The 56,711-nt window shown below is 70.9% G+C and carries 52 protein-coding genes and 2 pseudogenes (1 of these 54 only partly in view); 34 read left to right on the top strand and 20 right to left on the bottom strand.

Annotation, left to right across the window (positions count from 1 at the left end; genetic code table 11):
• From ACQPYK_RS28290 to ACQPYK_RS28265, 6 genes are all read left to right on the top strand, one after another.
• Positions 1-179 carry the final stretch of a UDP-N-acetylglucosamine--N-acetylmuramyl-(pentapeptide) pyrophosphoryl-undecaprenol N-acetylglucosamine transferase gene (locus ACQPYK_RS28290; RefSeq protein WP_433237129.1) on the top strand. 892 nt of this gene lie to the left of the window's left edge, so the window shows 179 of its 1,071 coding nt (coding positions 893-1,071); its start codon lies beyond the left edge, outside the window; the stop codon is at positions 177-179.
• Entirely contained in the window at positions 176-1,129 is a 954-nt protein-coding gene (locus ACQPYK_RS28285; protein WP_433237126.1) for an SDR family NAD(P)-dependent oxidoreductase, read from the top strand. Before ACQPYK_RS28290 ends, ACQPYK_RS28285 begins: the two co-directional genes overlap by 4 nt.
• 518 nt (positions 1,130-1,647) lie before the next feature.
• Positions 1,648-2,220, top strand: a complete 573-nt coding sequence (locus ACQPYK_RS28280) for an RNA polymerase sigma factor (RefSeq protein WP_433237123.1) — start codon at positions 1,648-1,650, stop codon at positions 2,218-2,220.
• Positions 2,213-3,109, top strand: a complete 897-nt coding sequence (locus ACQPYK_RS28275; RefSeq protein WP_433237120.1) for a CU044_5270 family protein — start codon at positions 2,213-2,215, stop codon at positions 3,107-3,109. Before ACQPYK_RS28280 ends, ACQPYK_RS28275 begins: the two co-directional genes overlap by 8 nt.
• A 398-nt stretch (positions 3,110-3,507) precedes the next feature.
• Positions 3,508-3,687, top strand: coding sequence for a hypothetical protein (locus tag ACQPYK_RS28270; protein ID WP_433237117.1), 180 nt, complete (start codon positions 3,508-3,510; stop codon positions 3,685-3,687).
• Positions 3,684-4,364, top strand: a complete 681-nt coding sequence (locus ACQPYK_RS28265; protein WP_433237114.1) for an SDR family oxidoreductase — start codon at positions 3,684-3,686, stop codon at positions 4,362-4,364. Before ACQPYK_RS28270 ends, ACQPYK_RS28265 begins: the two co-directional genes overlap by 4 nt.
• Positions 4,365-4,684: 320 nt before the next feature.
• On the opposite strand, the gene ACQPYK_RS28260 is transcribed toward ACQPYK_RS28265, so the two are convergent.
• The 4 genes from ACQPYK_RS28260 to ACQPYK_RS28245 all read right to left on the bottom strand — a co-directional run bounded on the left by ACQPYK_RS28260 (position 4,685) and on the right by ACQPYK_RS28245 (position 7,774).
• Positions 4,685-5,113, bottom strand: coding sequence for a nitroreductase family deazaflavin-dependent oxidoreductase (locus ACQPYK_RS28260; RefSeq protein WP_433237111.1), 429 nt, complete (start codon positions 5,111-5,113; stop codon positions 4,685-4,687).
• A 544-nt stretch (positions 5,114-5,657) separates the two neighbouring features.
• Complete coding sequence (locus ACQPYK_RS28255) at positions 5,658-6,281, bottom strand: ATP-binding cassette domain-containing protein (protein ID WP_433237108.1); 624 nt, start codon at positions 6,279-6,281, stop codon at positions 5,658-5,660.
• A gap of 53 nt (positions 6,282-6,334) precedes the next feature.
• Positions 6,335-7,195 (bottom strand): SDR family oxidoreductase, encoded by an 861-nt coding sequence (locus ACQPYK_RS28250; RefSeq protein ID WP_433237105.1) that lies wholly within the window; start codon positions 7,193-7,195, stop codon positions 6,335-6,337.
• Positions 7,196-7,459: 264 nt separating this feature from the next.
• Positions 7,460-7,774, bottom strand: a complete 315-nt coding sequence (locus ACQPYK_RS28245; protein ID WP_433237102.1) for an ArsR/SmtB family transcription factor — start codon at positions 7,772-7,774, stop codon at positions 7,460-7,462.
• 88 nt (positions 7,775-7,862) lie between these two features.
• Between ACQPYK_RS28245 and ACQPYK_RS28240 the strand changes: the two genes are divergently transcribed.
• Complete coding sequence (locus tag ACQPYK_RS28240) at positions 7,863-8,837, top strand: quinone oxidoreductase family protein (RefSeq protein WP_433237098.1); 975 nt, start codon at positions 7,863-7,865, stop codon at positions 8,835-8,837.
• A 54-nt stretch (positions 8,838-8,891) separates the two neighbouring features.
• Here ACQPYK_RS28240 and ACQPYK_RS28235 read toward each other — a convergent pair.
• Both ACQPYK_RS28235 and ACQPYK_RS28230 read right to left on the bottom strand, forming a co-directional pair.
• Positions 8,892-9,245: pseudogene (locus ACQPYK_RS28235) on the bottom strand (aldo/keto reductase); the annotation flags it as partial.
• A 32-nt stretch (positions 9,246-9,277) separates the two neighbouring features.
• Complete coding sequence (locus ACQPYK_RS28230) at positions 9,278-10,210, bottom strand: LysR family transcriptional regulator (protein WP_433237095.1); 933 nt, start codon at positions 10,208-10,210, stop codon at positions 9,278-9,280.
• A gap of 70 nt (positions 10,211-10,280) precedes the next feature.
• On the opposite strand from ACQPYK_RS28230, the gene ACQPYK_RS28225 reads away from it, so the two are divergent.
• Positions 10,281-11,162 carry a DMT family transporter gene (locus ACQPYK_RS28225; protein WP_433237092.1) on the top strand — a complete coding sequence of 294 codons (882 nt, stop codon included), beginning with the start codon at positions 10,281-10,283 and terminating at the stop codon, positions 11,160-11,162.
• Positions 11,159-12,379 (top strand): FAD-dependent monooxygenase, encoded by a 1,221-nt coding sequence (locus ACQPYK_RS28220; protein ID WP_433237089.1) that lies wholly within the window; start codon positions 11,159-11,161, stop codon positions 12,377-12,379. The genes ACQPYK_RS28225 and ACQPYK_RS28220 overlap by 4 nt, the downstream gene beginning before the upstream one ends.
• A 267-nt stretch (positions 12,380-12,646) precedes the next feature.
• Here ACQPYK_RS28220 and ACQPYK_RS28215 read toward each other — a convergent pair whose 3' ends face one another.
• Complete coding sequence (locus ACQPYK_RS28215) at positions 12,647-14,332, bottom strand: ABC transporter family substrate-binding protein (RefSeq protein ID WP_433237086.1); 1,686 nt, start codon at positions 14,330-14,332, stop codon at positions 12,647-12,649.
• An 83-nt stretch (positions 14,333-14,415) separates the two neighbouring features.
• Between ACQPYK_RS28215 and ACQPYK_RS28210 the strand changes: the two genes are divergently transcribed.
• The 5 genes and pseudogenes from ACQPYK_RS28210 (at position 14,416) to ACQPYK_RS28190 (ending at position 20,359) form a co-directional block, all read left to right on the top strand.
• Positions 14,416-15,393: an ABC transporter permease gene (locus ACQPYK_RS28210; RefSeq protein ID WP_433237083.1), complete on the top strand. Its 978-nt coding sequence runs from the start codon at positions 14,416-14,418 to the stop codon at positions 15,391-15,393.
• Positions 15,393-16,196 (top strand): annotated as a pseudogene (locus ACQPYK_RS28205) (ABC transporter permease); the annotation flags it as partial. The gene ACQPYK_RS28210 and the pseudogene ACQPYK_RS28205, both read left to right, overlap by 1 nt.
• A 45-nt stretch (positions 16,197-16,241) precedes the next feature.
• Positions 16,242-18,053, top strand: coding sequence for an ABC transporter ATP-binding protein (locus ACQPYK_RS28200; protein ID WP_433258926.1), 1,812 nt, complete (start codon positions 16,242-16,244; stop codon positions 18,051-18,053).
• Between the two features lie 37 nt (positions 18,054-18,090).
• Positions 18,091-19,245, top strand: coding sequence for a methyltransferase (locus ACQPYK_RS28195; protein WP_433237080.1), 1,155 nt, complete (start codon positions 18,091-18,093; stop codon positions 19,243-19,245).
• Positions 19,246-19,411: 166 nt separating this feature from the next.
• Positions 19,412-20,359 carry a (2Fe-2S)-binding protein gene (locus ACQPYK_RS28190; RefSeq protein ID WP_433237077.1) on the top strand — a complete coding sequence of 316 codons (948 nt, stop codon included), beginning with the start codon at positions 19,412-19,414 and terminating at the stop codon, positions 20,357-20,359.
• A gap of 86 nt (positions 20,360-20,445) precedes the next feature.
• On the opposite strand, the gene ACQPYK_RS28185 is transcribed toward ACQPYK_RS28190, so the two are convergent.
• The 6 genes from ACQPYK_RS28185 to ACQPYK_RS28160 all read right to left on the bottom strand — a co-directional run bounded on the left by ACQPYK_RS28185 (position 20,446) and on the right by ACQPYK_RS28160 (position 25,501).
• The gene (locus ACQPYK_RS28185) at positions 20,446-21,240 is read right to left on the bottom strand and encodes an ABC transporter ATP-binding protein (protein ID WP_433237075.1); all 795 of its coding nucleotides are present in this window, start codon (positions 21,238-21,240) and stop codon (positions 20,446-20,448) included.
• A complete protein-coding gene (locus ACQPYK_RS28180) occupies positions 21,237-22,235 on the bottom strand; it encodes a FecCD family ABC transporter permease (RefSeq protein ID WP_433237072.1) in 999 nt (332 codons plus the stop codon). The genes ACQPYK_RS28185 and ACQPYK_RS28180 overlap by 4 nt, the downstream gene beginning before the upstream one ends.
• Complete coding sequence (locus tag ACQPYK_RS28175) at positions 22,235-23,260, bottom strand: ABC transporter substrate-binding protein (protein ID WP_433237069.1); 1,026 nt, start codon at positions 23,258-23,260, stop codon at positions 22,235-22,237. Before ACQPYK_RS28175 ends, ACQPYK_RS28180 begins: the two co-directional genes overlap by 1 nt.
• A 55-nt stretch (positions 23,261-23,315) precedes the next feature.
• Entirely contained in the window at positions 23,316-23,873 is a 558-nt protein-coding gene (locus tag ACQPYK_RS28170; RefSeq protein ID WP_433237066.1) for an MFS transporter, read from the bottom strand.
• A 601-nt stretch (positions 23,874-24,474) separates the two neighbouring features.
• Positions 24,475-24,948, bottom strand: coding sequence for a TspO/MBR family protein (locus ACQPYK_RS28165; RefSeq protein WP_433237063.1), 474 nt, complete (start codon positions 24,946-24,948; stop codon positions 24,475-24,477).
• 169 nt (positions 24,949-25,117) lie between these two features.
• The gene (locus ACQPYK_RS28160) at positions 25,118-25,501 is read right to left on the bottom strand and encodes a histone-like nucleoid-structuring protein Lsr2 (RefSeq protein WP_433237060.1); all 384 of its coding nucleotides are present in this window, start codon (positions 25,499-25,501) and stop codon (positions 25,118-25,120) included.
• Between the two features lie 198 nt (positions 25,502-25,699).
• Between ACQPYK_RS28160 and ACQPYK_RS28155 the strand changes: the two genes are divergently transcribed.
• From ACQPYK_RS28155 to ACQPYK_RS28100, 12 genes are all read left to right on the top strand, one after another.
• Entirely contained in the window at positions 25,700-27,625 is a 1,926-nt protein-coding gene (locus ACQPYK_RS28155; protein WP_433237057.1) for a S9 family peptidase, read from the top strand.
• Complete coding sequence (locus ACQPYK_RS28150; protein ID WP_433237055.1) at positions 27,574-28,899, top strand: serine hydrolase; 1,326 nt, start codon at positions 27,574-27,576, stop codon at positions 28,897-28,899. Before ACQPYK_RS28155 ends, ACQPYK_RS28150 begins: the two co-directional genes overlap by 52 nt.
• Positions 28,900-28,908: 9 nt before the next feature.
• A complete protein-coding gene (locus tag ACQPYK_RS28145; RefSeq protein ID WP_433237052.1) occupies positions 28,909-30,249 on the top strand; it encodes a serine hydrolase domain-containing protein in 1,341 nt (446 codons plus the stop codon).
• 13 nt (positions 30,250-30,262) lie between these two features.
• Complete coding sequence (locus ACQPYK_RS28140; RefSeq protein ID WP_433237049.1) at positions 30,263-31,120, top strand: serine hydrolase; 858 nt, start codon at positions 30,263-30,265, stop codon at positions 31,118-31,120.
• Positions 31,121-31,149: 29 nt separating this feature from the next.
• Positions 31,150-32,733, top strand: coding sequence for a PucR family transcriptional regulator (locus ACQPYK_RS28135; RefSeq protein WP_433237046.1), 1,584 nt, complete (start codon positions 31,150-31,152; stop codon positions 32,731-32,733).
• A 95-nt stretch (positions 32,734-32,828) separates the two neighbouring features.
• Complete coding sequence (locus tag ACQPYK_RS28130; RefSeq protein ID WP_433237043.1) at positions 32,829-34,412, top strand: ABC transporter substrate-binding protein; 1,584 nt, start codon at positions 32,829-32,831, stop codon at positions 34,410-34,412.
• Positions 34,413-35,435 carry an ABC transporter permease gene (locus ACQPYK_RS28125; protein WP_433237040.1) on the top strand — a complete coding sequence of 341 codons (1,023 nt, stop codon included), beginning with the start codon at positions 34,413-34,415 and terminating at the stop codon, positions 35,433-35,435.
• Positions 35,435-37,261 carry a dipeptide/oligopeptide/nickel ABC transporter permease/ATP-binding protein gene (locus tag ACQPYK_RS28120; RefSeq protein ID WP_433237037.1) on the top strand — a complete coding sequence of 609 codons (1,827 nt, stop codon included), beginning with the start codon at positions 35,435-35,437 and terminating at the stop codon, positions 37,259-37,261. The genes ACQPYK_RS28125 and ACQPYK_RS28120 overlap by 1 nt, the downstream gene beginning before the upstream one ends.
• Positions 37,258-37,950, top strand: coding sequence for an ABC transporter ATP-binding protein (locus ACQPYK_RS28115; protein ID WP_433237034.1), 693 nt, complete (start codon positions 37,258-37,260; stop codon positions 37,948-37,950). Before ACQPYK_RS28120 ends, ACQPYK_RS28115 begins: the two co-directional genes overlap by 4 nt.
• A 189-nt stretch (positions 37,951-38,139) precedes the next feature.
• Entirely contained in the window at positions 38,140-38,739 is a 600-nt protein-coding gene (locus tag ACQPYK_RS28110) for a hypothetical protein (RefSeq protein ID WP_433237031.1), read from the top strand.
• 33 nt (positions 38,740-38,772) lie between these two features.
• The gene (locus ACQPYK_RS28105) at positions 38,773-39,909 is read left to right on the top strand and encodes a sensor histidine kinase (protein ID WP_433237028.1); all 1,137 of its coding nucleotides are present in this window, start codon (positions 38,773-38,775) and stop codon (positions 39,907-39,909) included.
• Positions 39,906-40,550, top strand: coding sequence for a response regulator (locus ACQPYK_RS28100; RefSeq protein WP_433237025.1), 645 nt, complete (start codon positions 39,906-39,908; stop codon positions 40,548-40,550). The genes ACQPYK_RS28105 and ACQPYK_RS28100 overlap by 4 nt, the downstream gene beginning before the upstream one ends.
• A gap of 92 nt (positions 40,551-40,642) precedes the next feature.
• Here ACQPYK_RS28100 and menC read toward each other — a convergent pair whose 3' ends face one another.
• From menC to ACQPYK_RS28075, 5 genes are all read right to left on the bottom strand, one after another.
• Positions 40,643-41,743: an o-succinylbenzoate synthase gene (gene menC, locus ACQPYK_RS28095; RefSeq protein WP_433237022.1), complete on the bottom strand. Its 1,101-nt coding sequence runs from the start codon at positions 41,741-41,743 to the stop codon at positions 40,643-40,645.
• A gap of 165 nt (positions 41,744-41,908) precedes the next feature.
• On the bottom strand, positions 41,909-42,688 hold the full coding sequence (locus tag ACQPYK_RS28090; RefSeq protein ID WP_433237019.1) for a GNAT family N-acetyltransferase: 780 nt from the start codon (positions 42,686-42,688) through the stop codon (positions 41,909-41,911).
• Positions 42,685-43,896 carry a M20 family metallopeptidase gene (locus ACQPYK_RS28085; RefSeq protein ID WP_433237016.1) on the bottom strand — a complete coding sequence of 404 codons (1,212 nt, stop codon included), beginning with the start codon at positions 43,894-43,896 and terminating at the stop codon, positions 42,685-42,687. The genes ACQPYK_RS28090 and ACQPYK_RS28085 overlap by 4 nt, the downstream gene beginning before the upstream one ends.
• On the bottom strand, positions 43,893-44,525 hold the full coding sequence (locus ACQPYK_RS28080; RefSeq protein WP_433258924.1) for a dipeptidase: 633 nt from the start codon (positions 44,523-44,525) through the stop codon (positions 43,893-43,895). Before ACQPYK_RS28080 ends, ACQPYK_RS28085 begins: the two co-directional genes overlap by 4 nt.
• Positions 44,411-44,932 carry a membrane dipeptidase gene (locus ACQPYK_RS28075; protein WP_433237013.1) on the bottom strand — a complete coding sequence of 174 codons (522 nt, stop codon included), beginning with the start codon at positions 44,930-44,932 and terminating at the stop codon, positions 44,411-44,413. Before ACQPYK_RS28075 ends, ACQPYK_RS28080 begins: the two co-directional genes overlap by 115 nt.
• A gap of 306 nt (positions 44,933-45,238) precedes the next feature.
• Here ACQPYK_RS28075 and ACQPYK_RS28070 point away from each other — a divergent pair, with 306 nt between their 5' ends.
• From ACQPYK_RS28070 to ACQPYK_RS28045, 6 genes are read left to right on the top strand one after another with little or no spacing between them, the layout of a single operon-like run.
• Positions 45,239-47,053: an ABC transporter substrate-binding protein gene (locus tag ACQPYK_RS28070; protein WP_433237010.1), complete on the top strand. Its 1,815-nt coding sequence runs from the start codon at positions 45,239-45,241 to the stop codon at positions 47,051-47,053.
• 3 nt (positions 47,054-47,056) lie between these two features.
• Positions 47,057-48,064 (top strand): ABC transporter permease, encoded by a 1,008-nt coding sequence (locus tag ACQPYK_RS28065; RefSeq protein WP_433237007.1) that lies wholly within the window; start codon positions 47,057-47,059, stop codon positions 48,062-48,064.
• Positions 48,061-48,963, top strand: coding sequence for an ABC transporter permease (locus ACQPYK_RS28060; RefSeq protein ID WP_433237004.1), 903 nt, complete (start codon positions 48,061-48,063; stop codon positions 48,961-48,963). Before ACQPYK_RS28065 ends, ACQPYK_RS28060 begins: the two co-directional genes overlap by 4 nt.
• A 3-nt stretch (positions 48,964-48,966) precedes the next feature.
• Entirely contained in the window at positions 48,967-50,178 is a 1,212-nt protein-coding gene (locus ACQPYK_RS28055) for an ABC transporter ATP-binding protein (protein ID WP_433237001.1), read from the top strand.
• On the top strand, positions 50,175-51,185 hold the full coding sequence (locus ACQPYK_RS28050) for an ABC transporter ATP-binding protein (RefSeq protein ID WP_433236998.1): 1,011 nt from the start codon (positions 50,175-50,177) through the stop codon (positions 51,183-51,185). Before ACQPYK_RS28055 ends, ACQPYK_RS28050 begins: the two co-directional genes overlap by 4 nt.
• 5 nt (positions 51,186-51,190) lie before the next feature.
• A complete protein-coding gene (locus ACQPYK_RS28045) occupies positions 51,191-52,060 on the top strand; it encodes a GNAT family N-acetyltransferase (protein WP_433236995.1) in 870 nt (289 codons plus the stop codon).
• 10 nt (positions 52,061-52,070) lie between these two features.
• Here ACQPYK_RS28045 and ACQPYK_RS28040 read toward each other — a convergent pair whose 3' ends face one another.
• A complete protein-coding gene (locus ACQPYK_RS28040; protein ID WP_433236992.1) occupies positions 52,071-53,216 on the bottom strand; it encodes an exo-beta-N-acetylmuramidase NamZ family protein in 1,146 nt (381 codons plus the stop codon).
• A gap of 67 nt (positions 53,217-53,283) precedes the next feature.
• Between ACQPYK_RS28040 and murQ the strand changes: the two genes are divergently transcribed.
• Positions 53,284-54,201: an N-acetylmuramic acid 6-phosphate etherase gene (gene murQ / locus ACQPYK_RS28035; protein ID WP_433236989.1), complete on the top strand. Its 918-nt coding sequence runs from the start codon at positions 53,284-53,286 to the stop codon at positions 54,199-54,201.
• Complete coding sequence (locus ACQPYK_RS28030; RefSeq protein WP_433236986.1) at positions 54,194-55,297, top strand: serine hydrolase domain-containing protein; 1,104 nt, start codon at positions 54,194-54,196, stop codon at positions 55,295-55,297. The genes murQ and ACQPYK_RS28030 overlap by 8 nt, the downstream gene beginning before the upstream one ends.
• A 55-nt stretch (positions 55,298-55,352) precedes the next feature.
• Here ACQPYK_RS28030 and ACQPYK_RS28025 read toward each other — a convergent pair whose 3' ends face one another.
• Positions 55,353-56,366 carry a malectin domain-containing carbohydrate-binding protein gene (locus tag ACQPYK_RS28025; RefSeq protein ID WP_433258922.1) on the bottom strand — a complete coding sequence of 338 codons (1,014 nt, stop codon included), beginning with the start codon at positions 56,364-56,366 and terminating at the stop codon, positions 55,353-55,355.
• Between the last annotated feature and the right edge of the window lie 345 nt (positions 56,367-56,711).

The raw sequence follows: 56,711 nt of genomic DNA, 5'->3' as shown, positions 1-56,711 counted from the left end.
ACCAGACCCGCAACGCCCGCACGCTGGAGCAGGCCGTCGTCCTGCCCGACGGCGACCTGTCGGGTGCGGCCCTGGCCTCGGCCATCGCCGCGCTGCCACCGCGCAAGGCCGCCCACGACAGCCCGCACGCCGACGCGGCCGACCGCCTGGCCGCATGGACCCTGGAGTTGATCAAGTGAAGAAGGTTCTCGTCACCGGAGCCGAGGGTTTCATCGGCAGCACCCTGGTGGACCTGCTGCTCGCCCAGGGCGCCGAGGTTCGCGCGCTGGCGCACTACAAACCGTACGGCTCGCGCGGCCATCTGGCGGGCAAGGACGTCGAGGTGATCGCGGGCGACGTACGTGACGCCGGGCTGGTCTCCGACGCGGTCGCGGGCTGTGACACCGTCTTCCATCTGGCCGCGCTGATCGGCATCCCCTACAGCTACCAGGCGCCCGAGTCCTACGTCGCCACCAACGTCACCGGCACCCACAACGTCGTGCAGGCCGTCCGGCGCCACGGCGTCTCGCGACTGGTGCACACCTCCACCTCCGAGGTGTACGGCACGGCACGCTTCGCCCCGATCACCGAAGAGCACCCGCTGCAGCCGCAGTCGCCCTACTCCGCCTCCAAGATCGGCGCGGACATGATGGCGCTGTCGTACTGGCACGCGTTCGAGACGCCGGTGTCAGTGGTGCGCCCGTTCAACGTGTACGGTCCGCGCCAGTCGACCCGCGCGGTCATCCCGGCCATCCTGGCCCAGCTCCACGCGGGCGCCCAGGAGATCAGGCTGGGTGCGCTGACCCCGACCCGCGACTTCACCTTCGCCGAGGACACCGCGCGCGGCTTCCTCGCCGTCGCCCGGTCCGGCAAGACGATCGGCGAGATCGTCAACGTGGGCTCCGGGCAGGAGATCTCCATCGGTGACCTGGCCGCGCTGCTCATCGAGGTCACCGGCTCGTCGGCGTCCGTCGTGGGCGACCCCGCCAGGATGCGGCCCTCGGGCGGCGAGGTGAGGCGGCTGCTGTGCGACAGCTCCAAGGCTCTCGCGCTGACCGGCTGGAAGCCGCGCGTTTCGCTGCGCGAGGGGCTCCGCCGTACCTCCGAGTGGCTGGCCACCCGTCCCGCCGACCCGGGTTACCGGATCTGATGGAACGTCTGCGATGGACCGCTCGCCTACCGGCCGCCCACTCCGCCAGGCATCAGTCCGCAGGGCCCGCGTCGGGGATACGACCGGAGTACGCGGCCCCTTTCCGGCGTATTTCGGCCGGCTCCACATAGAGCGAGGCCCCTACGGCCCGGGCGCGACTCCGGTCTGCCGGCGGATCTCGACGACCATCCGGACCGCGCGCGCTCACGAAGCTCGTCGGGGCGCTTCTTCGGGGCCGGCATCGTCTGTGTTCCTCCCTTCCGCCAGCACGATCATGCTGGCTTGAGGACCTCCACGAAAGCCGGAGCGGTCCGGTTCGGACGGTGTTCTCCCGAACGTGCCCCGGCCGCCATGTAACTCTGTGGCAGAAAGCCCGTCGTCAGGCGCTCCGGCACTCCCTGGGCCTCCGCCCGGCCGACTGCGCGGGCGCCCGGAAGACGATCGGCGGGTGCGGCGAAGTATGGGCGACAGTCGACCCTCCATCCAGGAAGACACCCGCTGATGACAGAGACAGTGACGTGATCGCCAACGTGGGCGAGCAGGTGACCGACGCCGATCTCGGCGCCCGCCTGCGGTCGGAGCCGGAGCTGTTCACGGTCGTGCACAACCGCTGCTTCCGTGACATCTACCGCTACGCCGCCGGGCGGCTGGACGCGCAGACGGCCGAGGACATCGCCGCCGAGACCTTCCTGACCGCCTTCGACCAGCGGGACCAGTTCGATCCAGGGCGCGGCGGCCTGCGCCCCTGGCTGTTCGGCATCGCCACCAACCTGATAGCCCGGCACCGCCGCAAGGAGGCCCGCCACTACGCGGCGCTGTGCCGTGTCGCGCCCGAGCCGGCCGCCGAGGGACCCGAGAATCGCGTCGTCACCTCGGTCACCGCCCAGCGCATGCAGCCGCATCTGGTCAAGGCCATGACCGTGCTGTCACCGGGGGAGCGCGACGTGGTGCTGCTCGTCGCACTGGGCCAGCTCAGTTACGAGGAGGTGGCCGAGGCGCTCGGTATCTCCTCCGGCACCGTGGGCTCGCGGCTCAGCCGCGCCCGCGCCAAACTCCACAACGTCATCGGCCAGGAGGCAGTCCATGGATGACCTGCAGACTCTCGCCACACTGCTGGCCGCGCCCGAGCCGTCCCCCCAGGCGGCCGAGCGCAGCCTGCGCCGACTCCAGCAGCGAATGCGCCGCCCGTCGCGGCCACGCCGCAGAGCGTGGTTCGCGGCCGGCATGAGCCTGGCCGCTGCCGCCGCTGCCGCCATCGTGGTCGTCTCCGGTACGGCTGCGCCCACCGCCACCCCGAACGGCCCGCCGCCCGCTGCGGTTCGGCTGAGTGCCGGTCAGATCCTGCTCGCCGCCGCCACCAACGCGGAACGCGCGCCAGAAGGCTCGGGCGCCTACTGGTACGTCAAGACGGGCTCAGACGGCGGTGAGGGATGGGAGAGCTGGACGGCTCGCGACGGCCGCGGCACCTGGGTCAGGGGAAAGAAGACGGCCGGCAAGGTGGTCGAACTCGGCATGCCCGCCCCGTTGCGGCTGGGCGGTCTGGAAGTGGGCTTCGAGCAGCTCCGGAAGCTGCCCGCCGAGCCTGAGGCGCTGAAGAGCTGGATCAGCGACGGCCTGGAGCGCGGCGACGTCAAGACCAGCGCCGGGCGGCTGGACGCCGCCGGGCAGGCCCACGCGGTCTTCAACGGACTGGTCTCCCTGGTCTCGCAGCTCCCGGCCTCGCCCGAGGTCCGAGCTGCGGCCTTCCGCGCGCTGGCCGCCTACCCCGCAGTCGAGAGCCTCGGCGCGGTCGACGGCGGGGAGGGTCTGCTGATCCCCGTTGCCGAAGGCCCACCGGTACGGCTGGTCGTCGATCCTGCGACCTCTCGGGTGCGCAACACCAGCTTCTTCGTCACCGCCGACGGGGGAGAGGTCTTCCTCGTGGACAAGCCGGTGACGATCGACGCCCGATGGACCGACACTCTCCCCGACGGCGACTAGAGCGTCCAAGTCCCGCATAGTTCCAAGCGCGGGCCCGGCCGCCGTCCGGGCCCGCGGCCGCGTCGGCGCCGGTGAGCGTCGGCGCCGCGGCCGAGATCGCGGCTGATCCTGCCCGGAACCTTCGCATGATGCGTCTCCTGCCGTGGCTGATCGATCGGCCGGCTCGTGTACCGCGGTCACCTGGCCGTCCCCGCACGCCTGACGTTTGATGAACCGCTCTAGTGGCCGGGCTAGACACGGCGCCGGCGGTTCTTGGCAAGAGTGGCTAAAGAGATTTAGCTTGCGAACAAGCTCGGGCCGCACGAGGCAGGGAGTCTCCTGTGATCGTTTATGGCATAGATTTAGGGTGTGTCGTAAACATGCGGAGTGTCGGTAATGCCGATATTTCAGGGGGAACCATGAGCCACGCCGAGGGTCATCTGGCGAGCACCGAGATCCGCACCCGGGCGGAGTGGCACGCCGACCACTTCGACCCGACCCGCACCGGCGGCGACCGGAAGATCGGCGGCGTGGTGACGACCGCCAACCGGGCCGGCGGCGACAAAGGGCTGGTGACCCTGGCCGTGAGCCGATCGTGATCGCGCTGGTCACCGGTGCGAACCGGGGCATCGGACGAGAGGTCTGCAGGCAACTCGCCGCCCTCGGGCACACGGTTCTGCTCGGCGCCCGGTCCCTGGAGGCGGCCACGACCGTGGCCGGCCGGCTGGGGCCGAACGCGCGTCCCCTAGAACTCGACGTCACCTCGGAAGGTGATGTCGAGCGAGCGGTCGAGGAGGTCACCGAACGGTTCGGGCGGCTGGACGTGCTGATCAACAACGCCGCCATCACCTACGACACCTGGCAGCGCGCCGTCGACGCCGATCTGGACGTCGTCCGGGAGGCGGCCGAGACCAACCTGTACGGTCCCTGGCGGCTGTCCCAGAGGTCGGTCCCATTGCTCCGTAAGAGCAGACACCCCAGGATCGTCAACGTCTCCAGCGAGGCGGCGTCACTGGCCGGCATGGGCGGCGGCACCCCCGCCTACAGCGTCTCCAAGGTCGCGCTCAACGCGCTGACCCGCATGCTCGCCGCTGAGCTGCGCTCCGAGGGGATCCTGGTCAACGCCGTCTGCCCGGGATGGGTGGCCACCGACATGGGCGGCCCCGGTGGACGTCCCGTCGCCGCCGGGGCGTCCGGCGTCGTCTGGGCCGCCACCCTTCCCGACGACGGTCCCACCGGCGGTTTCTTCCGGGACGGCCGTCCTCTCCCCTGGTAAGCGTCCCTTCGCGTACGAGGGCCGGACCTACCGGCCGACCGGGCCCGAGGCGCTGCTCGCTGGACGAGCCGGTGGTGCGTCCGACCGTCCAGGACGTCACCGGCGTCCCGCCCCGCACCTTCGAACAGTGGGCCGGCGCGCATGCCGAGACGTTCCGCTGACGAAGCCGGCCGCCTCGTCGACCGGGTCGTCCACACCCGAAAGGTCAGGTGAGACCGGACGGGAGGGAACGGGCGGACGGAAACGGTCCGCCCGTTCCTCGACCGTGGCGCCCATCCCGATATCGGTGGAGGCGGTGCCGGTGAGATCGGTGGCGACCGTCAGCCGGCGGCCTGTCCCGCTTCGGCCTCGGAGCGCTCCAGGACCACGACCGGCAGGACGCGGGTGGTGCGGGCCTGGTAGTCGGCGTATCCGGGCGCCGCGCGCACCGCGTGCTCGAAGAGCTGATCGCGCCGCGCGCCTTCGGCGGGGACGGCGCTCGCGGTGAACACCTCGGTACCGATCTCCACCCGCACCAGGGGATGGGCGAGCAGGTTGTGATACCAGGCGGGGTGACGAGGCGCGCCGGCGGCGGATGCGACGATCAGCAGCAGGTCGCCGTCGCGGACGTAGGCGAGGGGAGTGGTGCGCTCCGTCCCCGACTTCGCGCCGGTGGTGGTCAGCAGAAGAAGGTCACCGCCCTCGAAGGGGCCACCGACCTTTCCCCCGTTGGCGCGGAACTCCTCGATGACCGATTGGTTGAAGGACATGGGCATGTGGTGTCGAATCTCCAAAGAAGTCTGTAGATCTATGGTGGTGGTGAAGGACGGAGACGCACCCCGCACGCTGACCACCGCCCGAGACAGGGCATCGGTCGAGCGGGTGAGGCCAGGGACGGGCGCCCGGAGGCGGCCGTCGGGCGGACGCGGCGTACCGACGCCACAGGGCGGCGCCGCGGGACGACGCGCGGCGGCATTTACCTCAGGCGCGGGGCACGGAGTATGAACCTATGGCAGGGTCCCTTTGATGCGGGATGCTCGCCCGAGCGCCGACCGGCCCACTGCTCTCTGGTCGGCGTCACGCGGCACGCGCACCATTACAGCCACCCGGTGGCCACCTGTCAACGTGGAAGATCGTTTTCCTGGATCGCCGTGCTGGAGGCCGGTCGGGTGTCAGGGCCGGCCTGGGGGCCGGTTCCTCGACATGATTCCCGGCGGGCAGATCTCGACCGACGTCTGACCGCTCGACGCCGTGGCGGCGGGACTCCTTCACCCTGCCTTGGTCACGTCTGATCTCACCGTTCGGATAGGAGCGTCAGGCGGCGCGGGACCGGGCCACTACACCGGCCTGGAGTTCAAGGCGGGAGCCGGTGAAGGCGGTCCGCATGCGCCGGTCGTGAGTAACGATGACCAGCGCGCCCTCGTACCCGATCAGGGCGCGTTCCAGATCGTCGGCCAGGGCCGGGGACAGATGGTTGGTGGGTTCGTCCAGGAGTAGCAGATCGACCGGTTCGCTGACCAGGCGGGCGAGTTCGAGCCTGCGTCGCAGGCCGGGGGAGAGCGCCTTCATCGGCATGGTGAGGTCGGCGGCGCGGAACAGCCCCAGCGCGAGTAGCGCGTCGGCGTGTTCCACGGGGCTTCCCGGCCGGCCGGCCGCGAACGCCTCCAGAACCGTGCCCTCGCCGTACGGCGTGGCGTCCTGCTGGCGCAGGTGACCCACGCGCGCCGCCCGGCGCACCGTGCCGGCGTCAGGGACGAGCTCGCCGGCGAGGACGCGCAGGAGCGTGGTCTTGCCGGAGCCGTTGTCGCCGATCACGCCGACTTTCTCACCGGGCTTGACGGTGAGCGAGACCTGGTCCAGGACGACCTTGTCGTCATACCTTTTGGTGATCCCGGAAAGAACGAACTGGGCGTCGGGTGAGGAATGGGCGATGCGCATATAGGCGTCCTCCTGATCGTCGGCGTGCTGGGTCGGAAGGTGCCGGCGTCCGGTCAGCCGGTGCTCCCGGGGGCGGGCACGGCGTGTTCGGCGGCACGGCTGACCTGCTCCCAGCCGGCCCAGGTGTCCATCCGCCGGCGGGAGATGTCGAAGGCCAGGTCGTAGACCATGCTGCCGAGCAGTAGCCGCAGAGGCGGATCCTCGCTGTCGACGAGCTTCAGCAGGGCCTCGGCGGCCAGGCGCGGCTGGCTGTCGATCGAGCCTTCGGCCCACTGCTTCTCCATCTCGGCGCGCAGCGGGCCGTACGGCTCCGCAGGCGTGGTCATGGTCATGCCGGTGTACAGGTCGGTCCAGTAGCCGCCGGGCTGGACGATGGTGAGCTTGACGCCGAAGTGCGCGGCCTCCAGGGCCAGCGCCTCGCTCATGCCCTCCAGGGCGAACTTGCTCGCGCTGTACATCCCGGTGGTCGGGAAGCCGCCGAGGGCGGCGATGCTGGAGATCTGTACGATGTGGCCGGAGCCCTGGGCGCGCAGGTGCGGCAGCACGGCCTGGCAGACCCACAGCGCGCCGAAGAGGTTGACTTCCAACTGGGCGCGGGCCTCGGCCTCGGTGAATTCCTCGATCATGCCCGAGGACATGGTCCCGGCATTGTTGACCACGACGTCGAGCCGGCCGAAGCGCTCGACGGCGGTGGCCACGGCGGCGAACACCGCGGCGCGGTCGGTCACGTCGAGGGGGAGGGTCAGCAGCCGGTCTCCATGGCGCTCGTCGAAGTCGTGCGGTGCGATGGTGCGCGCGGCGGCGATCACCCGGTCGCCGCGCTCCAGCGCGGCGAGGGCGAAGGCGCGGCCCAGACCGCGGCTGGCGCCGGTGATGAACCAGGTGCGTGCGGGAGCGGTCGATGGGACGGCCATGTACGGAACTCCGAATCATTCGCTGATCGATCTAGACGATACGGTTCGTCTCGCTGTGTGGCGATGACTATATGCGACCTTCGTTTGTCATGTCAAGACGGACCGTCTCGCCTAGCGTTTTGCCGGGTTGGTCGCACGACGATGCGGCGCAAGGTCCCTGGCGTGGCCCGCCGGAAGGCGTCGCCGCGGCGAGCCGTTCTTGCGGCCGGCCGCCCGGTTGTCCCCTGCGGCGGCCGGCCGCCCGGTTGTCCCGGCCGTCGGGCGTCACTCCTCGCGCAGCGCCAGATCCAGTAGCCCCGGAAAGCGCCGGTCGAACTCCGGCCGGCGCAATCGGTTGACGCGCTTGGCTCCGGCGTCGCGCTGCTCGATGAGCCCGGTCGAGCGCAGCACCGCGAAGTGATGGCTGAGCGCCGCCTTGCCCACGGGCACGTCGAAGGTGCCGCAGGATCGTGACCAGTCCTCGGAGGCGGCCAGCTCGCGGACGAGCTGGAGGCGGACCGGATCGGCGAGTGCGGCGAACGCCTCCAGGACGGGCACGTCGTCGGGATGGACGTGCTCGGGCGTGGACCGGTGGCTCAAGGCGCTCTCCTTGCCAAGTGTTCGATCGAAACCGTACACTTTGAAGTGTTCGACTTTCATTGAACAGTCTAGGCGGAGGTAGCCGGATATGCGTGCGATCGTGGTCAAGGAACTCGGCGGACCTGAGGTGCTGCGCCTCACGGAGGTCGTGACACCGGAGCCCGCGGCGGGTGAGGTGACCATCGACGTCGCCTATGCGGGCGTCAATTTCGCCGACATCAAAGCCCGCGGCGTCGGCTATCGGGTGACCGCCCTCCCCTTCGTCCCCGGTTTGGAGGTGTCCGGCCGCGTTCGCGCCGTCGGCGAGGGGGTGAGCGGGCTACGGCCCGGCCAGGAGGTCATCGCGTTCGTCAGCGGTGGCGGCTACGCCGAGACCGTCGCCGTCCCCGCCGCCACCACCTTCCCGCTGCCGGAAGGGATCTCGCTGCGGACCGGCGCGACCCTGCCCACCGTCCTGCCGACTGCCCACGCCCTTCTCCACGAGGTGGGACGGCTGCGCGAAGGCGAGAGCGTACTGATCCAGGGTGCGGCGGGCGGGGTCGGCACGGTCGCCGGTCAGCTGGCCCGGCTCGGCGGCGCGGGCGCGGTGTACGGGGTGGTCTCCAGCGGGGAGAAGGCGGAGCAGGCGCTGAAGTACGGCTATGACGAGGTGTTCGTCGGAGACGATTTCCCCGAGGACGTGCGCCGCGCCACCGGCGGTCGTGGCGTGGACCTCGCCCTCGACCCGGTGGGCGGCGAGACCCTCCTGCGAACCCTGGGCTCCCTCGCCTTCTTCGGTCGCCTCGTCTCCTTCGGCAATGCCGGCGGCGGCACCCCCTGGCAGGTGGGACAGGCCCAGCTCTACCCCGGGGCGCGCTCGGTGAGCGGTTTCTCCATCCTCGACCTCTCCGAGGCCGACCCGCGGAGCCTGGCCGACATCGCCGGACGTGCTTTCCACACCGTCGCGACCGGTGCCGTCGAGCTGCCCGTGACGGCCGAGTTCGCCCTGCACGAGGCCGCCGAGGCGCACCGTCTCGTCGAGACCCGGGCGACCACCGGCAAGCTGCTGGTGAAGGTCGCCTGAAGGCCGCGCGGTCGTGAACGGAAGGGCTGGTGCCCAAGCTCCGGCGGTGACGGCGATGCCCAGCTCCCGGCAGGTGTCCAGGATGCCGTCCTCGATGCCGCGGCTGAACAGGGAGTACTCGATCTGGAGATCGGTGATCGGGCGGACGGTGCGGGCCCGGCGGATGGTCTCGGAGCCGACCCCCGACAGGCCGACCCCCGACAGGCCGACCCCACGCACATGGCCGGCCTGCACCATCTCGGCGATGGCGCCGATGGTGTCCTCGATCGGCACATCGGGGTCGAGGCGGGCCGGCCGGTAGATGTCGATGTGGTCGGTGCCGAGCCGCTGCAGGGAGTAGGCCAGGGAGTTCTTCACGGCCGCCGGGCGCCCGTCCAGACCGGTGAAGTCTCCGCCGGGATCCCGCATCACGCCGAACTTCACGCTGAGAGCCGGGCGGGTCAGCCTTCGCGAACCCGGCGGAGGACGGCGGCCAGGGTGCGCATGCGGGTGGTGGCCAGTTCCACGACGACACGGGTGGCGGGGGAGAGTTCCGCGGCGGGGCGATGGGCGATGGCGAACCGTTCGTACATGGCCGGGCGCAGGGGGACCCAGCCGAGGTTGGCGGGCAGCCGGTCGGCCAGATGGTGCAGGACGCCGCGCCAGCAGACCGTGTCGGCCAGGCCGCGGGCGGCGATGTCCAGGGCCAGTTCGACGTTGTCGACCTCCACTTTGGGGTGCAGGACGTGCCCGGCCGCCTCGACGGTGCGCGCCAGCTGTTGCCTCGTCGAGTCCTCCTCGCGCCAGCTGGCGTCCGGCAGTACGAGCGGGGCCGCGGCCAGGGTCTGCGAGGTGACCGGTTCGCGCAGGCGGGCCGGATCGGCGCTGACGTAGACGAGCTCATCGCGCATCACCATGCTGACCGCCATGTCGTCGTCGGCCAGCGGCCGGGCGATGAGCGCGGCCTCCAGCTGACCGCGGCGCAGTTGCTCGATATTGACCGCGGAGTTCTGCCCGATCATCTCGATACGGACGCCGGGGTGGCGTTCGAGCACGTCGGCCACCAGATCGGCGCCCAGGTAGTAGTGGGCGATGTTGAACACGCCGAAGCGGACGGTACCGGTCAGCACCTGGCGGACCGAGCTGACCGCCCTGACGCCCTCGTCGACGGAGGCGAGGGCCGCGGCCGCATGCGGGCGCAGAGCCGTGGCGGCCTCGGTGGGCACCATGCCTCTGCCCGCGCGGCGGAACAGCGGCGCTCCCACATGCTGCTCCAGCAGGCGGACCTGTTCGGATATGGACGGCTGGGCGTAGCCGAGAGCGGTGGCGGCGCCGGTGAAGGAGCCATGCTCGAAAGTGGCGAGGAAGCATCGCAGCTGGTGGAGCGAGATCAAGGAATTTCCTGTTCTTCATCAAGGAAAGCCAGGCTATCTCGATAGATCGCCGACCCCTACGGTCGTTGACATGACGACGACCACCACCACCGCGAGGTACTCGGCCGGTGCCGCGTTATGTCTGATCTCGGCGACCGGGTTCGGCCTGGCGCCGATCTTCGCCAGGGAGACCTACGCGGCCGGAGTGGGCGTGTCGACGATGTTGACCGTACGGTTCGGCCTGGCCGCGGCGGTCTTCTGCATAATGGTGGCCTGGCGGCGGCCGGCCGTACCGACACGTAGGACGCTGGTGGTCTGCGCGCTGCTCGGCGCTGTCGGATACGCCTGCCAGGCGGCGTTCTACTTCGGCGCCCTCACTGTGATCAGCGCACCACTCGTCGCGTTGCTGCTCTACACCTATCCCGCGCTGGTCACCGGCATCGCCGTCGTCCTGCGCAGGCAGTCGCTCGACCGGCGCAGGGTGGCCGCACTCGGCTGTTCCGCCGTGGGGCTGCTGCTCCTGCTGGGAACGGGCGGCTCGGCGGACACCGGAGGCGTGCTGCTCGGGCTGGGCGCGGCCGTGGCCTACGCGATCTATCTCACGGTGGCCGAAGGGCTGCCGGACGATCTCGATCTCTACCTGCTGTCGGCCGTCGTCTGCACCGGCGCGGCCGGCAGCCTCGCGGCCGCCGCCTCGGTAACCGGCTCGCTGCATCCGCCTTTCGTGGCGGCCGGTTGGCTGTGGATGGCGCTGCTGGCGCTGATCTCCACGGTGATTCCCATCGTGACCATGTTCGCCGGTGTACGGGCTGTGGGGGCCTCGACGGCCGCCATCCTCTCCTGCGCCGAACCCGCCGTCACCGTCGCGTCGACCGCGCTGGTGTACGGCGAGCAACCGGCCGCCGGTCAGGTCGTCGGCGGGGCGATCGTCCTGGCCACCATCTTCGTTCTCAGATCAAGGAGCATCACATGAACGTTCTCATCTCGGGCGGCAGCATCGCGGGTCTGACGCTGGCCCACTGGCTCAGCAGGTACGGCCTGCGTCCCACGCTGGTGGAGCGAGCCCCCGCGCCCAGGCCCGGTGGCCAGGCGGTGGACCTGCGCGGCGCGGCCAAGGAGGTCGTCGAGCGGATGGGCATCATGGATCACATTCGGAAGGCGAGCATCCACGAGCGGGGCCTGGCCTATGTGGCCGCGGACGGCCGGTGGAAGGCGAGCATGCCTGCCGAACTGTTCGGCGGAGAGGGGGCGGTGGCCGAGATCGAGATCCTTCGCGGCGACCTGACCGACATCCTGTACGAGTCGGCCTGGCAGGGCGTGGACTACCTCTTCGACGACTCGATCACCTCGCTCACCGAGGTCGACAATGGCGTCATGGCGACCTTCGAGCGCGCCCCCGCCAGGGTGTTCGACGTGGTGGTGGGCGCCGATGGCGTGCACTCCAACGTGCGGAAGCTGGTGTTCGGTCCCGAATCCTCGTTCGTGAAACACTTGGGCGCCTACAGCGCCTACTTCACCATCCCGGCCGATGGGCTGGAGCTGGACCACTGGTTCCTGCTGCACAGCGCGCCGGGCGGGCGGCTGGCCGCGATCAGGCCCGAGGGCAGGCACACCGCCAAGGCCATGTTCGCCTTCGCGGCCGGCGAGCTGGACTACGACCGGCGCGACGTCGCCCAGCAACAGCAGATCCTGCGCGACAGGTTCGCCGACGTGGGCTGGGAGACCGCGCGCCTGCTCAAGGCGATGCCGGACGCCGAGGACTTCTTCTTCGACACCATCTGCCAGGTCCACATGGACCACTGGTCGAAGGGACGCGTGGTTCTACTCGGCGACGCCGGCTACTGCGGCTCCCCGCTGTCGGGAAACGGCACCGCGATGGCGATGGTGGGGGCGTACGTGCTGGCGGGAGAGCTGGCGAGCGCCGACCACCCCACCGCCTTCGCCGCCTACGAAGACCAGCTGCGGCCCTACGTCGCCGAGGCCCAGAAGCTCGCCCCCGGCGGCGTCAAAGCGTTCGTCCCGCAGTCGCGATCGGCCATCTGGCTTGGCACGCAGCTGACCAGGCTCATGACATCGCGGCCCTTCCGTCCCCTGATGGCCAAGGCCATGACCAGAGCCGGTGGCATCACGCTCAAGGACTACCTGCCCGTCGCCCCCGATCACGCCTGTGACGAAGGGGTCCGTGGGTGATTTCCGGGAGAGCCGGAGCGCGATCACCCCATCGAGGACCGATGCCTCCGCTCGGGGCCGGGCACTCGCTGCGCGGCGGCGTAGGCCGGTGCGCGGACCCGCTGGAGCCGGCCGGTGGGGCGAAATCCCGGGATCGGACGTCGGATCGGATCGAACCGCATCGGCTCGTCGTGACACGGGTTACCCGCCTTCCTGTCTGTCCGTCCGCCCCGGGGGAGGCTCCCGAAGCGGCGTGGCGGTTCGGGAGCGGCCCCGGTCGTCAGGCGGTCACTTCAGCCAGCCGACCTTGTTGTAGTCGTCGCTGGACAGCCCGCTGGCGCCCCAGTTGGCCAGGCCCTTGCGCACGGCGAGGATCTGCGGCCGCTGGTACAGCGCGATCGAGTGGCCGAGTGACCACACGAGCCTGTCGGCCTGGTTGTACAGCTTGATGGCCTCGGCACGGTCGGTGGTGACCTGGGCCTTCTTGAGCAGGTCCACCAGTTCGGGGGAGCTGACGCGGCCGTAGTTCTGGAAGACGTTGTCCCCGTCGGGGGCCTGGTACTGCGAGTAGGCCTGGGACAGGAAGATCTGGTCCACGTTGCGGAAGGAGACCAGGTCGAAGTTGCTGCGGTTGACGTACTTCTCGAAGTAGTCGTTGCCCGGCACCTTGTCGATGGTGAGCTGGATGCCCACCTGGCCGAGCATCTGCTGCAGCAGCGTGCCCTGGTCCACCTGCTGCTGGGTGGCGTCGGCGGAGAGCACGAAGGAGAGCTTGAGCGGCTGCCCGTCCTTGGTGCGCGGGTTGCCCTCGGCCCAGCCGGCGTCGGTGAGCAGCTTCTTCGCGCCCTCGACGTCGAGCCTGCCGTACTCGCCCGCGGTGTCCTCGTAGCCCTCCTGGTTGGGCATGAACAGGTGGTTGTCCACCGGCTTGGGCGTGACGGGCAGGTCCTTGAGTGAGATCGTGGCGATGGCCTGGCGATCGATCGCCTTCTCCACGGCGTTGCGCACCCTGACGTCGGCGAGCGGGCCGCGCCCGCCATTGAGCACGACGATGACCTCGTCCCAGCGCGCGCCGACGCGGATGTCGGTGTCGGGATCGTCCTTCAGCCTCGTGTAGGCCTCGGTGCGGATTGCGCTGGTGTAGTCGATCTCCTTGTTGAGGTAGGCGTCCAGCGCCGCGGCCGGGTCCAGCGCGCGAAAGACGATGCTGTCCAGTTTGGGCGGCGTGCCCCACCAGTTCGGGTCGCGCACCACGGTGATCGTCTGGGCGGTCTTGTCGTAGGAGCCGATCTTCCAGGAGGAGCCGGTGATCGGCACGTTCTCGCGCCAGCCCTTGTTGAACTTCTCCGGGGTGTCGTAGGCGGCGGCGGGGAAGAGCGGGTCGAACAGGACCTGCCAGTCGGCGAACGGCGCGGCGAAGGTGACCTTGACCTCGGTGGCGTCGGCGCCCTGCGTGACGTCGGAGATCAGCTCGTAGCCCGCGGAGCTGGCGATCAGGTAGTCCTTGTCCTTGCCGTTGAGCGCCTTCCACTGCGCCTGGAAGTCCTTGGCCGACAGAGCCTTGCCGTCCGACCATCTGGCCTTGGGGTTGAGCCTGTAGGTGACGACCTGCGGCGAGGTGGAGGTCACCTCGGCCGAGACCAGGAAGTCGGGGTTGGCGTGCGCCACCCCCTTGGCGTCATAGCCGAACAGGTCGGGCTCGACCACCGACGTGATGGCCTGGGCGTCGCCCTGGGTGCCGTCGACCTGGCCGCTGTTGTACTGCGTGATCCACTGCTGGATCGCCATCTTGAGCGATCCGCCGTCCTTCAGCTTGTCGAGAGGCTGCTCGTTGACGTCGACGGCGTCCACCGCCACGGGGGCCGTCGAGGCCGACGGCGCGTCGGACTCGCTCGGGCTCTGCCCACCCCCGCAGGCAGAGATCGCCAGTGCCGCCGCCGTGACTAAGGCCGACAGTCGCACTACTGTTTTCACGAATTCGCCTCCGTTGATTTCGCATATTTCCTATAGGAATTGTAGGTTACGCCTGGTTTGGCCTTCAACTCAGGAGGATCTACGTGCTGGCGTTCCTCGGCAAGAGGGCCGGGTACTACGTTGTGCTGCTGCTGGTGGCGGTCTTCATCTCGTACGCGCTCGCGTCGGCGAGCATGAACCCCCGCGCCTACTTCGAAGGGCGCAGGCCGCAGCCCTCGGCGGAAGCCGTCGACGCGCACCTGACATCCCTCGGCGTCAACGACAAGACCCCGTTCATCGAGCGGTTCGGCACCTGGGCGGGACACGCCGTCACCGGTGACCTCGGGCAGACCATCGACGACACCTCGGTCAACGACGAGTTCGGCCGCCGCCTCGGGGTGAGCCTGCGGCTGCTGCTCGTCGGCACCGTCGTCGGCACGGTCGTGGGCGTGCTCGCGGGCGCGTGGGGGGCGATCAGGCAGTACAGGTTCTCCGACCGCGCCATCACGGTGATCTCCTTCGTGCTGCTCTCGACGCCGGTCTTCCTGCTGGCCGTACTGCTCAAAGTCGGCACCACCTGGTTGAACGAGAACGTCGCGCACGTCATCGACTTCACCGGCGAGAAGACCCCCGGCCTCCAGGGAGGCCTCTTCGCCCAGCTCGGCGACAGGGCCGCGCACCTGCTGTTGCCCACGCTGTCCATCGCGCTCGGCACGATCGCCGTCTACAGCCGCTACCAGCGCGCGACCATGCTCGACGTGCTGGGCTCGGAGTATCTGCGCACCGCCCTGGCCAAGGGCGTCCACCCGCGCAGGGCCATGCTCAAGCACGGCCTGCGCACCGCGCTGATCCCGATGACGACGTTCTTCGCCTTCGGGTTCCTCGGCATCTTCACCGGCGCCGCCTTCACCGAGCGGATCTTCGGCTGGCACGGCATGGGCGACTGGTTCATGAACTCCGTCGGCAAGAACGATCTCAACTCCGTCGTCGCCGTCAACCTCTTCGCCGCGATCGTGATCCTGCTGTCCGGCTTCGTGGCCGACCTTCTGCACGCCGCCCTCGACCCCCGGGTACGTCACTGATGACCACACTGCGTCGCTTCGTCAAGGCCAAGGGCGTACTGATCGGCGCCGCCGTCATCGCGCTGCTGTTCGTCCTGGCCTTCCTCGGCCCGGTGATCAGCCCGGCCGGATACGAGGCCATCGACTACACGGCGATCCGGCAGCCCCCCTCGGCCGCGCACTGGTGGGGCACCAACCGGATCGGCCAGGACGTCTTCGCCCAGACCACCTACGGCCTGCGCAAGTCACTCGTCATCGGCCTGGTCGTCGCGCTGTTCTCCACCGTGCTGGCCTCCGTGGTCGGCGCGCTGGCCGGCTACCTCGGCGGCTGGACCGACCGCGCCCTGCGCTTCGGCATGGACCTGCTGCTGATCTTCCCCGGTTTCCTGATCATCTCGCTGGTCTCGCCGCGTCTGAAGGGCTCCGGCTGGCTGGTCTTCGCGCTGCTGCTCGGCATCCTCGGCTGGATGATCAGCGCGCGGATCGTCAGGTCGATGACGATCTCCCTGAAGGAGCGCGAGTTCGTCCGCGCCGCCGAGTTCATGGGCGTCGGCAGGGCCCGGGTGATCGGCAGGCACATCCTGCCCAACGTCGCCTCCTTCCTGATCATCGACACCACCATCGCCGTGGGCGGCGCGGTGATGAGCGAGACCGCGCTGTCGTACTTCGGCTTCGGCGTGCAGCCGCCCGACGTCTCGCTCGGCACTCTCATCGCCGAGGGCACCGAGGCCGCGATCGGCTACCCGTGGATGTTCTTCTTCGCCGCGGGGCTGCTGATCGTCTTCGTGCTGTCCGTCAGCCTCGTCGGTGACGGCCTGCGCGACGCGCTCGACCCGACCTCCGAGGCCGCCAGGCCGGTCAAGGGCACGATGACCGCCGTCAAGGGGCTCGCGCCCGTCCCCGAGGACGTGGTGCTCGCCGTACACGAGCTGAACGTCTCCTTCGCCGGGCAGGCCGTGGTGCGGGGGGTGAACTGGGAGCTACGCCGCGGTGAGGTGCTCGGCGTGGTCGGCGAGTCGGGTTCGGGCAAGTCGGTGACCGTGCTGGCCGCGATGGGCCTGCTGCCCGCGACCGCCACCGTCGAGGGCTCGGTACGGCTCGGCGGCGTCGAGGTCGTCGGCGCCGACACCGGGACGCTGGTACGGCTGCGCGGCGCCAAGGTCGCCATGATCTTCCAGGACCCGCTGTCGGCGTTCACACCCGTCTACCGGATCGGCGACCAGATCGCCGAAGCCGTCCTCGCGCACCGGGACGTCTCCCGCAAGGAGGCCTTCGCCCGCGCCGTCGAGCTGCTGCGGCTGGTCGGCATCCCCGAGGCGGAGCGGCGCGCGCAGGCCTACCCGCACGAGTTCTCCGGCGGAATGCGGCAGCGTGCCATGATCGCCATGGCCGTCGCCAACGACCCCGAGGTGATACTCGCCGACGAGCCGACCACCGCGCTGGACGTCACCGTTCAGGCGCAGGTGCTCGACCTGCTGCGAACCGCCCGGCGCGAGACGGGGGCGGCGATGGTCCTGGTCAGCCACGACCTCGGCGTGATCGCCGGGCTGGCGGACAGGGTGGCCGTCATGCACGCGGGCCGGGTCGTCGAACAGGGCACGGCCGAGGAGGTCTTCGGCAGGCCGCGCGAGCCGTACACCAGGAGCCTGCTGGCGGCGGTGCCGCGCCTGGACGTGGCGCCCGAGCCGCGCGTCGTGGCCGACGAACCCGCGGTGCTGGAGGTCGGCGGGCTCGGCAAGACCTTCCCGCTGTACCAGGGCAAGGTGTTCAAGCGGCGCGTCGGCACCGTCTACGCGGTGGACGGCGTGGATCTGACGATCAGGCCGGGGGAGACGCTCGGCCTGGTGGGGGAGTCGGGCTCGGGCAAGAGCACGACGCTGTTCGAGATCATGGGTCTGCGCAGGCCCGAGACGGGGACGATCAGGCTGTTCGGCAGGGAGCCGTCCGCCGGAGCGCGGCGCGACGTCCAGATCGTCTTCCAGGACCCGATGTCCAGTCTGGACCCGCGGATGACCGTCGGCGAGATCGTCGCCGAGCCGCTGCGCACGCTGGGCCTGCCCCGAGACGGGATCGGCGAGTTGCTGGAGCAGGTGGGGCTCAAGGCCGAGCACGCCTCCAGGTTCCCGCACGAGTTCTCCGGCGGCCAGCGCCAGCGCATCGGCATCGCCAGAGCGCTGTCGGTGCGGCCCGGACTGGTGGTCCTCGACGAGCCCGTCTCCGCGCTCGACGTCACCGTGCAGGCCGGCATCCTCGACCTGCTGGTCAGACTGCGCGACGAGCTCGGCCTGGCCTACCTGTTCGTCTCGCACGACCTGGCCGTGGTCCGGCAGATCGCCGACAGGGTGAGCGTGATGTATCTCGGCAGGACCGTGGAGACCGGCGACACCGACACCGTGCTGAACCGGCCCTTCCACCCCTACACCCGTGCCCTCATCGACGCGGTGCCCGTCCCCGACCCCGCGCGTGAGCGGGCCCGTAAACGGTTGCTGCTCGCCGGTGACCCGCCCAGCCCCTTCGAGCGGCACACGGGTTGCCCGTTCAGGAGCCGTTGCCCGATCTACGGGATCAAGCGGGACCGGCGATGTGAGAGTGAGAGGCCCGTGCCCGTCCCCGCGGCCGCCGGGCACGTCGTGGCCTGCCACTTTCCCCAGGACGCGCAGGCCGGGCCGATCCCCGGCTGACCGGTGCGCCGTGAGCCTCCGTTAGCCTGTGGGGACGATGAACCGTTTCACGACGTCAAGAGGTGGGTTCGACCTCGCACGCTTTCCCGACGACCCCCGCGACATGCTTCGCGCCTGGGACGCCGCCGACGAATACCTGCTTCGGCACCTGGACGGAATCGACGGCAGGCCGGCGGACCTGTCGGGCACCGTGGTCGTGGTGGGCGACCGCTGGGGCGCCCTGGTCACCGCCCTCGCCGACCACCGTCCCGTGCAGATCACCGATTCCTTCCTCACCCAGGAGGCGACCCGGGCCAACCTGGGGCGCAACGGGGTCGACGCGGACACGGTGCGGCTGCTGTCGAGCAGGGACACGCCACCGGACCGGATCGACGTGCTGCTGATCCGGGTGCCCAAGAGCCTCGCGCTCCTGGAGGACCAGTTGCACCGCCTCGCATCCCGCGTTCACGAGGGCACCGTCGTCATCGGCGCGGGGATGGTCACCGAGATCCACACCTCGACGCTGAGGTTGTTCGAGCAGGTCCTCGGGCCGACCTGGACGTCGCTGGCGGCCAAGAAGGCGCGGCTCATCTTCTGCTCGCCGAACCCCCGGCTCGCCCGCGCCACCAGCCCGTGGCCGCGGGACTACGCATTGCCCACCGACGTCGGCCCGGTTTCGGGCCTGACCGTCACCAACCACGCGGGTGTCTTCTGCGCCGACCGCCTCGACATCGGCACCAGGTTCTTCCTGCAGAACCTGCCCCGGCGCCGCGGTCCCGAGCGCATCGTGGACCTGGGCTGCGGCAACGGGGTGATCGGAACGGCCGCGGCGCTGGCCAACCCCGAAGCCGAGGTGGTGTTCATCGACGAGTCCTACCAGGCGGTGGCCTCGGCGGAGGCCACGTTCCGCACGAACGTCGCCGCGGATGTCACGGCGCGATTCGTGGTGGGGGACGGCCTGTCGGACGTACCGGCCGGGACGGTGGACCTGGTGCTGAACAACCCGCCCTTCCACACCCATCAGGCGACGACCGACGCGACGGCCTGGCGCATGTTCACCGGGTCGCGCGCCGCGCTGTGCCGTGGGGGCGAACTCTGGGTGATCGGCAACCGGCACCTGGGATACCACCTGAAGCTGCGGCGGCTCTTCGGTAACTGCGAGGTCGTCGCGAGCAACCCGAAGTTCGTCATCCTGCGGGCCGTCAAAAGCTGACAGGCCGGCCCGTCTCGCCGGGGACGGGCCGGCGTCGCGGAAAGCGGGCGGCCGGGGACGCGGCGCGGGCGGGCATCTCCCACTCGGTGATCGGCGCGTGCCGTTCACCGTGCCGCTCCCCGTATCGCCGCGTGATCGCGGCCCGGACCGGACTGGCGGTGTGACCGTGAACGATCTCCCCGAGCTCGACCCTGCCGGGCGTCCGGCGCATCCCCGTCTGGTCGCCGGAGCGCTGGCCGAGGTGTCGGCGGTCGGCGCCTACTTCGAGGTCTCGACCGACCCGAGCGGGCCCGCCGACCCGAGTGAGCCCGCCGACCCGAGTGAGCCCGCCGACCCGAGTGAGCCCGCCGACCCGAGCGGGCCCTCCGACCCGGCCGGGCTCGCCGGGGCGACCGGGCCGAGTGAGCCGGCCGACCCGAGTGAGCCGGCAGCGGCGCCCCGACACGGCTGGCGGCCGCTCACCGCCCTGTTCGACGGCGGCGATGTGCTGCCGGCCATGGTCGCCGATGTCGAGCGACGCCTGGAGACCACCGAGACCAGGGTCGCCGCCTCCATCCTGTTCCAGGGCCTGGCCGCGCGGCTGTGGTCGCCGGTCGTCGGCGCGGTCGTCGCCCGCGACCTGCTGGTCGACCTGGCCCCGGCCCGCGTGAGCTGGCGATCCGCGACGACCGGGCCGCTGCAGCTGTGGGCCCCGCACCCGACGGGATGGGAGATCACGGACACGAGCCGGGTCGCGGAACCCCTGTACCGCACCGTGGTGAGCGAGCTACTGGAGCCGCTGGCCCGGGCCGTACGGGAGATCACGAAGATCGCTCCGGCACTGCTGTGGGGCAACGCCGCCTCCGCCCTGGCCGGGACGCTCGGCGCGATCGTCCGGGCACGGCCCGAGCTGGCGGCCCGCGCGATCCCGCTGGGACATCGGCTGCTGTCCCACGGAGTGCTGCGAAACAGCGGGGACCTGGCCGAGCCCGTCGCCGGACATCCCTTCTTCGTCCGGCACAGCTGCTGCCTCTACTACCGGCTGCCCGGCGGTGGAAAGTGCGGCGACTGCGTCCTGCTGGACCCCGCGGCCCGCCGCGAGCAGTGGGCGCGCGCCGTACGCCGGAGCGGATGAGGCCGCCGCGCCGGGCGTGCCCAGGGGGCGGGGCCCGGCGCGGCGGCCCGATTCGGTGACTCGGTCCGGTGACTCGGTCCGGCGGTCTATGTCCGCGAGGTGAGCCTGCCGTCCGCCAGGGGACGGGCGGCGTAGGCGATCCTGATGATTCCGTCGGGGTCGCGCGCCGCCTGGGCGTGCACTCCGAACACGCGGCGCAGCACCTCCGGCGTCAGGGCTTCGAGCACCGGCCCGGCCGCGGCCACCCGCCCGCCGTGGAGGACGACGAGCGAGTCGCAGACGCGTGCGGCGAGGTCGAGCTCGTGCATGACGGCGAGCGTGGTGGTGCCGAGGTCCCGAATGAGGTCGAGCAACTCGAACCTGGCCCGGATGTCGAGGTGGTTGGTGGGTTCGTCGAGGATGAGCAGGCGCGGCTCCTGGGCGAGGGCGCGGGCGAGATGGACGCGCTGGCGCTCGCCACCGGACAGCGACCCGAAGCGGCGTCCGGACAGAGCGGAGACCCCGGCGCGCTCCATCGCCTCCCGTACCGCCGTCCGGTCGCCGGGGCCGTCGCGGTCGAACAGCCCGTGATGCGGGGTCCGGCCGAGCTCGACCACCTCGGTGACGGTCATGGTCGCCGGCGTGGTGTCGTCCTGGAGCACGGCCGCGATCCGGCGGGCCGCCGTGCGTGACGTCCAGGCCCACACGTCGTGCCCGCCGAGGCGGACGCCTCCCGAAGCCGGGCGCAGCGAGCGGTAGACCGTGCGCAGGAGGGTGGACTTGCCGCTGCCGTTGGGGCCGACCAGCCCGACGACCTCACCCGCTTCCGCGGTGAGGGAGACGGCGTGCAGGATGGGGGTCCCGCCGAGATCGACGCTGACTTCGTCGACGTGCAGTCTCATGTCTCCTCCCGGCGCAGCAGCCAGATGAAGAACGGGGCGCCGAAGACCGCGGTGAAGATGCCCAGGGGCAGCTCGGCCGGACGGTTCACGGTCCGCGACAGCAGGTCGACCAGCACCATGTAGATCGCCCCCACGAGCGTCACCACCGGCAGCAGCCGGCGGTGGTCGGTGCCGAAGGCCAGCCGTACCAGGTGGGGGATCATCAGCCCGACGAACCCGATGCCGCCCGCGACCGCCACGACGGTGCCGGTGAGCAGGGAGGAGACGATCAGCAGCCCGATGCGCGCACGCCGGACGTCCAGTCCGAGGGCGGTCGCCGACTCCTCCCCGGTGACCAGGGCGTTGAGCCGGCGACCGTACAGCACCAGGCCGAGGGTGCAGACGGTCACGGCGCCCGCGACCGCGGGCAGCTGATGCCACTGGGCGCCGGCCACGCTGCCGAGCATCCAGAACATCACCTTTCTCAGCTCGGCGGGGTCGGCCTGCAGCTGCAGATAGCTGGTGACGGCGAGCAGCACGTAGCCCACCGCCACCCCGGAGAGCACCAGCCGGGTGGGGGTGAGGCGGCCCCGGCGCTGGCCCAGGGCGAACACGATCAGCGCGGCGGCCATCGCGCCGGCGAACGCGGCCGAGGAGACGCCGAGGCCGCCCGCGACGGCTGAGCCCATCGTCATGACGAGCACCGCGCCGACCGAGGCGCCGGAGGAGATCCCGAGGACGTACGGGTCGGCGAGCGGGTTGGTCACCAGGGCCTGCAGGACGGCTCCCGCGACGGACAGACCCGCCCCCGCGAGCGCCGCCAGCAGCACCCGGGGGATGCGGTAGTCCAATATGATCTTGGCGTTGACCGGGTCGCCCGCCTGGCCGGTCACCACGTGCCAGGTCTCGGCGAGGGGCACGTCGACCGATCCGACGCCGACGGCGACCAGCATGCCGGCGAGCAGCGCGGCGGTGAGGAAAGCCAGGCAGACGGGAAGGGGAAGGCGGCGCAGCATCAGAACCTCTCCGGGTGGAGCATCCTGGCGATCTTCTCCACGGCCACGGCGTTGTCGGGGCCGAGATAGGCGGAGTCGGACAGCACGACGTACCGCTTGTCCTTGGCCGCCCGCCACTGCGGGAACTGGGTGAAGAGCTTCGTGGCTTCGGCGTCGGGGTCGGGGTTGCGCCAGTTGATGATCACTACCGCGTCGACGTCGGTCTTGGCCACCCGCTCCTTGCTGAGGTTGGCGAAGATCTCATCGGTGACGCCGCCGAACGCGTTGACGCCACCGGCCTTTTCGAAGATGTCGTTCCAGATCCCGTTGGCGCCGATCGAGCTGAACTCGGCGGCGCCCATCTCCATGCCCGGGATGATGTACATCACCTTCGGCCGGGATCCGCCCCGAACTCTGGCCTCGATCTCCGCGATCCGCCGCTTCGACCGCTCGACCAGCTTTTCCGCGCGGCCGCCGACCCCGTAGAGCGCGCCGAAGTCGCGGAGCATGTCGTAGCTGTCCTCGATCGTCTGGGTGCCTCTGACGGTGCCGGGGCCGCCGCAGGTCGAGTCGGGCAGCCAGGTGTTGGCGCCGACCTCGAGGAGTTCCTGCCGGGTCGCGTAGCCGTTGCGGGCGTCGAAGTCGTAGCCCGTCGTACCGATGACGAAGTCCGGGCGCAGCGAGAGCATGCCCTCGCGGGAGATGTCCCAGCCGCCTTCCTGGATCTTCACTTTCGGGAGCCTGTCGATCGCCTCGGCCCGGCCGGGCACGTCCGAGGCGCCGTAGGACTGGGCGTTGCCGATGATCTGCTTCTCCACGCCGAGGGCGACCAACGAGGAGACCTGGCCCACCGCGCCCCCGCTCATGAGGACCGTACGGCTGGGCGCCCGGTCGAAGGTGTACGTCCGGTCGCAGTTGGTGATCGTGACGGGATGGCCGGGGGCGATGGGCGGGGCGGTCGAGGCTGATCGGGGTGATGGCCCGCCGCACCCGGTCGCCGACAGGCAGAGTGCGGCGAGCACGGTCAGGGCATGCGTGAAACGCATGGGTAGATGGTCCTTTCAGGACACGCCAAACAGGCGCCTTCTGCGAAAGAGGAATTCAGCGGCAGAAAGCGGCTGCGGGCGGACCCCGCCGATGGACCACGGACCGGAGCAGAACGGACCGGAGTCGAAGGACCTCGGGAAAGGCGGGAACAAGCCGGTGCGCGACCGCGGGCTCCGGTGTCAGCCACACGAAGACCAGACGGATGACGCGGGCGCCGGCCAGCCGTAACAGCGCCCACATGGTCGCTTCGCCCCTGGCCAGCCAGATGGCGGTCAGCATGACGGCGGCACCGTGCAGGATCGTCATGCCGAAACCGGGCGTCGCGCAGTGGAGATGCCGGATGAAGGTGTCCCCGGAAGGCGTGGCGTCCGCGAGCGCGAAGATCATGTGCATCCCGGCCTGCACGCCTGCCAGCAGCGGAAGGATCACGCACAGGCCGCGTTCGCGTCTGGTCAACGGCAGCGCGGCGAGCAGCGACAACCCCTGTGCCCACGCGGCCGTCCGCACGGCGACCGTACCCCCGGCGAACACATGGGCGAGCACACCCAGCCCGACGCACACCGTGGCGAAGGCGGTGGCGCGCGCAAGGCGTAGGAGGGGTGCCGCCAGCATGATCAAGACATTACCGCACGGGAATCGGCCGCCTTCCCGGACGGCGGTGGCACGCGTCCACGGTCACCGGGATCCGCCAGGGCTCCTCGGGGCCTTTCAGGGCGGCAGGCCACGCACGGCTGTCGAATCGGCGGAACACCGTTCCCTCGCCCACACCGGCGGTCGCTCGGTGAGTCAGTGGTAGCAATTGAGCGTGGCGGACCGGTGCGCGTGGCCCACAGAGACGACGCCCATATGGCGGTGGTCATCCATGATAATCACCTTCACCACGATCACCGGAACGACCGGAGGCCACCATTGCCCCCGATTCATGACTTCGTGACCTGGCAGCCGCTGCTGAGCTCCCGATCGTGGCCATCGCCAACGAACTTCTCGCACTCTGGGACCGCCCTCCGATTACCCGGACCATCCTCGAGGGCCACCTCGGCCCGGTTGAGTAGTCAGGGGTGGAGGCCGGCGGATTCGCCGGCTCGGAGGAGGTCTCAGATAGGACCGCGTCCTGTTTGGTGATCAATCGTTGAGTTGATCATGGATGGGTTCATGGGCGACCCTGCCATGGGTGCGCTGCCCTGCGAGGCAGGCGACGACCGGCGTGGGACTTTCAGTCGTCGGCCGGATTGAGCCGGACGATCGCGGTGTTGAGGGCGGTGGCGAACAGCGTCCACGCCCCGTAGGGGAGCAGGATGGCGCCGGCGACCCGGTCGGTCTGCCAGGCCCGCCTGATCAGGGCCGCGTTCGAGGCGTTGAGTACGGAGATCTCCGCGAGAGCCAGCTTGGGCGATCGGGCGCGGAAGAACACCACGTTCCACATCGCGTTCAGGACGAGGTTCGCCGCGAACGCGGTGGCGAACGCCTGTCGCTCCTCACCCCCGCGGCGGTCCAGGGTCCGGGCGGCGCCCAGGGCGATCAGCCCGTACAGGGGCGTCCAGACCAGCCCGAACGCCTTGGGCGGCGGCTGCCACGAGGGCTTGCGCAGCCGCCGGTACCAGGTGGAGCCGGGCCGGGTCGCCGCGCCGCCGGCGACGGCCGTCACGGTCACGGCGAGGAGGGTCTTCATCAGGGTCGTCGTTGTCATGCGGGGCCCATACCCGAGACCCGGGACATATGTACGGCCTCGCCGGGACGCGGAATTCAGCCGTCGTGGATCATCCGAAACATTCACCCGCCTTGAACTGACCGAAACGTCTTGCTGTCAGACATTCCGCCCAGCCGCGTACCGAATGCGGCCGGGCGAACGCCACGGTTCAGGCGCCGGGGTCTGTTTCCGGCTCGGAGGATTTCGCATTGGGATGGGCGGCGATGAACAGATCCATGACCTCATCGGTGATCTTCCCTCGGGGGGAGATCTCCAGTTCCTGTTCACGGGCCCATTCGCGGACGTCGGTGTTGGTGTATCCCCGCAGCCGGGAACCGGTGTCCGCGGCCTTCCTGGATCGCGTGGCCTGCTTGACCTCGCGGGAACTCTCCAGGACCTTCTCGATGAAGCCGAGGGCGTCGCACAGGCGCCGCTGGTTGTCGTCGGACAGGTCGATGGCGAAGGTCCGATCCAGCAGAGGGAACTCCCGCCTCGTCACGTCGGACCCCTCGGAGTGATCGAGGTCGTCGACCAGGATTACCTTCTGCGCCATCAGCCGCCCTTTCCGGTGAGCCTTCGTCTATGCCGACCGTGGCATCCTGCCCGCAACTGGCCGGTCGTTCATCCGCTTGATCCGTTGTTTGTCAACACACGGCACTTTCCCGAGCGATTGGCGAACGGCACAACGGATCGGGCCCGGTTCGTCGTGGAGACCGAAGAAGCGGCGGCGGACGGAGCCTAACGTTCGGACATGCCCCGCCTCTCCCTCAGCGACCTCTACCGCATCGCGGTGCCGGAAGATCCCCAGCTGCACCCCGGTGGAAGCAGCGTCGCCTACGTGGTCGTCACCGCCGACCGGGAATCGGACGAGAACCGGTCCGAGATCTGGCTCGTCGCCCCCGGCGCCGAGCCGCGGCGTCTGACGGGCGGTCCGCGCGACTCCTCCCCGCGCTGGTCGCCCGACGGGCGCTCGCTGGCCTTCCTCCGTCCCGTGGACGGAAAACCACAGATCCATCTGCTGCCGCTGGACGGCGGCGAGCCTCGCGTCCTCACCGCCGCCTCCCTGGGCGCGGGGGCGGCGGTCTGGTCTCCCGACGGCACCAGGATCGCCTATGGAGCGCCGCACGGCGACCCCGATCCGCACGCCCCCGTCGTGGCCGACCGCCTGGGGTACAAGGCGGACGGTACGGGGCTGCTGCGCGGCCTGACCGTGCACCTGTCCGTGGTGGACGTGGCGACGGGACAGACCCGGCAGATCACCTCGGGAGACTTCCACGCCGGCGAGCCGTCCTGGTCGCCGGACGGCCGGCGGCTCGCCTTCGCCGCGAGCATGGAGCCCGACCGCGACCTGGCCGTCGCGGGTGCGGTCTACTCGGTGGAGGCCTCGGGCGGTGAGCCGGAGCGGCTCACCGGCGCCGACGTGATCTGCATGGGTGCCTGGTGGCTGGGTGGGCGGTTGCTGGTGGCGGGGTACGCCGGTGACCCCGTCGGGCACACCCGCCTGTTCGCCCTCGGGGCGGATGGGCTTGTGGAGGTCGAGACCGGGCTCGATCGCAACGTCATGATGGACGCGCCCGGCTATCCCGGTGCGGCGCCCCAGCTGGCGGGGGACGATCTGATCTTCTGCGCCCGCGACGGAGGTTTCACCCACCTCTACCGCGCCCCCGGCGAGAAGATCATCGGTGGGGACCAGGTGGTCTCCGGTGTCAGTGCCGTCGGGGGCAGGATCGCCTACGTCGCCGCCACGCCGTACAGCGCGGGAGAGGTCTACCTCGTGGACGTCTCCGCGGGCCGGGCCGGTGCCCGGCCGGGTGATGGTCCGGCCGTGCCCGCCGCGACGGCGCCGGACGCGACCAGGCTCACCGACCACGCGCTCCCCGGCGTCGAGCTGTTCACCCCGCGGCGCCGTACCTTCACCGCTCCCGACGGGACACAGGTGGAGGGGTTCGTGCTGAGGGATGAGGGGCTCGCCGGGCCGGGGCCGCTCCTGCTGGACGCGCACGGCGGCCCGCACAACGCGTGGGCGCCGGTCTTCGACGGCGTGCACCTCTACCACCAGGTGCTCGCCGCCCGGGGCTGGACGGTGCTCACCGTCAACCCGCGCGGCAGCGACGGGTACGGCGAGGCGTTCTACACCGCCGCCCTCGGCGCCTGGGGGATCGCCGACACCGGCGACTTCCTGAACCCGATCGACGAGCTGGTCGCCGAGGGGATCGCCGACCCCGACCGGCTCGCGGTGACCGGCTACAGCTACGGCGGCTACATCGCCTGCTGGCTGCCGACCCAGACCGGCCGGTTCAAGGCGGCCGTCCCCGGCGGGTGCGTCAGCGACCTGGCCAGCATGGCCGGCACCTCCGACGCCGGGTATTTCCTGAAGATGTACGAGTGCGGCGACATCGCAGGCCAGTCCCCGATGACCCACGTCGCCCGGGTGACCACGCCCACTCTCATCCTCCACGGCGAGAACGACGACCGTTGCCCGGTGGGTCAGGCCGAGCAGTGGTTCGCCGCCCTGCGTGAGCGGGGCGTGCCGGTCCGGCTGGTCCGCTACCCCGGCGGCTCCCATCTGTTCATCCTCAACGGCCGCCCGTCCCATCGGGTGGACTACAACGAAAGGATCGTCGCGTGGCTGGAGCAATGGATCCCCTCCGCTGGCACGACCGTCTCGCAGGGCTGATCGCCGCATACGAGGTTCCCGGTGCGAGCCTGGCCTTCCTGCATGAGGGGGAGGTCCACGAATTCGCCGCGGGCGTGCTCAACGTGGACACCGGGGTGGAGGTGACCACCGACTCGCTCTTCCAGATCGGCTCGGTCAGCAAGGTGTGGACCGCCACCCAGATCATGCTTCTCGTCGAGCGGGGCGAGCTGACGCTCGACACCCCGGTCTCCCAGGTTCTGCCGGAATTCCGGGTCGCCGACCCGGAGGTGACCAAGACCGTCACGATCAGGCACCTGCTCTCGCACACCTCCGGCATCGACGGCGACCTTTTCCTCGACACCGGCCGCGGTGACGACTGCATCGAGAAGTACGTCGAGGCCTGCGCGGACCTCGCGCAGAACCATCCCATCGGCGCCACCCAGTCGTACTGCAACTCGGGCTTCATCATCGCCGGGCGGGTCGTCGAGCGCCTCACCGGCAAGGTGTGGGACGCCGCGCTGCGCGAGCAGATCATCGAGCCGCTCGGGCTGACCCACACCCACACCCTGCCGGAGGACGTCCTGCGCTTCCGCGGAGCCATGGGACACATGGACGGAGCACCCGCCCCCGTCTGGGGCCTGATGCGCTCCTGCGGCCCGGCCGGGCTGATCTGCGCCCGCCCCGCCGACGTCGTCGCCTTCGCCCGCGCGCACCTGGGCACCGAACTGCTCGCCGACCCGCAGGTGATGTGGCAGCCGCAGGTGGACATCCCCAACCCGCACACCATCGGGAAGCAGTGGGGACTGGGCTGGATCCTGGACGAGTGGCAGGGACGCCGCGTCATCTCCCACGGCGGCAACACCATCGGCCAGGCGGCCATGCTGTGGGCGGTGCCCGACACCGGGACGGTGGTGTGCGCGCTGGCCAACGGCGGCCACACCGCCGCGTTCCATCACGCCCTGGCCACCGAGCTCTTCGACGAGCTGCTCGGCCTGGCCGTGCCGCCCGTGCTGGGACCGCCGGACGAGCCGTTCGAGACCGACGTCGAGCGGTACGCCGGGGTGTACGAGCGGGCGGGCAGCCGGATGACGCTGACGGTCCGCGACGGCCGGCTCTCGCTGTACGGCGAGGCCACCGGCGCCCTCGCCGAGATGCATCCGCCCATGGAGTTCGATCTCGTCCCGGTGGACGACACCACCTTCGTCGGCCGCCCGGAAGGGGAGCTCCAGTGGCTGTCGGCCGTTTTCTACGAGCTCGCCGACGGCTCGCCCTACGTCCACCTCGGCGTGCGCGCCACCCCCAAGATCGCTTGAGGAGCCAGAATGCTTGAGAACCTGCAGGGGCGTTTCGACGAGGCGGCCCGGCGGCACGGCGTGCCCGGCGCCGCGCTCGCGGTCTGGACGGGCGGTGAGCTCGTCGAGGTCGCCACGGGCGTGGTGAACAGGAACATCGGTGTGGAGACCACGACCGACAGCGTCTTCCAGGTCGGCTCCACCACCAAGGTCTGGACCGCCGCCCTCGTGATGCAGCTCGTGGACGAGGGGCTGGTCGAGCTGGATCGGCCGGTCGGCGACTACCTGCCGGAGTTCGCCGTCGCCGACGGCGCGGAGAAGGCCATCACGGTCAGGCATCTGCTCACCCACACCGGTGGTTTCGACGGCGACCTGTTCGAGGACACCGGACGCGGCGACGACTGCCTGGACAAGTATGTGGACTTCCTGCACGACGCGGGCCACGTGCACGCCCCGGGCGCCCTGTTCTCCTACTGCAACGCCGGGTACTGCGTGCTCGGCGCCCTGGTCGCGCGGATGCGCGGCACCACGTGGGAGAGGGTGATGCGCGAGCGCCTGCTGGACCCGCTCGGCGCCACGCACTCGGCCCTCCTGCCGGAGGAGGCCATCCTGTTCCGGGCGGCGGCCGGTCACATCGGCCCCGAAAACACCGTCCACCACACGTGGGGCCTGCCGCGCTCCAACGCCCCCGCGGGCTCGACCATGTGCCTGGCTCCGCGCGAGCTGGTCCGTTTCGGCCGGATGTTCATCGCCGGAGGCCTGGCGGAGGACGGCACCCGGCTGCTCTCGGAGGAGTCGGTCACGGCCATGCGGACCCGGCAGGTCGACGTGCCGGGGATCTCCGGGCTGCTCGCCGACCGCTGGGGCCTGGGGTTCGAGCTGTTCGACTGGGGCGGCGAGGTCTACGGTCACGACGGCGGCACGATCGGGCAGAGCACGTTCTGGCGGGTCGCGCCGGGAGCGGACTTCGCCATCGCGATGAGCGCCAACGGCGGCGACTTCCTCGGCCTGCTCGTCGACGTGGTGCTGCCGGTGATACGCGAGGCCACCGGGCTCGCGATCCCGGACTTCCCGGTCCCGGCCGAGACGCCGCAGGCCGTGGACCTCACGCCGTACACCGGCAGGTACGAAGGGCCGATGCTCGCCTACGAGGTGACCGAGGGGGACGGCGGCCTGGACGTCACCTTGATCCCCGGCGAGTTCATGACCAAGTCGGGCACCCCGCGCAGCACCACCCGCTTCGTCCACCACTCCGGCCATTCCTTCATCGCGGCGGAGCCGCGGGGCGGCGGGCACGAGACGCTCACCTTCGTGGTCGAGGACGGTCGTGCCGCCTACATCCACAACGGACGGGCACTGCCCCGTGTGTGACACGCTGCGTGAGGTGTTCGACGACGCGGACGTGAAGGGCTTCATCCACGTCCGCGACGTCGACGGCGGCGCCGAGATCGGCCTCGGCGCCGACGAGCCGGTCGTGCTCGCCTCGGTGTTCAAGATCCCGATCGTCCTGGAGTACGCCAGGCAGGCCGCGGCCGGGACCCTGGAGCGCACCGAGCGGCTGACCGTCACCGCCGCGGACAAGGACGGCGGCATCGGCACCTCCGGCTGTGCCGACGACGTCTCGCTCACCCTGCGCGACCTGGCCCACTTCATGATGACGATGAGCGACAACGCGGCCACCGACGTGTTGCTGCGCCGGGTCGGGCTCGGTAACCTGCACGGTACGCTGCGCGATCTCGGCCTGGAGCGCACCCGTCTGATCGGCGGCTGCGCCGAGCTGCTCGGGAGCGCGGTGACCGAGCTGGGCCTCTCCGGTGAGGACGGCGTCCTCGACGAGGAGGCGCTCGCCGGGGTGAGCGAGGACCGGATCCGGGCGCTGCCGATCCTCGACCCGGAACGGACCACCTCGGGCACACCCCGCGAGATCACGACCCTGCTGAGCAAGATCTGGCGGGACGAGGCCGGACCTCCGGAGGCCTGCGCGGAGGTGCGCAGGATCATGGGCAACCAGATCTGGCCGCACCGGCTCTCCTCCGGGTTCGGCGACGAGATGAAGGTCTCCGGCAAGACCGGCACGCTCTGGGGCGTCCGCAACGAGGCAGGTGTCGTGGAGTATCCGGACGGGAAGCGCTACGCCGTTGCGGTCTTCCTGCGAACCGGCTCGTTCGATCTGCGGTTGCCCAGGGCCGATGGGGCGATCGGCCGTGCGGCTCGTGCGGCCATTGAGCACCTAAGAGAATAATGTCACTCTATGCCCGTTATCGTGAGCGGATGACCAACCAACCACGGGCCAGCCTGCAGCGGATCCTGGAGGATCTGGGCAGCACCGTGCTGGACGTGGCGGCCTCTCCCGGGGAACTCGACGCAGAGGTCACGGGCGTGCACATCTACGACCCCCTCGACGAGCTGCTGCTCCCGGAGGGGAGCATCCTGCTCGCCGTCGGGGTCGACCGCGCCGAGCAGATCTGCGCCCTGCTCGACGCGGCGGGCCCGGCGGCGGGCGTCGTCGTCAAACAGCCGGTGGACGTCGACGAGCTCGTCCGCGCGAAGGTCCTGGAGACCGGGGTGGCGGTGCTGGGCCTCACCCGTGCCGCCTCGTGGGCGCAGGTGGCCGCGCTGCTGCGCTCCCTGCTGGCGGAGGGCGACCTCATCGAACCGGGGGAGGCCCCACCGGACGACCTGTTCGCGCTGGCCAACGCCGTGTGCGCGCTCCTGGACGCGCCGATCACCATCGAGGACCGGTCATCGCGGGTGCTGGCCTACTCCGGGCGGCAGGACGAGGCCGACCCCGGCAGGGTGGAGACCGTGCTCGGCCGCCAGGTGCCGGAGCGGTACCGGCGGATGCTGGAGGCGCGCGGATTCTTCCGCCAGCTCTACCAGAGCCGTGAGCCGATCTACATGGAGCTGGACGACGACAGCATCAACCGGGCGGCGGTGGCCGTCCGGTCCGGAGACGAGATCCTCGGCTCCATCTGGGCCGCCGTGCGGGAGCCGCTGAGCGACCAGCGGCAGCGCGCCCTCGCCGACGCCGCCAAGATCGTTGCGCTGCAGTTGCTCCGGCAGCGGGCCGGGGCGGACACCAGGCGGCGGCTCCGCGCCGACCTGCTCTCCACCGTGCTGGCGGGCGGCAAGGACGCGGCCGAGGCGGCCGGGCGGCTCGGCGTCGCCAACGGGCGGCTGTGCGTGCTCGCAGCCCAGCTCAGCGCCGGATCCCACGCCGACGCCGCGCACCGGGAGAGCGACAGGCAGCGATTCTGCGACGCGCTGGCCCTGCACGTCGGGGCCATCCACCCCAAGGCCGCCGCCGCGCTGGTCGGCTCGGTGGCCTACGCCGTACTGCCACTGCACGCCGGCGGTGACGAGGAGGCGCGGGCCGTGCGGGTCGCCGAGAGCTTCCTGGTCCGTGTCGGTCCCCGGCACGCGGCCAACATCGGCGTGGGACGCCTGGCGAGCAACCTGACCGAGGTGGCGAGGTCCCGGGCCGACGCCGACCGGGCGCTGCGGGTGCTGCGTGCCCGCGAGGCGTCCGGCGCGGTCGCCGGCTACACCGGTGTGCACTTCGAGGCGCTGCTGCTGCAACTGTCAGACCTGGTGGAGGCCGAGGAGCAGGTCCCCACCGGGCCCTACGAACGGCTCGTGAGCCACGACGCCGAGCACGGCAGCGAGCTGGTCGCCACCCTGCGGGCCTACTTGGACGCGTTCGGCGACGTCAACGCCGCCTCGGCCAGGGTGCACGTGCACGCCAACACCTTCCGCTACCGGTTGAAGCGGCTCACCGAGATCAGCGGTCTGGACCTGGCCGATCCCGACGCGCGGCTGACCGTGATGCTTCAGATGCGGCTTTTCGGGCGGTAGAACGAGGGATTACGGGCTTTTCGTAGCGGAGGACGAAGAAGGATCGCCGGGAAAAGGCAACTGTGGGGCATCACCCCCACCTTCCTGGAGTCCCCATGAGAAACGCAGGAGTGGCGGCCGTGCTCGGCGCCCTCAGCCTGTCCGTGGCCGCATGTGGCGGTACGGCGGACTCCCCGTCAGGCGGACCCGCCGGCGGCACCTTCGCCTTCGCGATCAGCAGTGACCCCGGGGTGCTCGACCCGGCCATGGGCGTGCTCTCGGTCACCAACACGGCGCTGTCGCTGGCCTACGACACGCTGGTCAACGTCAGCCCCGACGGAAAGATCATCCCAGGGCTGGCCGAGAAATGGGACGTCCAGCCCGACTCGGTGACCTTCACCCTCCGCAAGGACGTCACCTGCTCCGACGGCTCCAAGCTCACCCCCACCGACGTGGCCGCCAATGTCAGCCATATCGCCGACCCGGCCGCCAATTCGTCGATCTACGGCGTGCTCGTCCCCGTCGGGATGAAGGCCAAGGCGGACGACGCGGCGGGGACGGTGACGCTCTCCACCCCCAAGCCCTTCAGCTTCATCCTGCAGAGCAGCTCGGGGATGTTCATCGTCTGCGGCAAGGGGGTCAAGGACCGCTCGCTGCTGGCCCGCGGCACTTCCGGCTCCGGACCCTACACGCTCACCGAGGCGGTGCCCGGCGACCACTACGCCTTCCAGGTCCGAAAGGACTACGCCTGGGGGCCGGGCGGCGCCACCACGAAGGAGCCGGGCCTGCCCGCCAAGATCGTGCTGAAGGTCGTGCCGAACGAGCAGACCGCCGCCAACCTGCTGATCTCCGGTGACCTCAACGGCGCGATCATCTACGGCCCCGACCGCGCTCGCCTGGAAGCCACCCCGGGGATGGACAAGATCATCCAGCCCGCGGGCAACGGGCAGTTCTTCTACCACCAGGGCGACGACCGGCCCGCCAAGGATCCGGCGGTGCGCAAGGCGCTCACCCAGGCGATCAACCTCAAGGAACTCGCCGGGATCGCCTCCGGCGGCACCGGCCGCCCGGCCACCGGGCTGGTGCTGGAGCCGCGGCCGTGCCAGGGCGACACCGTCACCGGCCACGTCCCGTCGTTCGACGCGGCGGCCGCGGGCACCGCGCTGGACGCCGCCGGCTGGAAGGCCGGCGCCGACGGCATCCGCGCCAAGGACGGCCGGAAGCTGGAGCTGCGCCTGCTCTACGCCACCACCAGAGGGCCGGGCGCGCAGGCCGCGGCCGAATACCTCGCCGCCGCGTGGAAGAAGGCAGGCGTCGACGTCAAACTGAACGGCGTCATCGACACCAAGCTGTCGGAGTCGCTCAACGCCACCCAGGACTGGGACGTCGCCTGGCTGCCGATCGGCGTCACGCTTCCCACGCAGCTCGTCGGCTTCCTGTCCGGCCCGGCGGCGCCGAAGGGCGCCAACTTCGCCCACCTGGCCAACGCCCGCTACGAGAAGCTGGTGGCCGAGGCCCAGGCCAAGCCGGCCGAGGAGGGCTGCAAGCTCTGGTTGGAGTCGGAGTCCGCGCTGTTCGAGAACGCCGACCTGGTGCCGGTCGTGGAGACCACCGTGCTGGCCGTCGCCAAGAACGCGAAGTTCGACATGATGGCGAGCCTGTTCCACCCGACCTCCATCCGGATGACCGAGGGGGGCTGAGTGGCCGGGACCTCTCGCCCGCCGGCCGGCGGGCGCCTGCTCACCGGCCGGACGCTCTCGGGCCGGATGCTTTCGGGCCGTGCGCGCGGTGCGTTCGTGCTGCGGCATCTCGCCCGGTTCGTGATCTCGCTGGTCGTGCTGCTCGTCGCGTCGTTCGCGATGATCCATCTGATACCCGGTGACCCGGTGCGCGCCTCGCTCGGCCCCGCCGCGCCGGTGGAGCTGATCGCCGCCAGGCGGGCGGCGCTCGGGCTGGACCAGCCGATCCTGTCCCAGCTGGTGTCCTACGTCCGCAACGTGCTGGGCGGGGAGTTCGGCACATCGTTCCTCAGCGGGGAGCCGGTCGGCAGGGTCATCGCCGAGCGGCTCCCCAACACACTCGCCCTCGCGCTGCTCGCGACCGTCGTGGCCCTGCTCGTCGCGGTACCGCTCGGCATGTGGGCGGGAGTCCGCACCGAGAACGGCCGCAACCGGGGCACCGAGGCGACCTTCACCTCGGCGACCGGCACGGCCGTCGCCGTGCCCGAGTTCCTCTACTCGATCGCCCTGGTGACCGTGTTCGCGATCGGCCTCGGCTGGTTCTCACCCGCGGGCAAGAGCGGGCCCGCGTCCTACGTGCTGCCGATCCTCTCCCTGGCCATCGCGCCGACGGCGATGATCGCCCGTATCTCCCGGGTGGAGACGCTGCGCGAGCTGGGCACCGACTACGTGCGCCTGGCACGTGCCAAACGGCTGCCCGCCGCCCGGCTGTACGTGCGGCACGTCCTGCCCAACACGCTCACCGCGACCCTCACCGTGGGCGGCCTGCTGCTCACCGGCCTGATCGCCGGAAGCGTGCTGGTCGAGTACGTCTTCGCGTGGCCGGGCCTCGGCCTGCGGATCGTGGAGTCGATCACCCAGAAGGACTATCCGGTCGCCCAGGGCGTGATCCTCGTCTACGGCGCGATCGTGCTCGCGGTGAACCTCCTCGTCGACCTGCTTCTGGGCGTGCTCGACCCCACCTCCGCCCTGAAGGAGAGCTGATGCGGCACCTGATGCGGACCCCCGCCGGGCTCATCGGGACCCTGTTGGTGGCGTTCATGGTGGTCCTGGCGATCGCCGGACCGCCGATCTGGGGCACCGAGGCCGAGCGCATCGACCCCGCGGTCATCCTCCAGGGAACCTCGGCCGCGCACCCGCTCGGCACCGACAACCTGGGCCGCGACATCCTCGCCCGGGTGCTGGTCGCGGGCCGGCTCTCACTCGCCCTCGCCCTGCTGGCCACGCTCATCGGCGCGATCGGCGGGATCGTGCTCGGCGCGCTCCCCTCGGTGCTGCCCCGCCGCGGCGCGCGCCTGGTCAACGGTGTGGTGAACGCGCTGGTCGCCTTCCCGGGACTGCTGCTGGCCATGTTCACCGCGGTGGTCACGGGGCTCGGCGCGCGAGGTGCCGTGCTGGGCATCGGCGCCGCCATCGCGCCCGGCTTCGCCCGGCTCACCCAGACGCTCGCCGCCTCGGTCGCCGGAGCCGACTACGTGTCGGCCGCCCGCATGCTCGGCGTCCCCCGGCGGCGGATCATGGCGCGCCACATCCTGCCCAACATCGCCGAGCCGCTGATCCTCAACCTCACCCAGGCACTGGGCGGCGCGCTGCTCGGCCTCTCCGGGATGTCCTTCCTCGGCCTGGGCGTGCAGCCGCCGTCGTTCGACTGGGGACGGCTGCTGTTCGACGGCTTCGGCCGTATCTACTCCACCCCGGCCGTCGCCCTCGGCCCCGCCGTCGCGGTGGCGCTCGCGGGCATCGGGTTCAACCTCCTGGGGGACGTCCTGGCACGCGCCGCGTCGCGCACCGCCGTACCGAGGGGGAAGACCACCCCGCAGGCCGCCTCCGCGCCCGGAGAACTCGGCGAGCCCGACCCGGAGGCGGTTCTGGAGGTGCGGGATCTCACCGTCACCTTTCCCGGCGGCGTGACACCGGTGCGCGGGCTGTCGCTGACCGTCGCCCCCGGCGAGATCGTCGGCCTGGTGGGGGAGTCGGGCAGCGGTAAGAGCCTGACCGCGTCGGCGATCGGCGGGCTGGTGCCCTACCCGGGCGAGGTGAGCGCGGCGCGGCTGCGGCTGTGCGGCGCCGACCTCGACGAGCTGCCGGAACAGGAGCGCCGCAAGCTGCTCGGCACGTCGCTGGCGATGGTCTTCCAGGATCCGATGGCCTCGCTCAACCCGGCGCTCAGAGTCGGCGGGCAGCTCGCGGAGGTGGCGACCGTACACCAGGGCGCGAGCCGTACCGAGGCCATGACCAGGGCCGTGGACCGGCTCGGGCATGTGCGCATTCCGGAGCCCGGCAGGCGGGCCCGGCAACATCCGCACGAGCTGTCCGGCGGAATGAGGCAGCGCGCGGTGATCGCGATGGGCCTGATGGGCACACCGCGGCTGATCATCGCCGACGAGCCGACCACCGCCCTCGACGTGACCGTGCAGCGACAGATCCTGCGCCTGCTGCGGGAGGTGACCGGCGAGACCGGCGCGGCGACCCTGTTCATCTCCCATGACATCGCCGTGGTCGGCGAGCTGTGCCACCGGGTCGTGGTGATGTACGCGGGCCGCGTGGTCGAGGAACTGCCGGTCGAGAAGCTGACCTCCGGTGCCGCCCACCCCTACACCCGCGCGCTGGTCGCCTCGCTGCCCGACATGGACACCGACAGGTCCCTGCCGCTGGCCAGCATCCCCGGCCATCAGCCCTCGCCCGCCGAGCTCGGTGCGGGCTGCGCCTTCGCGGCCCGCTGCGAGCTGGCGACCGGCCGTTGCGCCGAGCGCCCGCCCCTGATCCCGTACGGCAAGGCGCACCAGGTCGCCTGCTGGGAGGCATCATGATCATCAAGAACCTCACGGTGCGGTTCGGCGCGTTCACCGCCGTCGACGACGTCACACTGGAGATCCCGGCCGGGGCGATCGTCGGCCTGGTGGGGGAGTCGGGGTCGGGCAAGTCCACGCTGGCCAGGGCGATGACCGGGCTGGTGCCGTACACCGGTGAGATCGTCGGCGGCGATCCGCGCCGGATCCAGATGGTCTTCCAGGATCCCTACGCCTCCCTCGACCCGCGGATGACCGTGGGAGCGTCGGTGGCCGAGGGACTTCGCGTGCCCCGCGCCGCCCGCCAGGCGGAGGTGGAGCGGCTGCTGTCGCTGGTGTCGCTGCCCGCCTCGATGGCGGGGCGCTACCCGCGCGAGCTGTCCGGTGGCCAGCGGCAGCGGGTGGCGGTCGCCCGGGCACTGGGCGCGCGCCCCGAGCTGCTGGTCGCCGACGAGATCACCTCCGCCCTGGACGTCTCCGTCCAGGGCTCGGTGCTCAACCTGGTCCGCTCGCTGCGCGAGGAGCTCGGGCTGTCGATGCTGTTCATCTCGCACAACCTCGCCGTGGTCCGGTACGTCTCCGATGTCGTCGCGGTGATGCATCAGGGCCGGCTGGTCGAGATGGGGGCGACGGAAGAGGTGGTGGGTTCGCCCCAAGACGGCTACACCCGCTCCCTGCTCGAGGCGGTGCCCCGCCTCAGGCGCACCTGAAAAGCGGCCGGCCTCCCGTTTCCCGCCCGTTCGGAACGGGCGGGAAACGGGAGACCGGCCGGGCTGGACGGCACGTGCTCTTCGGCCATGCGCACCATGCCGTCATCGTGACCTCCGGCACTTATCCGGCTGCCCTCCCCGCTCCTAACGTCGGACCGTTCCCTCAGTCCGTCAAGTCAAGGAGCTCCCATGCCCCTCCTTTGGATGTTGCGCTTCGGCGCGGTATGCGGCGTCGTCATGGCGCTGTCACTCGGCATACCCGGTGCGATCGAGGCGTTCACCGGCGAGACCGCCGCGACCAGCTTCGCCCTCGGCCTCGGAGCCGCGTTCGGGGCGCCCGCGGTGACCGCCTTCCACCTGCGCCAGAGCCCCTCCTCCGGGCGCTTCGGCACTGTGGCGTACGCCGTGAACATGATCGGCCTCAACCTTTTCGCAGGCATCGCTTTCGCGCTCAACCTCGTCGTCTTCTTCCTCGAACCGGTGGTGGCGGCCGCGGTGCTCGCCGGACCCACCAGGATCGCCCTGCTCGCCGGTGTCGCGGTCTTCGTCATCGGTACCGCGCTGTTCTGCGCGTCGATGGTGCGCGCCCGAGTCTTCCCGCGGGTTCCCGCCTGGGGCTACGGCGTCACGCTGGTGCTGCTGGCACTGTTCGCGTCGCTGCCCGACACGCCCCTGACCGGCGTGCTGCACGTGCTGGCCGCCGGATCGCTGATCTGGCTGTCACTGTCGCTGCGGCGGGGCGAGGTGACGTCCGGCCGGGAGGCCGCGCCGTACGTGACGGCCGGGTAGAGCGGCGTGCGATCCGGCCGTAGGCTTGCGGACGTGCCCATCTCACGCCCTGTGCCGTGGGTGTCGCCGGTCCTCTACGGCGCGGTGCTGGCGGCGGGTCTGTACGCCTGGCTGGCCGGACTCGGCGACACCCAGCCGGTGTTGTTCGCCGGTGGCCTGGCCGCGCTGGCCGGGATCGACCTGCTGGAGCGGCGCCGCTACCCGGCCCGCACGCCGCGGCGGCCGGCGGCCGCACTGCTCGGCGCGCGGATCGCGCTGTTCGCGGCCGTCGCGGCGGTCGACGGATCCGGGCTGTCGCGGGCGTTGTTCGTGCTGGTGCCGTTCACCGCGTACTTCGCCTTCGGCCGCGCGATCGCGGTCGCACTGGCCGCGGCCGGTGCCCTGCTACTGATGACCGCCGGCGCGGTGGCCGACCCGCGCTGGTACGCCGACGTCGAGCAGGTGTCCGATCTGCTGATGTTCTGCGTGGGACTGGTCCTGACCGTCAGCATGGCCGCGGTCGCCGTCGAGGAGCGGCGGGCCAGGGCCGAGCTGGCCGCCTCCACCGCCAGGGTCGCCGAGTTGTCCGCCACGGCCGAGCGTAACCGGGTGGCCCGGGACATCCATGATGATCTCGGACATCATCTGACGGCGATCGTCCTGCTGCTGGAGAAGGCCACCGCCTTCCGTGATCTGGATTCCGGCGCGGCGGACCGGGCGGTCCTGGACGCCCATGGCTCGGCGCGGCGCGCGTTGGACGACGTACGGCGATCGGTCCGCACCCTGCGCGAGGTGGGCGAGCCCTTCAGCCTCTCGGACGCGCTCACCGACCTGGTGGCGGGCCAGGCGGAGGACGGCGGTCCGACCGTCGTCCTGGAGTTCGCCGGTGAGGAGAGCGGGCACGACGCGGCGGCGCTCAGGGCCCTCTACCGGGCCGCCCAGGAGGGCATCACCAACTCCAGGCGGCACGCACGCGCCACCCTCGTCTCAGTGGCCGCCACCCTCGACGCGGCGGGCGCGGAGCTGGTGGTCCGTGACGACGGCCGCGGCTTCTCACCAGAACGGGAGGGATACGGCCTGCTCGGCATGCGTGAGCGCGTGCAACTGGCCGGCGGCCGGGTCGACATCGGCGGCGCCTCCGGTGGTGGCACCCGGCTGACCGTCACGATCCCCCGCCGGTCCGCGCCGTGACCCCGGACCCGCCGGTCCGCGTCCTGGTCGTCGACGACCAGCGGCTCATCAGGGAGGCCATCGCCTCGCTGCTCGACATCCAGCCCGGCATCGTCATGATCGGCACCGCGGCGGACGGACGCGACGCGGTGGAACAGGCGGTCGTTCTGGCACCTGATGTGGTGCTCATGGACGTCAGGATGCCCGAGATGGACGGCGTCGAGGCCGTCACCGTCCTGCGCGACCATGCCCCCGGCGTCCGGGTGGTCATGCTCACCACCTTCGACGACGAGGAGTACGTCGTCCAGGCGCTGCGCGCGGGCGCGACCGGTTACCTGCTCAAGGACCTACCGGCCCGGGAGCTGGCCGCCGCCGTACGGCTCGCGCACGCCGGCGTCGCCCAGCTCGACCCGGCGGCCGCGGCGCGTCTGGCCTCGGCCCTCGCCGACCGGCCCGGTGCCCGGCTGGACACCTCCCTGACCGCGAGGGAGATCGACGTGCTCCGGCTGATCGCCCGCGGTTCGACCAACCGCGAGATCGCCGGGCACCTGTATCTCAGCGAAGGCACCGTGAAGAACCACATCTCGCGCATCCTCAACCGGCTCGGCCTCCGCGATCGCACCCAGGCGGCCGTCTACGCCCGCGACCACGGCCTGCTCTAGATCCCCTGGCCGGGAGTCCCGAACGGATGAGCCGCGGCGTAGCGGTTCCGAGGTCACCGATCATGCGCCGGCCGCAGATCGGTCTTCGAATGTCAGAGGGTGATCCATTCGGTGGAGGTGGTGACCTCCTCCAGGATGTCCTGGATCGGATCGACGCCGATGCCGGGGCCGGTCGGCACGTCGAGGTGACCATCGCGCAACTCGAACGGCGCGGTGATGTCGGTGGCGAAATAGCGGCGCGAGGCGGAGGTGTCGCCGGGCAGGGTGAACCCGGGCAGCGCGGCCAGCGCGACGTTGGCGGCGCGGCCGATGCCCGTCTCCAGCATGCCGCCGCACCACAGGGCGACGCCGTGGGCGCGGGCCAGCTCGTGGATGCGGCGGGCCTCCAGATAGCCGCCGACCCGGCCGGGTTTGACGTTGATGATCGAGCAGGCGCCCAGGGTGATGGCGGCGGCGGCGTGCTCGGCCGACTCGATGGACTCATCCAGGCAGATCGGGGTCGTCAGCAGCGTGGCCAGCCGGGCGTGCTGGACCAGGTCGTCGTTGGCCAGGGGTTGTTCGATGAGCAGCAGGTCGAAGGCGTCGAGCTTGGCCAGCCGGGGGGCGTCGGCCAGGGTGTAGGCGGCGTTGGCGTCGACCTGCAGCAGCACCTGCTCGCCGAAGCGTTCGCGCACCGCGCGGACCGGGGCGAGGTCCCAGCCGGGTTCGATCTTCAGTTTGATCCGGATGTAGCCCTCGTCGAGGTAGCCGGCGACGGCGTCGAGGAGTTCGGGGATGGAGTTCATGATGCCCACCGACACCCCGCACGGCACCCGGTCGGCGGCGGCGCCCAGGAAGGAGGCGAGCGGCTGGCCGGTGGCGCGTAGCTGGGCGTCCAGGACGGCGGTCTCCAGGGCGGCCTTGGCCATCCGGTGGCCCTTGAACGGTTCCATGGCCCGCTGTACGCGGTAGGCGTCGGGGTGGGCGGGCAGGGCGGGGATGAGGAAGCGGCGCAGCATCTCGGCGGCGGCGTCGACGTATTCGGAGGAGTACAGCGGTTGTGACATGGCCACGCACTCTCCCCAGCCCTCGGCCTCGGGGGTGACGACCCGCACGAGCAGCACGTCGCGTTCGGTCTCGGTGCCGAACGAGGTGCGAAACGGTGCGAGCAGTGGCATGCCGATCCGCCGCAGTTCGATTCCAGTGATCTTCATGATGGTGTGCGGCCTCCGCCGCGTCTCCCTTCGATAGCGCCGCCGGTCAGGCGACCCGTTACTGGATGTCGCGCGGCTCGCGCCGCGTCCGTCCGAGCGCTCCGCTCGGGGTGGTCTCACCGCCCGTGCCGGGCTTCGCGCCGCGAGCTCCGCCGCTCGGGGTGGTCAAGCGGTCCGCTCCACGAGGTAGCAGGATCTGCCGTGGAAGCCGGTGACGCGGGCTCCTTCCTCCATCAGCCCGCCCAGCACCTCGCGTACGGCGTGGCGCCATGCCCTGGCCGCGTCCGGGTCGGTGCGGCGCAGCGCCTCGATGTCGGGCGGAACCGTGACCGTCACCGTCCGGGCGTCGGTCCGTCCGGCGACCGGGCGGCCGTCGCGTTCGGTCAGGGCGGTCACCGCGTCCGGCGGGATCTGCGGCCGGTGCGGCTCGCTCCGGACGGCGGCCAGCACTCGCGGCTCGGACAGCCGCCAGACGGCGAGCATCCGGTCGGACTCGTCGCCGTTGTTGATCGCGTCTCCCATGAGGCCGTAGAAGGACGGCAGGTACTCCTCGGGCCGGGCGCCGAGTTTGACCAGGTTGAAGTGGGCGTTGCGCCGGATCAGCGGGTCGTAGGTCCAGGTGATCCGGTCCAGGCCCCGCTCCAGTGCCCAGGCCCGTTGGTGCAGCTTGAGCGCGAACCCGATCCCGCGCCCGGCGGAGGCGCCGGTGACGTGGGAGTGCAGCACCTGCCCGGCCGGCGACGCCAGGAAACCGACCGACGCGCCGACCAGCCGGTCGCCCTGGTAGGCCCCGGCCACGTAGTTGCCCGCGTGCGACAGCGCCCGCATGAGCTCGACGGTGATGGGCGCACCGCCCGGGGCGGGGTGCCAGATGTCGTCGAACAGCCGGTAGACCCCCTCCAGTTCCTCGATGGAGTGGAGCTCGCGTAGCACGAGGCCGCTCATCCGAGCACCGCCCGGACCAGGCCGGTCAGCAGCGCCGTCCGGCCGGGCATCTCGGCCACGATCACGTGCTCGTTGTCGGCATGGGCGCCGCCGCCCACCGCGCCCAGTCCGTCGAGCGTGGGGCAGCCGACTCCGGCGGTGAAGTTTCCGTCGGACGCGCCGCCCACTCCGACGCCGGAGAGAGGGGCGAGCCCGAGGCCGGCGGCGACCTGCTGGGCGACGGCGAACAGCCCGGCCGACGAGGTCTCCTCCAGGGGAGGGCGGTTCAGGTCTCCCAGGACCTCCAGCCGGGTTCCGGCGAGCCGGGGGGACAGGGCTTTCATGAGCTCGTCCACTCGCTGTTGCGCGGTGAGGGTGGGCACGCGCACGTCGACCTCCACGCGGGCCAGCGCGGGCACGGTGTTGACCGTGGTGCCCGCCGACAGCACCGTGGGCGTGACGGTGGTCGGCCCGAGGCCACCCGGCCCGCCGGGCGCCGCGATGCCGGGGGCATCGTCCACCGCGGCGCCCGGCCGGGCGGCCGGAAGCGGGGATCCGCCCGCCGCGGCCGGGGACGTCACGCCGCAGGGGCCCCCGTTCACCTGGTCGGCGAGCGCGGCGACGGCGAGGATCTGGTGGGCCAGCTCGATTCCGGCGTTGGCCCCCTTGTCCGGTTCCAGGCCCGCGTGCGCGGCCTTGCCGTACACGGTGAGCGTGTAGGTGGAGGTGCCCTTGCGGGCGGTCTTGAGCGCCCCGCCGTCGGCGCTGGCCTCCAGCACGAACGCGGCCGAGCAGCCGCGCGCCGACTCCTCGATCAGCGCGCGTGAGGATGGCGAGCCGACCTCCTCGTCTCCGGTGACCAGCACGCACAACCCCGCCAGCGAGGGCAGGGCGGCCAGCGCGTGGAAGGCCTGCACCAGTCCGGCCTTCATGTCGAACACGCCGGGGCCGCGGGCGATCCCGTCCACCAGTGACCAGGGGTGTCGGGCGAGCGTCCCGATCGGCCAGACGGTGTCGTGGTGGCCGATCACCAGGACGCGGGGCGTGCCGAAGGTCCACCGCAGGTGGGTGACCCCGTCGATCACGATCGCCTCGGGGTGCGCGCCGAGTCTTCTGAACCCCTGGTCGGCGACCAGCCGGGCGCTGCGGGCCACCGCCTGGTGGTCGGCGGAGAAGGACTCGCACGAGACGAGCTCCTCCAGGTCCGCGAGCATGGCGTCCAGGTTCATCGTGGTCGTCCCAGCTCGGCGCGGAACAGCCGCAGGACGTTGTCACCGAGGATCTTGACGATGTCGTTCTCCGGGACGCCCCGTCCTACCAGCGCCTCGGTGACCAGCGGCAGGCCGCGCGGTCCGTCGAGTCCCGGCAGGTAGGCCAGGGGGTCGATCTCGCCGCCGTAGCCGAGGTCCTCGCAGCACGGCGGCGTGAGCTCGGTCAGCACCTCGTGGACGAAGTCGGGGCCGAGACCGACATGGTCGATCCCGCCGACGCTCACGATGTGCTCGATGTGGTCCACCAGGCGGTCGACGGTGTATTCGGCCGGGTCCGCCGACAGGAAGGCCGCCAGGAAGTTGACGCAGACCACGCCGCCGGTGGCGGCGATGGCGCGGATCTGGTCGTCGGTGAGGTTGCGGTGGTGATCGCGCAGGGCCCGGGCCGAGGAGTGGGTCGCCATCACCGGCCGGGTGGCCAGCTCCAGCACGTGCTCCACCCCGGAGGCGCCCAGATGCGAGACGTCGAAGATCATGCCGAGGCGCTCCATCTCCCGGACCGCCTCCACCCCGGCCGCGGTGAGCCTGCTGCCGGTGGCGTCCTCGCCGCTGCCGTCGGCCAGCGCGGTGCGGCCCCAGTGCGCGATCGAGGCGACCCGCACGCCCAGCCGGTGCAGGGTGGCCAGCAGCTCGACGTTCGCGTCCAGCCCGGGGCGCTCTCCAGCGCGAGCACCAGGGCGATCTTCTCCTCGCCGAGCGCCTCGTCGATCTGGGCGCCGTCCACGCAGAGCCGTACCGCGTCCGGGTTGCCCTCGGCGAGGGTGTGCGCGCACTCGATCATGCGCAGGGTCTGCCGGAGGGCTCCCTCCGGCCGGTATTCGTCGTCGATGAAGACCGGCAGCACCTGCACGTTCACCCCGCCCTCGCGGAGCTGGGGCAGCCAGCGTTCACGGAAGAACGACGCCCAGCGCCCTGGTGGACGTGCGGTCACCGCCATCAACAGGTCGTTGTGGGTGTCCGCGACGACGGCGCGGTGGTGGAGCTCAACGGACACGTGCCAGCCCTCCGATGCGTGATTACCGCGACGGTATGACAGGTCAGGGGTTGGGGAATTCGTCCGTTCTCCTAAGAGCTGGCCGAGTATTTGTCCATTCGGCCAAGATCACTTGTTCTGCTCGGGGTGGCGGGGTGATCGGAGCGGATCGGTGTGAAGGGGGCGCGGGTGACCGGAAGGTGAACGATGAAGGAAAGTTACAGGATCCTCACAACACGTGGAGATTATTGACGCGACTCCTCGGCCGCCCGTAGGGTCCGGACAACCCCGGCTTCCCGGCCTCGAAAGATCCCCACGGAGCGGTTCATGAAGCGACTAGCAGCTGTAGTGGCGTTGCTCGGCCTCGCCGCCGTCACGGCGTGCAGCGGCAATACCGGAGACAAGTCCGCCGCGGGCGGCAGCGGTGGTGGTCTCTACACCACGATCGACGGCCTCAAGCCGGGCCTCGACGTCAACGGCCCGATCAACCCGTGGAACCCCAAGGGCAACGCGTTCTGGGGTTACAACGCCATGCGGATCGCCTGGTCGAAGAACCACCTGACCGACCCGAACCAGTTCTACCCGGGCATCGCGGCGAGCTGGGAGATCGCGCCGGACAACTCCTCGATCACGCTGCACCTGCAGCCGAACAACAAGTGGTCCGACGGCAAGCCGGTCACCGCCGAGGACGTGAAGTTCTCCATCGCCCTGGCCTACACGCAGGGCAGCACCGCCTTCGCGATCGACCCGGGCGCGGCCGGCGCCGCCTCCGAGGTCACGGTGGTCGACGACAAGACCGTCAAGATCACCCAGGACATGAAGAACCCCAGCGTCACGTTCGTGCGCGGCGTCATGGACAGCTTCATCCTGCCCCAGCACGTCTGGAGCAGCGTGCTGCCCGCCGACTTCTGGGACAAGCTGAAGGTCGCCCGCGGCGAGGGGGCCGAGGCTGAGAAGGCCCGTGAGGAGATCACCGCGCTGTCGGAGAAGGTGCTCGCCTTCGCCCCGCCCAAGGACGTCTCCGCCGGCCCGTTCGTGCTGGAGCGGATGAACCCGAGCGAGGCGCTGCTGGTCAAGAACAAGGGCTTCTACAACGCCGCGAACGTCGGGCCCGACCAGGTCAAGCTGCTCAACTACACCGGCAACGAGCAGATCTGGAACTATCTCATCGCCGGCAAGCTCGACAATGCGCCCTTCACCGCCGTGCCCGCCGACGTGATGAAGCGCATCACCACGACCCAGGGCAACGGGGTGGTCAAGGGCTACTCGCCGGTGTCGCTGGGCATGGCGTTCAACCAGTCCAAGAAGCCCTACGACAACGTGCACGTGCGGCGCGGCCTGGCCTACCTGATCAACCGGGACGAGGTCACCAAGATCGCTTCGCCGGAGGGCGGCACCCCGGCGGTCACCACCACCGGCATCCACCAGAAGCCCGCCGCGGAGTGGCTCGGCGCCGACCTCGCCGCGCTGGAGCCGTACAAGCTCGACGCGGCCAAGGCCGAGGAGGAGTTCAAGAAGGCGGGCCTGAAGAAGGACGGCGGCAAGTGGACGCTGCCCGACGGCACGCCGTGGAAGTTCACCGTCAACGTCCCGGCGCCGTTCTCCGACTGGATCTCCGGCGCCAAGGCGATCACCAGCCAGCTGACCGCCGCGGGGATCGACGCCGAGGTCGTGACCACCGCCGACTATCCGCTCTACCTCAAGGAGATCGCCGAGGGCAAGTACGACGTCGGGTTCTGGCTGATCGCGCTCGGTCCCGCGCCGTACAACATCTACCAGCGCCTCTACGGCGTCTCCAACGGCTGGTCCATCCTCGGCGGCAAGGTCGAGCACGCGGCGCCCGGCAAGAACGGCAACTGGATGGGCGGCCCGGAGACCATCGAGGTCGACGGGGCCAAGGTCAACCCCGGCGAGCTCACCGCCAAGCTGAACTCCGCCTCCGGCGACGAGCAGAAGAAGATCATCGGCCGGCTCGCCAAGGCGGCCAACCAGGACCTGCCGGTGGTCCAGCTCTGGGACTACGTCAACACCCAGTTCGTCAACACCAGCCGCTTCACCGGCTTCCCCGAGACCGACAGCGACCTGCTCCGCCAGCCCTCCGGCGTGTGGATCCAGCTCGGCATGGTCAAGAAGAAGCAGTAACACATGACGATGTTCGCGCGAAGGCTCGCGGGTCACCTGGCCCGCGGGCTCGTCATGATCCTGGTCGTCACCACGGTCAGCTTCTTCGTCATCAGGAGCGTTCCCGGCGACCCCATGGCCGCCCGGTACGAGAAGCTGGTCGAGCAGGGCATGTCCCCCGCCGCGGCGCAGCGGGCCGTGGAGGTCCTCTACGGCTTCGCGCCGACCGGCGGCCTGTGGCAGCAGTACGTCGACTACATGTCCGGCCTGCTCCACCTGGACCTGGGGCAGTCGCTGACGGTGCCGGGCGTGGGCGTGTCGGCCGTGCTGTTCTCGGCCGCCAAATGGACCGTTCTCCCCGTGCTGGCGGGCACGCTGCTGAGCTTCCTGATCGGCATCGTCATGGGGGTCTACGCCGCCATCAAGCGCTCGGGCAGGCTCGGCGACGTCCTCGCGATCTCCGGGTCGCTCCTGCACGGCGTCCCCCAGTACATGCTCGCCCTGCTGCTGAGCGCCGTCTTCGGGACGCTGATCCCGATCCTGCCCCAGGACGGCACGGCGGACATCATGTTCGAGCCGGGCTTCAACGCCGGATACATCGGCTCGCTCATCGAGCACGCCACGCTGCCGGTCCTCACCTACGCGCTCTCCTCCTACGGAGGTTGGATCCTGGCGATGAAGTCGAGCGTGGTCACCGTCCTCGGCGACGACTTCATCCTCGCCGCCGAGCTGCGCGGCATCAAGCGCGGCATCATCTTCCGCTACGTGGCGCGCAACGCGATCCTGCCGCTGTTCACCATCCTGGCCCTCTCGCTGGGCATGCTGTTCGGCGGTGCGATCTTCATCGAACGGATCTTCAACTACCCCGGCCTGGGGCTGATGCTCATCGAGAGCATCACCAACCGTGACTACGCCCTGATGGGCGGGGCGTTCCTGCTGATCACCGTGGCGATCATCGTCGCCAACATCGTGGCGGACCTGTTCTACACCGTGATCGACCCGCGGGTGCGAAGCGGGGAGGGGGCCGCATGACGGCACCGGTCATCGCAGCGGGCGGCGGTCGCGCGGCCCTGCGGCGTAACTTCTGGCACGGCGTCTGGCGCGTGCTCAAGCGCAAGCCCAGCCGCATGGCCGGCATGGTCATCATGCTGGGGTTCGCGTTCATGGGCGCCTTCGGGCCGATGCTCTACCCCGACCCGCTGCCCCGCGACACCGCCGCCCTGTACGCGCCGCCGAGCTGGGCGCACCCCTTCGGCACCGACTTCGAGGGCACCGACGTGCTCGCGCTGTTGGTCACCGGTTCACGCTACGTCCTGCTGACCGCCCTGATCACCGCCGTCATCACGGTGGTGCTCGGCACCGGGATCGGGCTGTTCGCCGGGTTCCGGCGCGGGCGCTGGGACACCGTGCTCATGCGGATCACCGACATGAAGCTGACGATCCCCGGCCTGCCGCTGCTGCTGGTGCTGTCGACCATCTGGAAGTTCACCAGCGCGATCGAGATGGGCCTGGTGCTCGGCCTGCTCGGCTGGGGAGGCGTCGCCCGGGCCGTGCGCTCCCAGACCCTGTCCCTGCGCGAGCGCGGTTTCATCGAGGCGGCCAGAGGCCTCGGCCTGTCCACGACGCACATCATCGGCAAAGAGCTGCTGCCCAGCATGGCCCCCTTCATCGCGATGAACATGCTCATCGCCGTCACCGGCGCGGTCTACGCGCAGGTGGGCCTGTTCTTCCTGGGCGTGCTTCCGTTCGAGGCCGACAACTGGGGCGTGATGCTCAACCTCGCCGTGTTCGGCGGCGGTGCGATGTCCTCGCCCGCGGCGCTGCCGTACCTGCTGGCGCCGCTGCTGGCGATCCTGCTGCTCACCCTGGGCATCGTGCTCGTCGTCGACGCCATGGACGAGATCTTCAACCCCCGGTTGCGTGAGGAGTAACGGGTGTCTGTGACCCCTGACAAGAAGGCGCCGGGAGTACGCGTCAGCGGCCTGTCCGTCGTCTACCGGACGTCGGCCGGTGAGCTTCCAGCGATCTCCGGGATCGACCTGGAGCTCGTGCCCGGGTCGATCACCGGCGTGGTGGGCGAGTCCGGCTCCGGCAAGTCCACCCTGGCGCTGTCGCTGCTCAACGCCGTTCAGCCGCCCGGCAGGATCAGCGCGGGCAGCGTCGAGATCGATGGTCTCGGCGACGTGGTGAAGCTGAGGGGCGAGGAGCTGCGCAAGGCGAGGGGACGGCACATCGGCTATGTCTTCCAGGCCGCGCAGAACTCCCTCAACCCCCTGAAGACGGTCGGCAAGCAACTGCTCGACCTGGGCCGCTCGCACGACGTGGCGGACCTGCGCGCCCTCGTCAAAGACGCCAAGGACCTGCTCGGCCGGATGGGCATGGACGGCGCGCGCGTCCTCGACTCCCACCAGCACGAGCTGTCCGGCGGGATGCGCCAGCGGGTCGGCATCATGCTCGCGCTGGTGCTCAACGCCCACCTGGTCGTGCTGGACGAGCCGACGACCGCGCTCGACATGATCACTCAGGCGACGATCCTGCGGATCGTCCGCGAGGTCCATCAGGAGCGCGGGCTCACCACGCTGGTCATCACCCACGACCTCGGGGTGGTGGCCGAGGTCGCCGACCGGCTGGCCGTCATGTACGGCGGGCAGGTGGTCGAGCAGGGCCCGACCACGGACGTGCTGGCCGCGCCCCGTCACCCTTACACCCGGGGCCTGCTGCAGGCCATCCCGCGCCTGGTGGGCGACATCGGCGAGGCCCGGGCGCTGCCGGGGCGCCCGCCGACGCTGGGCACGATTCCGGCGCGGGGATGCGTGTTCCGGGAGCGGTGCGTCCTGCGCATGGACGTCTGCGAGACGGTCCGGCCGCCGGTCGTCTCCCTCGGGGCGTCGATCGTGGCGTGCCACGCGGTCGAGACCGCCGCACAGCCCGCGAAGCTCGCGGAGCCCGCGGAGTTCGGGAAGCCCGCGGAGCCGGGGGAGCGGGCCGACGCCGGGGCTGCCGTGGCGGCTGCGCGGTCCCGGGAACCCGGCGAGAGCGCGGGGGCGGGAGAGACGGCACCGGTCCGAAAGGCCGGACATGTCCAGGAAGTCGTGGGAGCACAGGGGCCCACCGGGGTACATGAAGGACGGGGGGAACAGCCGTGATCACGGGGAAGAACATCACCAAGACCTTCCGGCAGCGGGGCAGCGTGCTCGCCGGCCGGGAGGTCAAGGCGCTGCGCGGCGTCGACTTCGCCATCGAGAAGGGCGGGGCGGCCTCGTTCATCGGCGAGTCCGGCTGCGGCAAGACGACGCTGGGACGGATCATCGCCGGGCTGGAGACCCACGACTCCGGCGAGATCACCATCGACGGCACGGCCATGTCGTCGCTCACGCCCCGCCGGCGGCAACCGTACTTCCGCCGGATCCAGCTCATCCACCAGGACCCCTATTCGGCGCTCAATCCGACCCGCACGATCCACCAGACGCTGAACGCCCCCCTGGCCCTGCGCGCGCGGCAGACGCGCCGCCCGGCCTCATGGGTGGACGAGCGGGCCGAGGAGCTGCTGTCGCTGGTCGGGCTCGACCCGGGATACGTGCTGTCGCGCTATCCCCACCAGCTGTCCGGCGGGATGCGCCAGCGCGTCGTGATCGCCCGCGCGCTCACGGTGGACCCCGACATGCTCGTCGCCGACGAGGCCGTCTCCATGATCGACGTGTCGCTGCGGCTGGGCATCCTGGCGCTGCTGAAGGACCTGCGCGAGCGGCTCGGGGTGAGCGTGCTGTTCATCACCCACGACGTGGCGACCGCGCGTTACATCGGCGACGACGGCGAGCTCTACGTCATCTACCGGGGCCAGGTGGTCGAACGGGGGCACGTCGAGACGATCATCTCCGACCCCGTCCACCCCTACACGCAGTCGCTGCTGTCGGCCATCCCGGTGCTGCACGGCCTGGAGCGGCCGGGCGAGCAGCAGGTGGTGCCGACCGAGGCGCCGGCCGAGGGCCATCACGACGCGGGCTGCCTGTTCGCGCGGCGTTGCCCCTTCCGTACCGAGCGCTGCGAATCCGAACTGCCGGTGCTCGGCCACGGGGAGGGCACCCCCCAGGAGCACGCCTGCTTCCACCCCGAGCGCCGCAGCGTCGTCGCCGTGCCGGTCGGACGGGGGTGAGGGCGGTGCAGGGGATCCGCGAGGCCGTCGCCGCCGACGCCGGTGTGATCGGCGCGATCGCCGGGGCCGCGCTCGTCCTGGACGCCGCGCAGGCGCCGCAGCTGGTGGCCCGGCTCTCGGACCCGCCCCCGGATCGCCGCTGGACGGCACTGGTGACGGGCGATCTCGAGGCGGTGCTGTTCACGTCGGTGTCGTCGCGTGACGGGTCGATCGGACACATCGACCTGCTGGCCGTACACCCCGCCGCCCAGGGCGCGGGGCACGGGCGCGCGCTGGTGGTCGCGGCCGAGGAGTGGCTGAGGGCCGAAGGGGTGGCCGAGGCCCGCTTCGCCGGCAACCCGCCCTGCTACGCCTGGCCGGGGATCGACGTTCGCTCCACCGCCGCGGCCTGCCTGGCCGAGAGCCTCGGCTACGAGCGTTACAACGTCGCCTGGAACATGACCGCCGATCTCTCCGCCGATCTGTCCACCGAGGCCGATCTCGTGCGGCTGGCGGACAAGGGCGTCACCGTGCACGCGGCCTGCCCCGGTGACCGTGCCGCCGTGCTCGACTTCGTCCGGCGGCAGTGGAACGACAACTGGGCGTGGGAGGCGGAGCAGGCGACCGGCTGCCACTACGCCTCCCGGGACGGGGAGATCCTCGGGTTCGCCGCCTGGGGGGCCAGGCCCGCCTGGTTCGGCCCGATGGGCACCGCTCCGGCCGCGCGCGGTCTGGGCGTCGGCCGGGTGCTGCTGCGCCGCTGCCTCGCCGAACAGCGGGATGCGGGTCTGGCGAGCGCGCAGATCTCCTGGGTGGGGCCGTTGGGCTTCTACTCCCGGGCGGTCGGCGCGCACGCCGAGCGGGTCTTCTGGCTCTACCGCCGGGACCTGCGGTGACGGTCGGATGTCAGTGGTAGAGCAGCGGCCCGCCGTCCAGCCGGACCTGCGGGTGGGCGGGAGGCGGGCACAGGTCCGTCGGGTCCCCACCGGCGTCCAGGCGGTGGCGCAGCGAGTCCGAGCCCCAGAGCCGATCCACGAAGTACGGCTCGCCGTCGGCGGCGTCGTGCCAGGCGAAGTCCTCAGGGTGGAGCGAGCGCGCCAGGTGCAGCATCGACAGGGCCGTCAGCACGGGCCTGAAGGTCTCCCGATCGTGCACGTGGAGCTGCACCCCCCGCACGGTCGTGCCCGCGTGCTTGTGGAAGGTCGGGACGAACCGGGTGTCGCGGAAGCGCACGCCCGGCAGGTCCAGCGCGTTCAGCCCGGCGGCGAACCGGCCGTCGAGGTAGGGGGCGCCGATCAGCTCGAACGGCCGGGTGGTGCCGCGTCCCTCCGACAGGTTCGTGCCCTCGAACAGGCCGGTGCCCGGATAGACCAGCGCCGTCTCCAGCGTCGGCATGTTCACCGAGGGCATCACCCACGGCTGGCCGGTGTCCTCGAAGGGGGTGTCGCGCCGCCAGCCCTCGGCGGTGATCACCTGCAGGTCGGCGCCGATCGAGCGGTTGACCAGGAGCGCGAGCTCGCCCGCGGTGAGGCCGTGCCGCACCGGGACGGCGGCGCGGCCCACCGGGCCGGCGTACGCGGGGTCGAGCAGCGGGCCCTCGGCGAGGGTCCCGCCGAGGGGGTTGGGCCGGTCGAGCACGACGAAGCGCAGCCCGAGCCGCGCGGCCGACGCGATGAGGTCGTGCATCGTCCAGACATAGGTGTAGAAGCGCGTGCCGATGTCGGCGATGTCGAAGACGAGGGTGTCGACTCCGGACGACTCCACGAGGTCGTCCAGGGCCCGGCCGTCCTTGCCGTAGGTGTCGAGGACCGGCAGCCCGGTCGAGGGGTCGAGGTCTTCCCGCTCGCCGAAGCCCGCCTGCGCCGTGCCGTACATCCCGTGTTCGGGGCTGAACAGGACGGCCGGCGGCACTCCTGCCGCCCGCAGCGCGGTGACGCCGGGTGTCAGGTCCGGCAGGACGCCGGTCGGGTTGGTGATCAGGCCGATCCGGCCGCCGCGGATGAGACCGGGATCGGCGGCGAGCCGCTCGATTCCGGTGCGTACGTAAGACATGGCTCCATTGTTCGAAGAAAATTTGCATAATAGAAGTAGGGGATGAAAATTAGCGACATGGGGCGACATGATTGATCCACTCGCAAGCTTGTCCACAGAGCAGAGCGATCCGCGCTACAGCGACATCGACCGGCTCTCCACCGAGGAGGTCGCCAGGCTGATGAACGCGGCCGACGCCACGGTGCCCGCGGCGGTGGCCGTGGAGATCCCGGCGATCTCGGCCGCGGTCGACGCGATCGTCGCCCGGATGAGGGCGGGAGGACGCCTGTTCTACGTGGGCGCGGGAACGTCGGGCCGGCTGGCCGTGCTGGACGCCTCCGAGTGCCCGCCGACCTTCGGCACCGATCCGGAGCTGGTGCAGGGCATCATCGCGGGCGGCGAGCCCGCGCTGACCCGTTCGGTCGAGGGCGCCGAGGACGACGACGTCGCGGGAGCCGCGGCGATCGCCGACCGGCAGGTGGGCGCGCTCGACTCGGTGGTCGGCGTCTCCGCCAGCGGCCGGGCGCCGTTCGTGCTCGGTGCGCTCGCGGAGGCGAGCCGCCGCGGAGCCCTCACCGCCGCCCTGTCGTGCAACGCCGGAGCGCCGCTCTCCAACGCGGCGCTGCACCCGCTCGAGGTGATCGTCGGCCCGGAGGTGGTGACCGGCTCGACCAGGCTCAAGGCCGGGACCGCGCAGAAGCTGGTCCTGAACATGATCTCCACGATCGCGATGATCAGGCTGGGGCGGACCTACGGCAACACCATGATCGAGGTGTCGGCGATGAACTCCAAGCTCGCCGACCGGGCCACGCGGATGGTCCGTGACATCACCGGAGCGGATCTCTCCGTCGCCCGCCCCGCGCTGGAGGCGGCCGGATGGCACGTCAAGGTCGCGGTGCTGATGATCGAACGCGACCTCGATCCGGACGACGCCCGGGACCTGTTGCAGGCCCACGGCGATCGTCTGGAGTCGGCACTCGCCTCGGCGAAGGCGCCGGGTGCCTGACGTCCCGGGAGAGGCCGCCGGGCCGGCCGCGTCCGCGGGCTCGGCGGCGCTCGCCGGGATCCTGGCGGCGGCGGTACCACGGGTGTGCTCGGCGGCGGTCGCCGTGATCGCCGTCGGCGGCGCCACGGCCGCCGCCGCGGTGGGAGGGGAGCTGGTCCGCTACGCGGGGGCCTCGCACGAGCTCCTGCCCGACCGGCCGCCCGCCCGGCGCGACTCGATCTTCGATCTCGCGTCGCTCACCAAGCTCTTCACGACGGCGATCATCCTGTCGCTCGTCGAGGAAGGCCGTCTCGGCCTGGACGAACCCGTCGCGACCTGGTTGCCCGGCGGCCCGGCGGGGGCGACCCTGCGGCACCTGCTCACCCACACGGCGGGGCTGCCGCCCGGACACCGGGTCCACGAGGAGCTCGCCGGCGACGGACCGGGGATCCTCGCCGCCCGCCTGGAGCGCATCCTCTCCACCCCGCCACTGCACCCGCCCGGCGAGCGTCATCTCTACTCCGACGTCGGCATGGTCATGGCGGGACGGCTGGCGGAGATCGCCGGGGGAGCGACCCTGGAGGAGCTGCTCCGCCTCCGGATCACCGGCCCGCTCGGCCTGGGCGACACCGGGTACCGGCCCGCGCCGTCGCTGCGCCCCCGGATCGTCGCCACCGAGGACAAACCCGAGCGCGAGGGCTCCGGATGCGTGCGCGGCGAGGTCCACGACGAGACCGCCCACGGCCTCGGCGGGGTCGCCGGACACGCCGGGATCTTCTCCACGGCCGACGACGTGGTGCGGTTCGCCGAGTCGCTGCGCACCGGCGGCGCTCCCGTCCTGCGTCCGGAGACGGTGGCCGAGATGACGCGCGACCAGGGCGTCACCGGGGCGGCCTTCGGCCAGGGGCTGGGGGTGCGGATCGGAGACCCCGCCGTCGTGGGCCCGCTGACGTCCGCCTACGGCCACTCCGGTTTCACCGGTACCGCGCTCGCCGTCGACCCCGCGCGGGCCTTGACGGTCGTCCTGCTGACCAACAACGTCCACCCGCTCCGGGGGCGCGCGGGCATCCGCGAACTGCGGCACGCCGTCGCCGCCGAGGCGCTGCGGCTGTCCTGACGGAACGGCCCGCCCCGCCACGGAGGCGGGACGGGCCGGCGGTGGTTGCAGGCCGCTACGGGGTGGCCTTGTCGGGACGCTCGGAGATGCGGATGGCGTTGACGATGGGATCGCCGGTGCGTTCGGCGAACCGCACGTTGAGCTGGCCGTCGGTGACCTTCACCGTGTACTGACGGGCGACGGCGGTGTACGTGCCGGCTTCCAAAGCCAGGTCCAGCGCGGGGATCGCGAGCTGGCCCTCGACGATGACGTCGAAGACACGTCGTCCCTCACGCATGGCCCGGGTCTCGGCGAAGCCCAGCTCGACGGTGTAGGTGCCGTTGGGCACCTGGTCGAACCGGTACTCCAGCATCGACTCGCGGGCGCTCTTGAACAACGTCTGCTCGCTGGTGCCCTTGATCGCTTTGCTCGCCGTGTGTGTCTTGTTGCCGCTGCTCACATAGCCGTAGCCGCCCTGGCCGTACTTGCGGTCGGCGCTCCAGCGGTCACCGGTGGCGTCCACGAGGTCCTTGGTGCCGCCCGCGTCGACGGCGACCTGGTGCTTGGGCACCACGACCGTCACGGTGATCTCTATCTGCGGGTTGCGGCCGCTCGCCGAACGCACCAGCAGCTTGCCGGTGCGGACGGTGCCCGGCTGGACGCCCGCGCTGGAGGCGGTGACCTTCAACGTCGCCGACGCGCCCGGTCCCAGCTCTCCGGTGGCGGGCGTCACGCCCAGCCAACCCTGGGCGGGATCGGTCACGACGGTGTAAGCCGTGGCGCCGCCCAGGTTGGTCAGCTCGACCGTGCCGGTCCTGGTGGCCTCGGCCGGCATCACCAGGGTCAGCTCACCGGCCGAGGCCGTCACCCGGCCGGTGGCCAGGGCGGTGTCGACCCGGGTCAGGGCGCCGGCGGTGACGGTGACCTCCCGGGTGAAGGGTCCGTAGTTCTCCTTGGAGACCTCGACCCGGTAGTCGCCCACCGGGATCTGCCCCAGGAACGTGCCGTCGGCTCCGGTGGTGAAGGTCGCCACGTCGGCTCCGGTGGTGAAGGTCGCCAGGCCGCTGACCTTGACCGTCGCGCCCGCCAGCGGCTTGCCGTCGTTGGCGTCGGTGACGGTGCCGGTCAGCAGTCCGTGCCGGCTCGCGGTGAAGGTCAGGCTCTGGCCGTCGCCGAGTGCGGCGCTGTTGTAGGGAGTACTGCAACGCGTCGGTGCCGGCGGCGTTCTCGATGCCCACCGTGGCGCTGGTCCCGGCGGCGCGCTCGCTGGCGATGCCCCGGTAGCGGAACCCGATCGAGCCGTCCTCGCCGAGCAGCGCCGAGAAGGAGATGCGCTGGGCGGCGTCGGAGTAGAACCGGGCGTTGCGCCATTCGATGACGAAGGTGCGCTTCGGCGCGGTTCCGACGGTGGCGGTGTAGACCCCGGACTGGTCGT

The sequence above is a fragment of the Streptosporangium sp. CA-135522 genome, from assembly GCF_050949235.1.
In the GTDB taxonomy this organism is placed as follows: Bacteria; Actinomycetota; Actinomycetes; order Streptosporangiales; family Streptosporangiaceae; genus Streptosporangium.
Note: the sequence above shows the minus strand (reverse complement) of the source record. Positions and strands in the feature narration are given on the sequence as shown.

What these genes read in the sequence shown, in the direction of transcription:
- ACQPYK_RS28275 (WP_433237120.1), top strand. Translation starts at nt 2,213, where the DNA reads ATGGATGACCTGCAGACTCTCGCCACACTGCTGGCCGCGCCCGAGCCG.
- ACQPYK_RS28270 (WP_433237117.1), top strand. Translation starts at nt 3,508, where the DNA reads ATGAGCCACGCCGAGGGTCATCTGGCGAGCACCGAGATCCGCACCCGG.
- ACQPYK_RS28260 (WP_433237111.1), bottom strand. Translation starts at nt 5,113, where the DNA reads ATGTCCTTCAACCAATCGGTCATCGAGGAGTTCCGCGCCAACGGGGGA.
- ACQPYK_RS28255 (WP_433237108.1), bottom strand. Translation starts at nt 6,281, where the DNA reads ATGCGCATCGCCCATTCCTCACCCGACGCCCAGTTCGTTCTTTCCGGG.
- ACQPYK_RS28250 (WP_433237105.1), bottom strand. Translation starts at nt 7,195, where the DNA reads ATGGCCGTCCCATCGACCGCTCCCGCACGCACCTGGTTCATCACCGGC.
- ACQPYK_RS28240 (WP_433237098.1), top strand. Translation starts at nt 7,863, where the DNA reads ATGCGTGCGATCGTGGTCAAGGAACTCGGCGGACCTGAGGTGCTGCGC.
- ACQPYK_RS28225 (WP_433237092.1), top strand. Translation starts at nt 10,281, where the DNA reads ATGACGACGACCACCACCACCGCGAGGTACTCGGCCGGTGCCGCGTTA.
- ACQPYK_RS28220 (WP_433237089.1), top strand. Translation starts at nt 11,159, where the DNA reads ATGAACGTTCTCATCTCGGGCGGCAGCATCGCGGGTCTGACGCTGGCC.
- ACQPYK_RS28200 (WP_433258926.1), top strand. Translation starts at nt 16,242, where the DNA reads ATGACCGCCGTCAAGGGGCTCGCGCCCGTCCCCGAGGACGTGGTGCTC.
- ACQPYK_RS28195 (WP_433237080.1), top strand. Translation starts at nt 18,091, where the DNA reads ATGAACCGTTTCACGACGTCAAGAGGTGGGTTCGACCTCGCACGCTTT.
- ACQPYK_RS28185 (WP_433237075.1), bottom strand. Translation starts at nt 21,240, where the DNA reads ATGAGACTGCACGTCGACGAAGTCAGCGTCGATCTCGGCGGGACCCCC.
- ACQPYK_RS28180 (WP_433237072.1), bottom strand. Translation starts at nt 22,235, where the DNA reads ATGCTGCGCCGCCTTCCCCTTCCCGTCTGCCTGGCTTTCCTCACCGCC.
- ACQPYK_RS28175 (WP_433237069.1), bottom strand. Translation starts at nt 23,260, where the DNA reads ATGCGTTTCACGCATGCCCTGACCGTGCTCGCCGCACTCTGCCTGTCG.
- ACQPYK_RS28170 (WP_433237066.1), bottom strand. Translation starts at nt 23,873, where the DNA reads ATGCTGGCGGCACCCCTCCTACGCCTTGCGCGCGCCACCGCCTTCGCC.
- ACQPYK_RS28165 (WP_433237063.1), bottom strand. Translation starts at nt 24,948, where the DNA reads ATGACAACGACGACCCTGATGAAGACCCTCCTCGCCGTGACCGTGACG.
- ACQPYK_RS28160 (WP_433237060.1), bottom strand. Translation starts at nt 25,501, where the DNA reads ATGGCGCAGAAGGTAATCCTGGTCGACGACCTCGATCACTCCGAGGGG.
- ACQPYK_RS28155 (WP_433237057.1), top strand. Translation starts at nt 25,700, where the DNA reads ATGCCCCGCCTCTCCCTCAGCGACCTCTACCGCATCGCGGTGCCGGAA.
- ACQPYK_RS28145 (WP_433237052.1), top strand. Translation starts at nt 28,909, where the DNA reads ATGCTTGAGAACCTGCAGGGGCGTTTCGACGAGGCGGCCCGGCGGCAC.
- ACQPYK_RS28135 (WP_433237046.1), top strand. Translation starts at nt 31,150, where the DNA reads ATGACCAACCAACCACGGGCCAGCCTGCAGCGGATCCTGGAGGATCTG.
- ACQPYK_RS28130 (WP_433237043.1), top strand. Translation starts at nt 32,829, where the DNA reads ATGAGAAACGCAGGAGTGGCGGCCGTGCTCGGCGCCCTCAGCCTGTCC.
- ACQPYK_RS28120 (WP_433237037.1), top strand. Translation starts at nt 35,435, where the DNA reads ATGCGGCACCTGATGCGGACCCCCGCCGGGCTCATCGGGACCCTGTTG.
- ACQPYK_RS28115 (WP_433237034.1), top strand. Translation starts at nt 37,258, where the DNA reads ATGATCATCAAGAACCTCACGGTGCGGTTCGGCGCGTTCACCGCCGTC.
- ACQPYK_RS28110 (WP_433237031.1), top strand. Translation starts at nt 38,140, where the DNA reads ATGCCCCTCCTTTGGATGTTGCGCTTCGGCGCGGTATGCGGCGTCGTC.
- menC (WP_433237022.1), bottom strand. Translation starts at nt 41,743, where the DNA reads ATGAAGATCACTGGAATCGAACTGCGGCGGATCGGCATGCCACTGCTC.
- ACQPYK_RS28090 (WP_433237019.1), bottom strand. Translation starts at nt 42,688, where the DNA reads ATGAGCGGCCTCGTGCTACGCGAGCTCCACTCCATCGAGGAACTGGAG.
- ACQPYK_RS28085 (WP_433237016.1), bottom strand. Translation starts at nt 43,896, where the DNA reads ATGAACCTGGACGCCATGCTCGCGGACCTGGAGGAGCTCGTCTCGTGC.
- ACQPYK_RS28070 (WP_433237010.1), top strand. Translation starts at nt 45,239, where the DNA reads ATGAAGCGACTAGCAGCTGTAGTGGCGTTGCTCGGCCTCGCCGCCGTC.
- ACQPYK_RS28065 (WP_433237007.1), top strand. Translation starts at nt 47,057, where the DNA reads ATGACGATGTTCGCGCGAAGGCTCGCGGGTCACCTGGCCCGCGGGCTC.
- ACQPYK_RS28060 (WP_433237004.1), top strand. Translation starts at nt 48,061, where the DNA reads ATGACGGCACCGGTCATCGCAGCGGGCGGCGGTCGCGCGGCCCTGCGG.
- ACQPYK_RS28040 (WP_433236992.1), bottom strand. Translation starts at nt 53,216, where the DNA reads ATGTCTTACGTACGCACCGGAATCGAGCGGCTCGCCGCCGATCCCGGT.
- murQ (WP_433236989.1), top strand. Translation starts at nt 53,284, where the DNA reads ATGATTGATCCACTCGCAAGCTTGTCCACAGAGCAGAGCGATCCGCGC.